At 58.2% G+C, this 57,671-nt stretch carries 46 protein-coding genes, 4 pseudogenes and 1 riboswitch (2 of these 51 cut by a window edge); of the genes and pseudogenes, 34 read left to right on the forward strand and 16 right to left on the reverse strand.

The features are described 5' to 3' along the window. The 3 genes from ACFQDL_RS31620 to ACFQDL_RS33150 form a co-directional block, all read left to right on the forward strand. A protein-coding gene (locus tag ACFQDL_RS31620; protein WP_379913833.1) for a response regulator crosses the window boundary here: on the forward strand, positions 1–811 show its end. The gene continues 2,270 nt to the left of window position 1, outside the view; 811 of the gene's 3,081 nt are visible here — the last part of the coding sequence; the start codon falls outside the window, past its left edge; it ends in the stop codon at positions 809–811. Positions 812–826: 15 nt separating this feature from the next. Continuing rightward, complete coding sequence (locus tag ACFQDL_RS31625) at positions 827–2,032, forward strand: EAL domain-containing response regulator (protein WP_379913835.1); 1,206 nt, start codon at positions 827–829, stop codon at positions 2,030–2,032. A 348-nt stretch (positions 2,033–2,380) separates the two neighbouring features. Next, complete coding sequence (locus tag ACFQDL_RS33150; protein WP_465264026.1) at positions 2,381–2,527, forward strand: hypothetical protein; 147 nt, start codon at positions 2,381–2,383, stop codon at positions 2,525–2,527. 74 nt (positions 2,528–2,601) lie between these two features. Here ACFQDL_RS33150 and ACFQDL_RS31635 read toward each other — a convergent pair whose 3' ends face one another. Then, on the reverse strand, positions 2,602–3,489 hold the full coding sequence (locus ACFQDL_RS31635) for a glycine betaine ABC transporter substrate-binding protein (RefSeq protein ID WP_379913837.1): 888 nt from the start codon (positions 3,487–3,489) through the stop codon (positions 2,602–2,604). Between the two features lie 358 nt (positions 3,490–3,847). Between ACFQDL_RS31635 and ACFQDL_RS31640 the strand changes: the two genes are divergently transcribed. From ACFQDL_RS31640 to ACFQDL_RS31660, 5 genes are all read left to right on the forward strand, one after another. Then, positions 3,848–8,572 (forward strand): PAS domain-containing hybrid sensor histidine kinase/response regulator, encoded by a 4,725-nt coding sequence (locus tag ACFQDL_RS31640; RefSeq protein WP_379913839.1) that lies wholly within the window; start codon positions 3,848–3,850, stop codon positions 8,570–8,572. 18 nt (positions 8,573–8,590) lie between these two features. After that, positions 8,591–9,787 carry an EAL domain-containing response regulator gene (locus ACFQDL_RS31645; protein WP_379913841.1) on the forward strand — a complete coding sequence of 399 codons (1,197 nt, stop codon included), beginning with the start codon at positions 8,591–8,593 and terminating at the stop codon, positions 9,785–9,787. A 4-nt stretch (positions 9,788–9,791) separates the two neighbouring features. Further along, the gene (locus tag ACFQDL_RS31650) at positions 9,792–10,946 is read left to right on the forward strand and encodes a response regulator (protein WP_379913843.1); all 1,155 of its coding nucleotides are present in this window, start codon (positions 9,792–9,794) and stop codon (positions 10,944–10,946) included. 115 nt (positions 10,947–11,061) lie between these two features. After that, complete coding sequence (locus ACFQDL_RS31655) at positions 11,062–16,044, forward strand: PAS domain-containing protein (RefSeq protein WP_379913845.1); 4,983 nt, start codon at positions 11,062–11,064, stop codon at positions 16,042–16,044. Continuing rightward, a complete protein-coding gene (locus ACFQDL_RS31660; protein ID WP_379913847.1) occupies positions 16,017–16,280 on the forward strand; it encodes an Hpt domain-containing protein in 264 nt (87 codons plus the stop codon). The genes ACFQDL_RS31655 and ACFQDL_RS31660 overlap by 28 nt, the downstream gene beginning before the upstream one ends. A gap of 321 nt (positions 16,281–16,601) precedes the next feature. Here ACFQDL_RS31660 and ACFQDL_RS31665 read toward each other — a convergent pair whose 3' ends face one another. Continuing rightward, a complete protein-coding gene (locus ACFQDL_RS31665; RefSeq protein WP_379913849.1) occupies positions 16,602–17,612 on the reverse strand; it encodes an HD domain-containing phosphohydrolase in 1,011 nt (336 codons plus the stop codon). 1,334 nt (positions 17,613–18,946) lie between these two features. Here ACFQDL_RS31665 and ACFQDL_RS32895 point away from each other — a divergent pair. After that, a pseudogene (locus ACFQDL_RS32895) lies at positions 18,947–19,162 on the forward strand (transposase); the annotation flags it as partial. Between the two features lie 433 nt (positions 19,163–19,595). Here ACFQDL_RS32895 and ACFQDL_RS31675 read toward each other — a convergent pair. Next, positions 19,596–20,543, reverse strand: a complete 948-nt coding sequence (locus ACFQDL_RS31675) for an IS30 family transposase (protein WP_379913851.1) — start codon at positions 20,541–20,543, stop codon at positions 19,596–19,598. Between the two features lie 805 nt (positions 20,544–21,348). After that, positions 21,349–21,432, forward strand: a riboswitch (cyclic di-GMP riboswitch). A 434-nt stretch (positions 21,433–21,866) separates the two neighbouring features. Between ACFQDL_RS31675 and ACFQDL_RS31680 the strand changes: the two genes are divergently transcribed. The 6 genes from ACFQDL_RS31680 to secF all read left to right on the forward strand — a co-directional run bounded on the left by ACFQDL_RS31680 (position 21,867) and on the right by secF (position 28,547). Beyond that, entirely contained in the window at positions 21,867–22,382 is a 516-nt protein-coding gene (locus ACFQDL_RS31680) for a hypothetical protein (RefSeq protein ID WP_379913853.1), read from the forward strand. Positions 22,383–22,497: 115 nt separating this feature from the next. Then, a complete protein-coding gene (locus ACFQDL_RS31685) occupies positions 22,498–22,956 on the forward strand; it encodes a hypothetical protein (protein ID WP_379913855.1) in 459 nt (152 codons plus the stop codon). 24 nt (positions 22,957–22,980) lie between these two features. Next, positions 22,981–23,436: a hypothetical protein gene (locus tag ACFQDL_RS31690; protein ID WP_379913857.1), complete on the forward strand. Its 456-nt coding sequence runs from the start codon at positions 22,981–22,983 to the stop codon at positions 23,434–23,436. Next, complete coding sequence (locus ACFQDL_RS31695) at positions 23,436–23,786, forward strand: hypothetical protein (RefSeq protein ID WP_379913859.1); 351 nt, start codon at positions 23,436–23,438, stop codon at positions 23,784–23,786. The genes ACFQDL_RS31690 and ACFQDL_RS31695 overlap by 1 nt, the downstream gene beginning before the upstream one ends. Continuing rightward, positions 23,779–26,574 carry a hypothetical protein gene (locus ACFQDL_RS31700; protein ID WP_379913860.1) on the forward strand — a complete coding sequence of 932 codons (2,796 nt, stop codon included), beginning with the start codon at positions 23,779–23,781 and terminating at the stop codon, positions 26,572–26,574. The genes ACFQDL_RS31695 and ACFQDL_RS31700 overlap by 8 nt, the downstream gene beginning before the upstream one ends. Before the next feature lie 1,058 nt (positions 26,575–27,632). Next, positions 27,633–28,547, forward strand: coding sequence for a protein translocase subunit SecF (gene secF / locus ACFQDL_RS31705; RefSeq protein ID WP_379913862.1), 915 nt, complete (start codon positions 27,633–27,635; stop codon positions 28,545–28,547). A 591-nt stretch (positions 28,548–29,138) separates the two neighbouring features. Here the strand turns inward: secF and ACFQDL_RS31710 are convergent. Next, positions 29,139–31,274, reverse strand: coding sequence for a hypothetical protein (locus ACFQDL_RS31710; protein ID WP_379913864.1), 2,136 nt, complete (start codon positions 31,272–31,274; stop codon positions 29,139–29,141). Positions 31,275–31,826: 552 nt separating this feature from the next. Beyond that, entirely contained in the window at positions 31,827–32,690 is an 864-nt protein-coding gene (gene nadC / locus ACFQDL_RS31715) for a carboxylating nicotinate-nucleotide diphosphorylase (protein ID WP_379913866.1), read from the reverse strand. A gap of 21 nt (positions 32,691–32,711) precedes the next feature. On the opposite strand from nadC, the gene ACFQDL_RS31720 reads away from it, so the two are divergent. Genes ACFQDL_RS31720 through ACFQDL_RS31735 form a run of 4 tightly spaced genes read left to right on the forward strand, consistent with a single transcriptional unit; the run spans position 32,712 to position 36,300 of the window. Beyond that, positions 32,712–33,794 carry a PDR/VanB family oxidoreductase gene (locus ACFQDL_RS31720; protein ID WP_379913868.1) on the forward strand — a complete coding sequence of 361 codons (1,083 nt, stop codon included), beginning with the start codon at positions 32,712–32,714 and terminating at the stop codon, positions 33,792–33,794. Then, positions 33,791–34,993 carry a Gfo/Idh/MocA family protein gene (locus tag ACFQDL_RS31725; protein WP_379913870.1) on the forward strand — a complete coding sequence of 401 codons (1,203 nt, stop codon included), beginning with the start codon at positions 33,791–33,793 and terminating at the stop codon, positions 34,991–34,993. Before ACFQDL_RS31720 ends, ACFQDL_RS31725 begins: the two co-directional genes overlap by 4 nt. Before the next feature lie 4 nt (positions 34,994–34,997). Further along, positions 34,998–35,513: a MarR family winged helix-turn-helix transcriptional regulator gene (locus tag ACFQDL_RS31730; protein ID WP_379913872.1), complete on the forward strand. Its 516-nt coding sequence runs from the start codon at positions 34,998–35,000 to the stop codon at positions 35,511–35,513. A 37-nt stretch (positions 35,514–35,550) separates the two neighbouring features. Next, positions 35,551–36,300 (forward strand): class II aldolase/adducin family protein, encoded by a 750-nt coding sequence (locus ACFQDL_RS31735; RefSeq protein ID WP_379913874.1) that lies wholly within the window; start codon positions 35,551–35,553, stop codon positions 36,298–36,300. Positions 36,301–36,343: 43 nt separating this feature from the next. Here ACFQDL_RS31735 and ACFQDL_RS31740 read toward each other — a convergent pair whose 3' ends face one another. The 8 genes from ACFQDL_RS31740 to ACFQDL_RS31775 all read right to left on the reverse strand — a co-directional run bounded on the left by ACFQDL_RS31740 (position 36,344) and on the right by ACFQDL_RS31775 (position 42,686). After that, a complete protein-coding gene (locus ACFQDL_RS31740; protein ID WP_379913876.1) occupies positions 36,344–36,487 on the reverse strand; it encodes a hypothetical protein in 144 nt (47 codons plus the stop codon). A 5-nt stretch (positions 36,488–36,492) separates the two neighbouring features. Then, entirely contained in the window at positions 36,493–37,224 is a 732-nt protein-coding gene (locus ACFQDL_RS31745; protein WP_379913878.1) for an EamA family transporter, read from the reverse strand. 81 nt (positions 37,225–37,305) lie between these two features. Continuing rightward, positions 37,306–37,590, reverse strand: coding sequence for a hypothetical protein (locus ACFQDL_RS31750; protein WP_379914216.1), 285 nt, complete (start codon positions 37,588–37,590; stop codon positions 37,306–37,308). Next, entirely contained in the window at positions 37,565–37,984 is a 420-nt protein-coding gene (locus tag ACFQDL_RS31755) for a TRAP transporter large permease subunit (protein WP_379913880.1), read from the reverse strand. Before ACFQDL_RS31755 ends, ACFQDL_RS31750 begins: the two co-directional genes overlap by 26 nt. Next, positions 37,972–39,213, reverse strand: coding sequence for a TRAP transporter permease (locus ACFQDL_RS31760; RefSeq protein ID WP_379913882.1), 1,242 nt, complete (start codon positions 39,211–39,213; stop codon positions 37,972–37,974). The genes ACFQDL_RS31755 and ACFQDL_RS31760 overlap by 13 nt, the downstream gene beginning before the upstream one ends. 36 nt (positions 39,214–39,249) lie before the next feature. Further along, entirely contained in the window at positions 39,250–40,248 is a 999-nt protein-coding gene (locus ACFQDL_RS31765; RefSeq protein WP_379913885.1) for a TAXI family TRAP transporter solute-binding subunit, read from the reverse strand. A 99-nt stretch (positions 40,249–40,347) separates the two neighbouring features. Then, complete coding sequence (locus ACFQDL_RS31770; RefSeq protein ID WP_379913887.1) at positions 40,348–41,271, reverse strand: ABC transporter substrate-binding protein; 924 nt, start codon at positions 41,269–41,271, stop codon at positions 40,348–40,350. 86 nt (positions 41,272–41,357) lie between these two features. Then, positions 41,358–42,686 (reverse strand): Rieske 2Fe-2S domain-containing protein, encoded by a 1,329-nt coding sequence (locus ACFQDL_RS31775; RefSeq protein WP_379913889.1) that lies wholly within the window; start codon positions 42,684–42,686, stop codon positions 41,358–41,360. A 340-nt stretch (positions 42,687–43,026) separates the two neighbouring features. On the opposite strand from ACFQDL_RS31775, the gene ACFQDL_RS31780 reads away from it, so the two are divergent. Next, the gene (locus tag ACFQDL_RS31780; protein WP_379913891.1) at positions 43,027–43,290 is read left to right on the forward strand and encodes a DUF2798 domain-containing protein; all 264 of its coding nucleotides are present in this window, start codon (positions 43,027–43,029) and stop codon (positions 43,288–43,290) included. A 127-nt stretch (positions 43,291–43,417) separates the two neighbouring features. On the opposite strand, the gene ACFQDL_RS31785 is transcribed toward ACFQDL_RS31780, so the two are convergent. The 3 genes and pseudogenes from ACFQDL_RS31785 to ACFQDL_RS31795 all read right to left on the reverse strand — a co-directional run. Continuing rightward, on the reverse strand, positions 43,418–43,774 hold the full coding sequence (locus tag ACFQDL_RS31785; protein ID WP_379913893.1) for an aldehyde dehydrogenase family protein: 357 nt from the start codon (positions 43,772–43,774) through the stop codon (positions 43,418–43,420). Then, a pseudogene (locus tag ACFQDL_RS31790) lies at positions 43,771–44,849 on the reverse strand (aldehyde dehydrogenase family protein). The gene ACFQDL_RS31785 and the pseudogene ACFQDL_RS31790 overlap by 4 nt, the downstream one beginning before the upstream one ends. 54 nt (positions 44,850–44,903) lie before the next feature. Next, positions 44,904–45,485, reverse strand: a pseudogene (locus ACFQDL_RS31795) (SDR family oxidoreductase); the annotation flags it as partial. A gap of 301 nt (positions 45,486–45,786) precedes the next feature. Here ACFQDL_RS31795 and ACFQDL_RS31800 point away from each other — a divergent pair. From ACFQDL_RS31800 to metK, 14 genes and pseudogenes are all read left to right on the forward strand, one after another. Further along, positions 45,787–46,089, forward strand: a complete 303-nt coding sequence (locus tag ACFQDL_RS31800; RefSeq protein WP_379913895.1) for a helix-turn-helix domain-containing protein — start codon at positions 45,787–45,789, stop codon at positions 46,087–46,089. Further along, a complete protein-coding gene (locus tag ACFQDL_RS31805; RefSeq protein ID WP_379913897.1) occupies positions 46,089–46,607 on the forward strand; it encodes an IclR family transcriptional regulator in 519 nt (172 codons plus the stop codon). The genes ACFQDL_RS31800 and ACFQDL_RS31805 overlap by 1 nt, the downstream gene beginning before the upstream one ends. A 258-nt stretch (positions 46,608–46,865) precedes the next feature. Next, positions 46,866–47,648, forward strand: a complete 783-nt coding sequence (locus ACFQDL_RS31810; RefSeq protein ID WP_379913899.1) for a TAXI family TRAP transporter solute-binding subunit — start codon at positions 46,866–46,868, stop codon at positions 47,646–47,648. 426 nt (positions 47,649–48,074) lie between these two features. Next, positions 48,075–49,744 (forward strand): annotated as a pseudogene (locus ACFQDL_RS31815) (TRAP transporter permease). Between the two features lie 82 nt (positions 49,745–49,826). Next, positions 49,827–50,621: a TauD/TfdA dioxygenase family protein gene (locus ACFQDL_RS31820; RefSeq protein WP_379914198.1), complete on the forward strand. Its 795-nt coding sequence runs from the start codon at positions 49,827–49,829 to the stop codon at positions 50,619–50,621. Between the two features lie 76 nt (positions 50,622–50,697). Then, positions 50,698–51,684 (forward strand): tripartite tricarboxylate transporter substrate binding protein, encoded by a 987-nt coding sequence (locus ACFQDL_RS31825; protein WP_379913901.1) that lies wholly within the window; start codon positions 50,698–50,700, stop codon positions 51,682–51,684. Positions 51,685–51,731: 47 nt separating this feature from the next. Further along, positions 51,732–52,289 carry a tripartite tricarboxylate transporter TctB family protein gene (locus ACFQDL_RS31830; RefSeq protein ID WP_379913903.1) on the forward strand — a complete coding sequence of 186 codons (558 nt, stop codon included), beginning with the start codon at positions 51,732–51,734 and terminating at the stop codon, positions 52,287–52,289. Positions 52,290–52,313: 24 nt separating this feature from the next. Further along, positions 52,314–52,934, forward strand: coding sequence for a tripartite tricarboxylate transporter permease (locus ACFQDL_RS31835; RefSeq protein WP_379913905.1), 621 nt, complete (start codon positions 52,314–52,316; stop codon positions 52,932–52,934). A 32-nt stretch (positions 52,935–52,966) separates the two neighbouring features. After that, on the forward strand, positions 52,967–53,803 hold the full coding sequence (locus ACFQDL_RS31840) for a tripartite tricarboxylate transporter permease (RefSeq protein ID WP_379913907.1): 837 nt from the start codon (positions 52,967–52,969) through the stop codon (positions 53,801–53,803). Positions 53,804–54,073: 270 nt separating this feature from the next. Beyond that, positions 54,074–54,769, forward strand: coding sequence for an IclR family transcriptional regulator (locus tag ACFQDL_RS31845; RefSeq protein WP_379913909.1), 696 nt, complete (start codon positions 54,074–54,076; stop codon positions 54,767–54,769). A 495-nt stretch (positions 54,770–55,264) separates the two neighbouring features. Then, positions 55,265–56,329 (forward strand): biotin synthase BioB, encoded by a 1,065-nt coding sequence (gene bioB, locus ACFQDL_RS31850; RefSeq protein WP_379913912.1) that lies wholly within the window; start codon positions 55,265–55,267, stop codon positions 56,327–56,329. A 42-nt stretch (positions 56,330–56,371) separates the two neighbouring features. Further along, complete coding sequence (locus ACFQDL_RS31855; protein WP_379913914.1) at positions 56,372–56,737, forward strand: methyltransferase domain-containing protein; 366 nt, start codon at positions 56,372–56,374, stop codon at positions 56,735–56,737. A gap of 12 nt (positions 56,738–56,749) precedes the next feature. Continuing rightward, on the forward strand, positions 56,750–57,184 hold the full coding sequence (locus ACFQDL_RS31860; protein ID WP_379914200.1) for a methyltransferase domain-containing protein: 435 nt from the start codon (positions 56,750–56,752) through the stop codon (positions 57,182–57,184). A 177-nt stretch (positions 57,185–57,361) separates the two neighbouring features. Continuing rightward, positions 57,362–57,671, forward strand: partial view of a methionine adenosyltransferase gene (gene metK / locus ACFQDL_RS31865; protein WP_379913916.1) — the beginning only. It continues 854 nt past the right edge of the window; the window shows 310 of its 1,164 coding nt (coding positions 1–310); the start codon lies at positions 57,362–57,364; its stop codon lies off the right edge, out of view.

A 57,671-nucleotide genomic window follows, 5' to 3' on the forward strand; every position in this document is an offset into this window, starting at 1 on the left:
TGGCGAGCGGATGGACAATTTGTTCAACAGCGAGGGCGAAATCCAATCTATTTCGGAGGCGCGGGCGTTGGGCCGACTCATCCTGATCGCCGAGGATGATGTGATCAACCAGAAAGTTATCCTGAAACAGCTGGAGCTTTTGGGTTACAGAGGGGAAATTGCCCAAGACGGGCAGGAAGCGTTGCAACTTTGGTGTCAAGGAGACTACGGCCTGATATTGACGGACCTGCACATGCCCGAGATGGATGGCTATGAACTGGCTTCGACTATTCGCGCCGAGGAAGGAGATAGTTCACACATCCCCATTATCGCACTCACGGCCAACGCCTTGCGCGGTGAGGAAACACGCGCACTGACGGCAGGAATGGATGCGTATATGACCAAGCCTGTTCAGCTTGCCGTATTGGGGGCAGCATTAAAAAAATGGCTGAACGCGCCTGGCAATGATACCGCTGTATCGCAAACTCAAGATAGTTGGGCGATAGACGTCGCCGTTGTGACCGAGCTACTGGGTGACGACCAGGATACAGTCAGGGAATTTCTGGCTGAATACCTGGAGGCCATGCGACAGCTGTCCGCTGAATTCAGGGAGGCTTTGAGGTTTGACGACCTTCGGCAGTCGGCATCCATCATGCACCGGCTCAAATCGTCATCCCGGTCCGTCGGGGCATTGGCGCTGGGAGATCTGTGTGCGGAACTGGAAAATGCCTGCAAAGCACAGGACTCAAAAAGTATCCTGCAATATGCTGCCGAGTTCGAGAACAGCCTGGCGGCTGTCGAAGCGTCCATTCGTACTTTATTAGCAAGCTAGTTGCGAGGAATGCACATGAATATCCTGGTCATCGATGATGACGCCTTCGTGCTTAAATTGCTTAAGCATCAACTGGCTCAGCTCGGTTTCCAGGACATTGCTGTCTTCCAAGCCGCCGAAGCAGCACTTGGTGCGATGACCAATGATACCAAATCGGTCGATCTGGTATTTTGCGATATACAGATGCCCGAAATGGACGGTGTCGAGCTGATCAGACATTTGGACAGCGTGGAATACCGGGGTGGGCTGGTACTGATAAGCGGCGAGGACGAGCGCATTCTGAGCACCGTTCAGAGCCTTGCTCAGGCTCACGGGTTGAAGATCTTGACGGCGCTGCGAAAGCCCACCACCCTCGAGCAGTTGCAGCGGATTCTGGAACAGCACAATTCGTTATCAGCGCTGCCGCTGTATTCGGCCCGCAAAATCTACAGCGTCGAGGAGGTACGCCGGGGAATCAGAGGCGGGGAGTTGATAAACCATTATCAGCCGAAGGTTAGGTTACCTTCCGGTGAGGTCACTGGTGTGGAGGTTCTGGTGCGATGGCAACATCCAGAGGACGGCCTGGTTTTACCTGACCAGTTCATTGACACTGCAGAGGAGCATGGCCTCATTGATGAGTTGACGCGCATCGTACTGGTCAAAGCCTTGCAGGATTGTTGGCATTGGCAGCAGGCGAATCTGTCTCTGAGTATTGCGGTCAACATATCGATAAGCAATTTGAACTCGGTGGATTACCCGGATTTTATCGTGCAGTCGGCGAAGGAAGCTGGCGTGGATTTGTCCAACGTGGTGCTGGAGGTGACTGAGAGCCAGTTGATGCATAATCCGCTGACGGTGCTGGATATCCTGACACGTCTACGTCTGAAGAATATAACGCTGTCGATCGATGACTTTGGCACGGGACATTCATCTCTGACCCAGTTAAGGGATATACCTTTCAACGAATTGAAGGTTGATGCGGGGTTCGTCCACGACGCCTGTCACCAACCCGCACGGCGGGCCATCTTGGAGGCGAGTTTTGATATGGCAAGGCGACTGGGCATGAAAACAGCAGCCGAAGGCGTCGAGAATCTGGACGACTGGCGATTCCTGACCATGCAGGTCAAGTGCGACATTGCTCAGGGGTATTTTATTGCCAAACCGATGCCAGCAGGCGAGTTGTTCGATTGGATGCAGGAGTGGGAGGCTCGTCGACCGAGCCTTATGGGTTTTAAGCCATGATCGATTACAAAGAAATCCTGGTCGCAGCTATTGATCGCTAAAAGGTGCTGATAAACAGTGCCTTTACCGGTCGCCTTCAGTCTTCGTCAGCCACAACCAGCCGCGCTGCGCACTTCGCCGGGCGGCAACTCGACATTTCGATGGTAGAGGCGCAGTGACCGCTCGCAGTGTGGGTTTGAAGGGCCGATCGGTGATGGTGCCATCGACATCTTCACCGCGGCGGGCAAGTGGGCATTCGGGATCTGCGCGACACTGGCCCAGCTTGAGCGCGAGCTATTTTCCGAACGGACAGTATCTGGACGAGCCTCGGTGCAAGCTCGCGGCCGGAAAGGAGGACGGCCATTCAAGATGACCGCTGCTAAGCTGCGGCTGGCCATGGCCGCCATGGACCCGCCGCAAATCAAGGTGTCGGGTCTCTGTGAGGAGCTGGGCATCACCCGCCAGGCACTTTACCGACATGTCTCACCAAAGATGAGTTGTGTCCAGACGGCATGAAGCTGCTGATACGAAACTAACTCATCTAATAGTTAGTGCGCCGACGAGAGCGAACAGAGCCGATCGTAAGGGGGTTACCTCAGTCCACTGCTCCGTAAGAATTCCTCTGCCACCTGTTCAATTACGCCGCGATCAACATCGATTCTGGCGTTGAGGGCCGATAGGGTGTCGTTATCCAGTCGTGCCGACAGAACATTGAGTTGTGCGGCCAGTAGTGGATTGGCTTCGAGGACCTCTTCGCGGACGACCGGCGTAACGACATAGGCAGGGAAGAAGGCCTTATCGTCTTCGAGCAGTACCAAGTCAAACGCCGGGATACGACCATCTGTAGCGAATACCAGAGCGATGTCGACAATACCTTCATTCAGCGCGACATGGGTGAGGTCGGTATCCAGTCGCATGATGTCGGACCGCTCCATTTTTAAGCCATAGGCTGTCTGCAACGCCTTGAAGCCGTCGTCGCGGACGTACCACTCGGCATTAGTCGCCAGTGTCAGTTCACGGCCGTCATTCAGTGCCTGGGCCAGTTCACTCAGCGTCGTGATGCCGTTCGCTTCAGCGTCAGCACGTTGCATCGCCAGCGCGTAAGTATTATTGGCCCCGGACGGCTGAAGCCAAACCAGCCCCTTTTGGGCATCAAGTGTCTTGACCTTCTGATAGACAGCCTCCGGCGAGCCTATCCCTTCCTCGAGCTTGTTGTAGATCAGCAGTGAGGTGCCCGTGTATTCCCAGTACAGGTCGACCTGGCCTGTTTCCTGGGCCCGCCGCACTGTCGTGCTACTCATGCCAGTCCGGCGCTCGACCTGGTAGCCTAGGTGATCCAGATACTGTGCCGTCATCTCGGCCAGCAGTTGCTGCTCGGTGAAGTTCTTGCCACCGATGACAATAGATCGGGCCTCGGCACCTGTCGCAACTATAGCTGCCAGTAACGGTGCTCCGAGATGCTTGATCAATGTGCGCATGGGGGTGTACCTCAGTGGCAGTTATCGGTGTGCGGGCAGTACCGAAGCACTATTTGATGAAGTCATCGTTCCATTGCTGCCCATTTGCCGTATCTTGAGACGTGTTAAGTTTACACCTTCGATGGTGTCGTTTTGATCCAATTATCGATGGTCCCATATGTCACAACTGCGATGCGTTAAATTGGGAGAGTCTTTTCCACGTGCTGCGGCAGCGATAGCCACGATTTTTGCTCTCGTGTCGTTGTCGGGACACTTGTCCGGCTTCGATGCGTTAAAGGTCGGCTCCCAACCTGTGCGAATGGATACGGCTGTAGGGCTGTTACTGTCCGGCAGTGCGTTGTGGATCCATGGGGCGGGGATGGTGGCACTCTACTCGCGACTGGGCTGGCTGATGCCACTGGCAGTATGCCTGTTAGGTCTGTTGACGTTGACAGATTATCTGTTTGACTGGACGGGGTGGTTGTCAGAACGACCTGTCGTTGAAATCGAATGGCTGGCTGCTGCGGTATCGGAACCCATGTCCCCGTATAGCGCCGTGGCGTTGATATGCCTGGGGACGGCACTCACCGGATTGTCCTGCCCCAAGCTGCGTGGCCTGGTCAATCCGCTGGCGGCACTCGCCCTGATCCTCAGCCTGCTGTCAGTGCTCGATTATCTGGGCAGCCAGCCCACAGCCCTCAGCGTGGGTGGCTTGGCGCCTATGGCACTAGCGACAGCGTTCAGTTTTCTACTGTTGGCATCGGCCACCTTACTGGTCAGCCTGAACAGCTCGGGAACCCCCAAAAGCGGTCAGCGACGCATAGAAGTGAAGGTGTTGGCCGGCTTTATCGGCATCTTTTTGCTGTTGGCGGGGGGCGGAAAATATACCTACTTCTTTGGCGAATCGTTCGCCCGTGTGGCCCAGAACATTGCCTGGATGCAGCAGTTCCGGGTTGAGCTGCAAGCGTTCGATGCGATCTTGAGCGAAATCGAGACCATAGAACGGAACCGGGAGGTCCAACCGGATACGGAAAGTCCTGGCGCCAGGCTACGCCTTCGGCAGGAACTAACAGTTCAAATACAGTCACTTCGTCGATTGGTGACGGACGATGCTCGACTTGTCGAGTTGGTTTCGGAACTGGAGCCGCTGTTGCCCTGGCGGACCATGTCACTATCGCCAATGTCCGGGATAACCGGGGACGGTGCCTATCCGAAAACTAGTGCCTCATCCAAGAGTACGAATCAGACCGACATGGTCCGTGAGTTGCGTAAGAAGACCGGCTATTTGGATGATGTGGCGCGACTACGGCTGGTCCAGTACGAGGCGGGGGCCGCGTCTTTTCAGAAGCTATCGCTCATCCTGCTGATTGTGACACTGGTGGGCGCCGCGATCTTTTCCATCATGCTGTTTCGCGGTATTCGCATGGTCATGATGGAGCGGGCGGACGCCGAACAATCCCTGGCGAACAGCGAGCAGTATGTTCGCGCCATCATTGAAAGCTCGCCCGATGCTCTAACGGTTTTGAGCCTCGAGGGTCTGGTCGAAGAATCTTTCGCGAACGGGCGTACTGGTAGAAGATTTTTCGAACATAACGCCACGGAGCGGTCGAGCTGGTTGGACAAGTACTGGCAGGGAGAGCACCGAACAGCCGCGGAAAGCGCCCTGGATGAGGCGCGCGTTGGCTCAACCGGGCAGTTTGAGGGGCTCTTTGTAGCTCCCGATGGTGCTCGGTCATGGTGGGAAGTGATTGTCAGGCCCATTCTAGACACCGAGGGAAAGCCGGCGCGTCTGTTGTGCGTATCGCGCGATGTCACCGAACGCCATCACGACCAGGAACAGATACGCCAACTCAATGCCAATCTGGCGGTGCGTATCGAGGAGCGCACCGAGGAGCTGCAGCGCCAAGTGGCGCTGAATCGACTGGTGCTTGACAATCTCGCGGAAGGCGTCGTCGCCTGCGGACCAGGCGGGCAATTGACATTGTTGAACAAGACCGCGCGCAGTTGGCACGACATCAAAATGTTCCCGCCGGAGCGGGATCCCCGCGTAGACCTGTATGATGCCGATGGGGTCACGCCATTGGCACTGGACCAAACACCGTTGATGCGCGCACTGGCCGGTGAGCAACTGCAAAATGTTGAAATCAACATAGTGGCCGAAGGGAAGCCAAGGCGCATCGTGTTGGTCAGTGGTGGGCCACTGTTCGACACTTTGGGTCATGCCCAGGGGGCGGTTATTACCCTGCATGACATGACCGAAGTTCACCGCATCGCGCGACGCTTTTCCGACTTATTTGAGTTTGCGCCTGACGCCATTTTCATCACCAACGCATCCGGTAGGATCGTTGAACTCAACCGGCAGGCGGAGCTGCTGTTCGGATGGAGGCGAAACGAGCTGTGCGGCCAGACTGTCGAAGCCTTGATACCGGAGGCTTCCAGGAGGACGCATCAGTCAGTACGCGAACAGTATGTTAGCAAGCCCTATCCGCGACTGATGGGGGGCGATAACGGGGACAGCCTGCTGGGGTTGCGCAAAGACGGAACCACCTTCCCGATCGATATCAGCCTCAGTCCCATGCAGTCTTATGATGATACCCTGATACTGGCCTTCGTACGGGACGCTTCACAGCGATTGCACTCGGAACGGGTGATGCATGAATCCACCGCCATGCTTAACGCGATCGATGATGCGGCCTTTATTTTCGACCCGGATAGCCTTCGGTTCAGTTATGTCAATGAAGGCGCGCAGCGCATGCTGGGCTACCGACAAGACGAATGGGCTCGGATGACGCCGATTGATATCTTGCCGGGCGCCGATGAGACGGCTTTTCGCAGCAAACTCGCGCCATTGCGCGACGAGCAGGTGAGTCATCTGCGATTCACGACACAATACCGTCGCAGGGATGGACATGCCTTGGTTGTCGAGGTCAATGTCCAGTATCTGCAGATGAAGTCCGGAAGCACCCGTTTTATTACCCTTGCCCGAGACGTGACAGAACGGGAGCACGCAGTACAGCAATTGAAGCAGGCGTCCGAAAAGCTGACCGAAGCCAATTTAGCGATTGAACGGGAACGTGAGCGACTGGCCGATCGAGTTGCCGAGCGTACTGCCGAATTGCAAGAGGCCAATCAGGCATTGGCCTTGGCCAAGACTGAAGCCGAGCAGGCGAACCGTGCTAAGTCGGCGTTTCTCGCGACTATGAGTCATGAGATACGTACGCCGATGAACGGTGTGATCGGTATGGTGGAAGTCTTATCCCGCAGTGAACTGAAAGGACAGCAACGGGATGCCGTCAGTACTATACGGGAATCGGCGTTTTCGTTATTACGGATCATCGACGATATCCTGGACTTCTCGAAAATCGAGGCTGGGCAGCTGCATATCGAGCAACTGCATGTGTCGATCGCTGAACTCTTCGAAGGTGTCATCAGCTCATTCGCTGCCGATGCCGCGAGCAAGCATGTCGATCTGGCTCTGTATGTCGATCCCGCCATGCCGCCAGTGCTGAGGACGGATCCGATCCGATTGCGCCAAATACTCGTGAACCTGATCGGTAATGCCATCAAGTTCAGCAGCGGACGGGAGCATATTCGGGGACGTGTGCGGGTAAGCACCGAGGTTTGTGCCGGAGCCGATACGATGCTGCACTTCCGGGTCCAGGACAACGGAATCGGCATGACTCCGGAAACGATCAACAATCTGTTCAAATACTTCAGTCAGGGCGAGGTCTCAACGACCCGGCGGTTTGGTGGTTCAGGACTGGGGCTGGCGATCTGTAAGCGACTGCTGGACATGATGAAGGGAAGGATCCATGTCGAGAGTACGCCGGGATCCGGCGCATGTTTCACCGTGATGTTGCCGGTCGAGGCGCAACCATCCCTTGATACGGACCGGCAGGATGACATCGATGAGTTGTTGGGTACCAGCATTTTGTTGGTCGTTGACGATGGGCTGGACGGCGACATTGTTCGCGCTTATCTCGAGCAGGCGGGAGCACGACTGACGATCACGCGGGATAGGCGACAAGCGATCCGACTGTTACAGGAAGGGGTCGAACCAGCCGCGGTTGTGCATTGTACCGGCCATGAGTGTGTTAATGCTGATCAGATCCAACAGCTATTCACGTCCTATCCGGACTTATCCCAACTGCTCATTACTCGTCACCCATATCGGCCTGAACAGGATGAGCGGCGGGCGATCGTCTATCTGGGTGCCGTACCATTGGTCCGCCGCTCATTCATCCGGTCCCTGGCCGTGTTGCTGGGGAAAGCGTCACCAGAAGCCCAGAACATCGATGAAGAAGAGAACTGGCCGAGTGTTCAGGAGCCAGCGTCTATTATGGAAGCGCGAACGCGAGGGCAATTGATTCTGATCGCCGAGGACGACAGCATCAATCAGAAAGTCATTCTGAAACAACTGGAACTGCTGGGTTACACCGGCGAACTCGCCCATAACGGACGAGAAGCGCTGACGATGTGGCGAAACGGCCAGTATGGTTTGGTATTGACCGATTTGCACATGCCTGAAATGGACGGCTATCAGTTGGCCGAAGCGATTCGCAGGGAAGAGGATGAGACGGAGCATGTACCCATACTGGCGCTGACCGCCAATGCGCTGCGCGGCGAGGAGGTGCGCGCCCATAGAGCCGGAATGGATGCCTATCTGACCAAGCCGATTCAACTCACGGCACTCAATGCTGCATTACGGCAATGGCTCCCGACAGTCGATGATGTTAGAGTTCTGTCTCTAAATAGAGACGCCTGGGCGAAGGCCGTAGACCTTTCGTTGTTGACTGATCTAGTCGGGGACGACCCTGCAATGATGCGGGAGCTTCTGGCGGATTATCGGTTGTCGGCGCAGCAACTGTCCGTCACACTTAAAGAGGCATTGGAGCAGCAGGATATGGCCCAGGTTGCGGCGACTGCGCATAAGCTGAAGTCATCGTCTCGATCGGTAGGGGCGGTGACGCTGGGTGACATTTGTGCCGAACTGGAGAACGCCTGCAGGTCGCATGATCAACAGGCAATGAAAGACTGCGCGGCCGAATTCGCCACCGCGATGGCAGCCGTCGATGCCTACATCGGTGACTGGCAAACAGGATAGTAATTACAGGGAGAGACCGTGAACATTCTGGTTATCGACGATGATGCCTTTGTACTCAAGCTCCTCAAGCTGCAGTTGGCAAATCTGGGTCAGCCGGATGTCGTGACCTGCGAGAGCGCCGGTGAGGCACTCGAGGCATTGGCTTCTGTGGACCGAAAGGTAGAGATCGTCTTTTGCGACATTCAGATGCCCGGAATGGACGGGGTGGAACTCGTGAGGCACTTGGCAAAAACGCACTTTAGCGGTGGCCTGGTCCTCATGAGCGGAGAAGACGAGCGCATTTTGTCTACGGTACAGCACTTGGCGGAGGCCCATAAACTCAAGGTGCTTGGCGCACTGCACAAGCCCGTTACGCCGGCACAGTTGCGCGATATTCTGCAGCGCCAGGCATCGCCCGCTTTGAAACCTCGGGGGCAGGACAGGAAGGTCTATTCCGCCGAAGAGGTGGCGATCGCGATCGAGAATGGTGAGCTGATCAATTATTACCAACCCAAGGTGTCGATGCGCAGTAGCGATGTGGTTGGGGTCGAGGCATTGGTACGTTGGCAACATCCGCGTGATGGGCTGGTGTTTCCCGACCAGTTCATTGCCACGGCCGAGCAGTATGGATTGATCGACGACCTGACCCGACGGGTCCTTCTCAATGCGTTGCGACAGTGCCGAGGCTGGCACGCCAACAAGCTACGGCTAAGCGTCGCGGTCAATATCTCGATGAGCAATCTGGTGTCGCTGGATTTTCCGGATTTTATTGTGGAGGCGGCAAAGCGTCTTGAATTCGATCTATCACTGCTGATCTTGGAAGTGACTGAGTCACAGTTGATGCGAAATCCGTTGACGGCGCTGGATATTCTGACCCGGCTCCGACTCAAGAACATCACGCTGTCGATCGACGACTTTGGCACCGGCCATTCGTCTTTGACTCAGTTGCGGGATATCCCCTTCAACGAACTGAAAGTGGACTCTGGTTTTGTGCACAATGCCAGTGATAACGCGTCGCGTCGGGCGATCCTGGAAGCCAGTCTTGATCTGGCGCGTCGACTGGGGATGAAGTCGGTGGCCGAAGGCGTGGAAAATCTTGCCGACTGGCATTTCCTCTCCAGCCTGGCCTGTTGTGATGTGGCGCAAGGCTACTTTATTGCCAAGCCCATGCCCGCCTCGGCACTACCGTCCTGGATACAGGAGTGGCAGGTCCGCCGCACAGGATTGACGGAGTGAAGGGATGATGACCGATAAAAACATCCTGATTGCCGCCGAGGATGTGGATGATGCTGATGTCATTTTCGATATGCTGCGTCGGGAGTTCGATAATCTGGCGATCTCCACAGACCCCGACAAGGCAATCGAGGATTTCGAGGCGCATTGCCCCGCCGTTCTGGTACTGGCCTTTACCAGCCTGGCAAAGGCGCAGGCCTATTACCTCGGTCTTTATCGTTTAAGCACCCAGGTCCACACCATGGCGCATCGGACCGTCATCCTGTGCAGCAAAGGGGAATTAGAGCAAGTGTTTGCGCTGTGCAAGAAGGGCTATTACGCCAGTTATGTCCTGTTCTGGCCCCTGGGCTACGACTCGACGCGGCTGGCCATGGAAGTTCATCATGCTTTGGAGCAGATGAGCACCGGTGAAGAAGGTGGACCGACTCCAGCTGAATTTGCCGCCCAAGCCAGACGTATTGCCGGGCTGGAAGCCATGCTTGAGAAAAACATGGCCCAAGGCAATGAGCATATCGACCTTGCCAGCCGGTCATTTGACCAGGCCGGCGAAAATATCACCGTCGCCCTGAACGGCTTTGCCCAGCGCCTGACCATGGACCGTAGTGCCGGTGAGACGGAGACCTGGGACCGCACCACGTACGAGGCCGTGATCGACCGTCTGGCGAAGGATCTCGAGCAACTGAAGCAGGAAAAAATTGATCAGAGCCTCGACTCGGCCAAGGCGTCCATCCAGCCCATGCGCCAATGGGCTGAACAATTCAAACAGGAGCTGGAACCCCAGCTCGAGTCCGTCAGGGCAATACAGAAACTGTCTGAAGCCGTGCGGCCGCTGGTATTGGTGGTCGATGACGACGAGTTTCAGCAGAAGTTGCTGGGCCAGATACTGGTCGAGGCTGGTGTGGAACTGATGTTCGCGGCCTCCAGCAACGAGGCGCTCGCGCTGTTACATCGTCGCCGTCCGGACTTGGTGCTCATGGATGTCGGGTTGCCGGATCTGAATGGCATCGAGACGACCCGCCGGATGAAATCCGTCGATCGCTTCGCGTCGATTCCTGTCGTGATGATCACTGGACACCACGGTCAGAAGGAGGTGGTGATCCAGAGCCGCAGGCCGGCGCCGCCGATTTTGTCATCAAGCCTGTCGACAAGGCCGTGCTGCTAAGAAAAGTCGGCGCTTTCCTGAAAGCAGACGAAACTGGCTAAGCCAATAGCCATCCGGACCATGCCGTTATTCGTGCGTTTGCTTCAGCTCACCAGGGACGATGGAGATTACATCTTTGTCTGGTTATCGAACTGTGTATTCCCAGCCATTTGGCTCGTTGTCCCGGACCCGCGGCCTGCAAATCTTGTTACTTGCCGCCGCTTACCTGCTGTTGGCGCAACTGAGTCTCTGGTTGGCCCGCCCGCCGTCGCTGGCGGCGCCCTTCTGGCCGGCCGCCGGCGTGGCCGTGGCCGCGATTATGCTCTGGGGGAGGGGCTGCTGGCCAGGCATCTGGCTCGGAGCCTTCCTGTCATCGATGCTGAGTCGGGGCTGGCCTGAGTGGGGCGATCTCGAAACCGCGGCGGCGCTGTCCGCGACCATTGCGACCGGCGCCAGCCTGCAGGCCATCGTCGGTAGTCTGCTGCTTCGACCCGTGGGGCAGGCACTCGCCACGACGGCCGGTAAGATACCGGTCGTGGCGCTGCTGACGGCGGGTGGGCCCCTCGCTTGTACCTTGTCGGCTACCGTTGGTATGGTGGCGATGTACAGGATCCAAGGTTTGCCGGCAGAGGCGCTGATGTCCATCTGGATAACTTGGTGGGCGGGCGATAGCCTCGGTGTACTACTGATGGTGCCGATTCTGGCCAGCTGGCGCCTGTTTAGGCTGCGGGAATCGCAGAAGATCCTGCAGTTCATGATGTTGCCGCTATTGACCGCAGCGCTGGTGATAACCGGCTACTATTGGCTGGCGCGTGCGGAACAGATCAGCAACCAGCAGGGTATAGCGGAAAGTGGCGAGCATCTGCGTGATCAGCTCAACAGCCGTGTTATACAGCAGAATCAAGCCGTTGAAGCCATTGCCGATCTGTTCGCCACCGACACCGTCGTGACGGCCGATGCATTCGAACGATTCACGCAAAGAGCCCTCAGACAGGACAGTATCGCCTGGTTGGCCTGGGCTGCTCTGGAAAAACTGACCACTGAGCAGGATCCGGTATCGACCGCATCAGCGGAATCCGAGCGGACAGCCGCGGTCACACTCCGTTTGCTGGTCAAGAAATCCGACCGGCAGGTAACGCCGGGGCTTGATATCGCAGCGGATCCGATCTATCGCGATGCGGTCGGGCGTACGTTGGAGACTGGACGCCCGGTACAGGCGCTTGTTAGGGATCCCGCGACGGGGACGCTCGAGCGATTGCTGCTGGTCCCGCTGTTCTCGGCTGAATTCTATCCGGCCCAAGTCAGTGTGGCGGCGCGACATGAGACGCTGCGAGGATTCGCCGTTGGCAGTCTGTCCATTGACGAGCTCACCGCCTCGATTCCCGGCCATTTACGACAGCACCGGCTGGCTGCCCGCCTGGTGCAGGAGGCGCCAGTAGGTCGCGATTCGGTTTCACTGTTCCAGCAGTCGATACCAGTACGAGAACCGGACTGGGTGGGGCGGCTGGATGACCCCTTGGGCCCGGGGATGCAACTGGAAACCTGGTCGTTGATGCCGTGGGAGCCGGGGCAATCCGTGCCCATGCGGGTCTACCTGGTGGTTGCTGTGCTGGTGTTGCTGTTTGCGACCCTGCTGGTGCTGATCGCGGCCAGTCAGCATGTCAGAGTCCGGCGCGATGTCGAGCGTCGCACGGCCGAATTGGCGGCGGCGAAAACCACTTTGCGCTCCATTTTGGACAACATGGCCGCTCTGGTCGGGGAACTTAGTCCCGACGGCAAAATTGTCGAAATCAATCGCACCGCGCTGGATATCATTGGCCTACCCCTCGAGGCTGTGATCGGACAATCGTTCGACCAGCTTGGCGCGTTCGCAGGCACCCCAGGCCTACAGAAACAGTTTTGTGAGGATCTGTCGCGCGCTGGCAACGGCGAGCGTATTCGGCATGATCTTGATTGCCGCCTCACCGACGGTACGAGCATCACACTGGATTTCCGGCTGGTACCGGTCACCGATAGGCAGGGCCTGGTCATCAAACTCATCGCGTCAGCGGTGGATATTACCGAGCGCCGGCGCAGCGAGCAGGCACTAGCCGAGAGCCGGGCCCAGTTGCAGCGGGTGATCGACGGCAGTCGGCTGGGCTTCTGGGACTGGGACCTAACCCGAAACGCTGTCACCTTCAGCGGTACCTGGGCCTCAATGCTCGGCTACCATCCGGACGATTTGCAGCCGACCTTCCAAACATGGAGCGAGCTGATCCATCCAGACGATAGGCGCCAGGCGCTGCGGGCTGTCGAGGACATGCTGGACGGCCGTAGCGATCATTACGAAGTCGAACACCGCCTGCGCACCAAGTCAGGAGACTGGCATTGGGTACTCTCGATAGGGAATGTCATCAGCCGAAGCAATGACGGTTCACCACTTTATGCATCGGGCATCCATACCGATATCCATGACAAGAAAGAGCTGGAGCTCGCGCTGAGGGAACACGAGTCTCAGTTACAAGAGATAAATGCCAATCTCGAGCATCTGATCGCCGAACGCACGGCGCAGCTCTACGAAAGCGATCGTTTCATGCGCGCCTTGCTCGATGCACTCAGCGCCCATATCGCGGTCCTGGACGAACAGGGCGTAATCATTGCGACCAATGAGTCATGGCGTAAGTTCGCAGTCGCCGATGCTCAGTCGCCGGAGCGGGTCAGCGAAGGCGAAAATTATCTTGAGGTCTGCGATCGTACCGGTCTTGAGGGGATCAAGGTCGCGGAACTGGTGCGGCGGATCATCCGCGGGGAATGTAGCGAAGGGAGTTTCGAATACCCCTGCCATTCCCCCGATGAGCAGCGCTGGTTTATGTGTCGGGTCACGCGCTTCCAAGGGGATGGGCCCGTCCGCGTGGTGCTCGCGCATCAGAATATCTCTCAGCGTAAATTGGCCGAGCAGGCGACCCAGCATCTGGCGGACGAGTTGCAAGCGACACTGCAGGCGGTTCCCGATCTGCTGTTCGATCTGGATGAACACGGCCGATATCACCAGGTCTGGAGCAGTGATGATTCGCTGTTGGCAACACAGAAAGAGGCGTTACTGGGGCGCTGTGTGAACGAAGTCTTGCCGTCCGACGCGGCTCAGATTGTGATGCGGGCAATCGGTGAAGCCAGCCAGACCGGACATTCGCAAGGCCATCAGATTCGTCTGGATCTGCCCCAGGGACCCTGCTGGTTTGAATTGTCGGCGGCTGCCAAACGGAGCGAAACCGATGGGCCGAAACGGGTGATGATGTTGTCACGGGATATCACCAGCCGCCGTCAAGCCGAAGACTCGCTGCGACAACTGAATGACGAACTGGAACAGCGTGTGCAGAGCCGTACCGAGCAGTTGCACCAGGCGCAGATCGAGGCGGAGCAGGCCAGCAAGGCCAAGTCGTCATTCCTGGCTACCATGAGTCATGAAATTCGTACGCCGCTGAATGGCGTGATCGGTATGGTCGATGTGCTGGAACAGACCAGTCTCGAGCGGCACCAATTGGATATGGTCGAGCTGATCCGGGTTTCGGCGCTGTCGCTACTCGATATCATCGACGACATTCTCGACCTGTCCAAGATCGAGGCCGGTAGTCTGGAAATGGAGCAGGCACCGTTTCCGGTAGCGGCTGTGGTCGAGAAAACCTGCGCCATGCTGGATACGCTGGCGGCGAAGAAAGGCGTCGAGCTGACGTTGTTCACCGATCCGAATCTCCCGGAAGAAGTGCTGGGAGACGAGTTGCGTGTGCGCCAGATCCTGCTCAATCTGACCAGTAATGCCATCAAGTTCTCCAGTGAGATCAATCCCGGGCGCGTATCAGTGCGGGCACAGGCAATCGAGGGGAGCGCTATCCGGGTCAAGGTGGCCTTTCAGATTGCCGACAACGGTATCGGTATGGATGCCAAAACCCGATCCGGACTGTTCACGGCTTTCAGGCAAGCGGACGCCTCCACCACTCGGCGGTTCGGCGGTTCCGGACTGGGACTGGCCATCACCCATCACCTGGTCTCGATGATGGAGGGGGATATTCAGGTCGAAAGCGAACCGGGGGAGGGCTCCGTTTTTACCGTGACGCTGCCGTTCGACCTTGCCCCCGAAGCAGAGGACAGCGCGCTGTCTCCTTCTTTGGTCGATGGGCTGGAATGCCTGGTTGTCGGTTCGGGTAGCAGCATGGCGGACGATCTGATCGTCTATCTGACACACGCCGGTGCAAGCGCAACGAGGACAGTGGATATTCAGGCGGCGCTCGACAGCCTGGACGAATCAGCAACGTCGACATCACCGGTACTGGTGATCGATGCCGAAGGACCTGCGGCACGGATCTTGGCTCGGCTGCGCCAGTTTGCGGGTGCCGATGAGATCCACTGCGTGGTGATCGAGCGCGGACAGCGACGTCGACCTCGCCCTCGCCTGAACGATTCGAACTGGATCATGGTGGACGGTAACGTTTTAACACGGCAAACGCTGCTGTCGGCCGTCGCCTTGGCCAGTGGCCGTTTGCCGATCGAGCAACAGTGGCAACAGCCGGACCACTCCAAGCTCAAGGTCCGGCCCCCGACGCGTGAAGAGGCCCTGCAGCAGGGTCGGCTCTTGCTCGTTGCCGAAGACAACGAGGCCAACCAAAAAGTGCTCGCGCATCAGCTCGCTCTGTTGGGTTACGCGGCCGATATCGCTGAGAATGGACAACGGGCGCTCGAGCTATGGCGCAGCGGTGACTACGTGTTGTTGTTGACCGATCTGCATATGCCGGAAATGGACGGCTATCAGCTGGCGACCGCCATCCGTTCAGAAGACCTGAAAAATTATCCTAAGCCGATCATTGCCTTGACCGCCAATGCGCTGAAAGGGGAGGCCAAACGCTGTTTCGATGTCGGCATGGATGATTATCTGACAAAGCCAGCGCGACTCGAGGAGCTTAATGCGGTGCTGGATCGCTGGATGCCGGGAGGCGCCCCGGAGCCGACTGACACCTCGAGGGGAGCGATACGGCCCCGCGCCCGTCATTGCATGCCGCAGTTGATACGTCCGTGCTCGAAGGGTTGGTGGGGGATGATCCGGAGGTGGTTCAAGAGTTCTTGCAAGAGTTCTACCGATACGGGATAAAGGCCGCCGATGAACTGAGCCGAGCCTTTGAAAGCGGCGCGGTGCAGGAGGTTGGTGCGCTTGCTCACAAATTGAAATCATCGGCCCATTCCATCGGTGCCCTCCGGTTGGCGGAGTGCTGCGAGGATCTGGAGAGGGTGGCGAATGCAAAGGATACGCAGCAGTTCATCGATCTGATGGGCCGGTTCAGCGCCGAAGTGGCGGCCGTTAAATCGTTTCTGGAACAGCGGATTTAAATCCGTCGCGATCGATTACAAAGAGGAAACGATGGTCGCCATTACCTCAACAGAGAGCCTGGAGACCCTGGTGCTGACCACGGTGGACCACGGTAGTACCGGCTGCACAGTAACAGCCTGATGAAGGGATAGCTCGAAGCAGACCGGATGCTGGGTAACCTCGAGGCCTCGAGGTCTGTCTCGACGAAGCTTCCCGAACCGTATCGGTCTTTGGATTCGCTGGAATTAGCAAGAAACTGCTGCCCAAGGCCAAGGTATGCGACTCGCTCGGCATCGGTAATGTCGGCGATGACTACGTGCACTTCGCGCTGATCGGGACGTTCAGGACTCCGGGCTGTATTCGTGCCCGTTCAGTTCCTCGCCGTCGACGAGTGAGCGGGCCACCCCCAGTACCTGCCGGTCGTATCTAGAGACTTCCTGCTCCATGATTGCAATGGCGCCATGGAAGCTTCGGGCCTTTCGGTAGGGCCTGACACCGGCGATGGCTTCAAGGCAGTCGGCGATTGCCACGATTGACACCTCGATTGGAATCTCCCGGCCGCCCAAGCCATAGGGGTAGCCGCTGCCGTCGTGGCGCTCGTGGTGCAGCAGCACGATATCCTTGACTGTCTTCTCGAAGTCGATGCTCGAGAGAATGCGGTGGCCGATCTCCGGGTGGCGCTTGATGAATGCCCACTCATGACTCGCAAGCTTGCCCGGCTTGGTCAGTATCTCGATCGGCACTGATATCTTGCCGATATCGTGCATGCTCGCGCCCAGCGCGATCGACTCGATAGCAGACCCCTTCAGCCCCAAGGCTTCCGCCAGCTTGACCGCGATCGAGGCGGTGCGGGACATATGGCCGTTGGTATAGGGATCCCTCTGCTCGATCGCCTGGGTGAGCGCGCAGGCGGTATTGCGAAAGTTATCGAGCTGGTTCCGCTGCAGTGCATAGAAACCACTTTGATCTATGAACTCGGCCAGCCGGTATTTCCGGCCCTTGGCGTGAAAGAGTTGTGGCGATACCACTACCTGCTTCACTGCGCCGGTCTTAGTCAGAAGCTGCAATTCATAGCGTCGGGTGATATCGCGCGATAGCCGGTGTTGTAGCTCGCTGCGGCATTCGGGGACAGCTAGGTCCAGCACATTCATGTCCCGCAGCTCGGCGACATCGTATTCGACTAGGCTGGCGAAATTGTCGCTGGCGGAGATAAGCCTGCCGTTTATCGTCAGTGCGAAAGCGCCGAACAGGAACGACAGCGAATTGATGAGGCCATCGGGGCCGTTGCGCTCCAGGACGCACCCGAGAAAACTTTCATTCTGATGGGGAGAATCGGGGTACTGACTATCCATACTGAGATCCCCATCGGGCTTCCGTTTTTGTCAGTGTAGACAATATCCATTAGGGTGGATGTGAACAAGTACCCAGCGATGGGAGGAATCCTGCATCTTCAGTCCACCACGATGATGAGCTTCCGGCGCCTGCTGGAACACCATGGCTGGTCGCGGAAAAGAAGCGTAAACACGAGATCCGGGAGTGACGGCATAAGCAAGGGCATGCTGAAAATTATGGCCGATACGCCGTCGATTGTTGAGGAGGCATGACTGGATTAACTGGAGTATCCCAGCTATTGTCTCCATTAAGAGACAGGTTGGGTGAGAGCGCCAGATCGAGCGCACAACGGCGATCTTCGAGCTATGATCGCCAGGCTGCTTAAAGACAGCCCGGTTTGTTGCTGTCGTGGATGATTTCACCTACTTGAGTTCGTGATGCGGGCCAAGATCGAGTGGCATCACAAATAAAGGAGCAGAGACAGTAGAGAATGGCTATATCACGGATGACTTGTCGCCAGTGCAAGACTCAGTACTGGAAAGATGGCCCACACGCGGATCTTCGAGAGATCAGCTTTGTGCTTGGCCTCGGGAAAATCTTTGTCTGCACCGACTGCCAGGCGTACTGGAACTGCAACGAATCCGGTGGGTGGGAGCTTCTTGTTGACGGACTTCATGTTCCCGGTGACATAGTGAAATTCGATTAAACTTTTACACCGCTCCAATTTCAATTCCCGTCATTCTCTCTGAGGGTGTGGACATATTGCCGTTATACGGATAGCCGCCTGAGCAGTAGCCGCGCTGCCGATTGCGGTGGCTGCATTCGGGTGATCGCCTCGGGTGCTCGTCCTGTCGCCAACAGGGGACGTTAATCGCAGGAATCATCTTGGACAAGACGCAGATGCCGCTTACCACTTGGTTTAAGGCTATCTGGCACGTAACAGCCGCGAAGAATGGACTGTCTGCGAAAACACTTGAGGGAACGCTTGGGGTCAGATACCGGATGGCGTGGACCATGCTCCAACGGTTCTGAGTGGTGATGGTACGCTCCGAACGCGAACGGCTCTCCGGCATGGTCGAAGTCGATCAAGACTCTTGTCGGCGGCGTGGGGCGTGGCGGCCAGCGCGGTCGCGGTAGTTCCAAGTCAGTGGTGGTTATCGCCGTCGACGTGCTCGGCCCCATGGATTTCGGCCGCCTTAGGATGCGTAGCGTTCACGATGCCTCGGGCGATCTTCTCGCGCCATTCGTGTGTGCCGTTGTGGCTCCCGGTTCCTTGGATACAACGACCTGCCGAAACACGGGAGGATATGCTGTACTCGTCCGGTGATCCGGCCCACGTTACCATGCCGGTATCCATAGGGTAGCCAGCTGTCTGAAGCGCTGGATCCTCGGCACTCACCAAGGCTCGGTCACATCCGATCACCTACAGGCATACCTGGAGGAGTTCAACTTCCGGTTCAACCGCCGTATCTTGGCCAGCCGCGGCCTCGAATTCCGCCGGTTGCTCGAACAAACCGTTGTCACTGGACCTGTGACGGAAGCGCAATTGATCCTTGGCTACGACTGGTGACCACAAGATGCAGGGGATGAAGGAGCAAACCGCCACCCCATTTTACCTATTTACAAGGTAACCATTCAGCTGATTTGATTTTAAAAAGTTTTCGGCATTATCTCCCGGCACCTCCATGAAGGCCGGCAAACGCCCCTTCGAACAGCGACGTTAATGCCTCACCGCCTTGGAGGTGACATAGCACGGGCGACCATCAACGGCTACTGGGTATCACCATGCGTGGCGACCGATACGTCCGATCATGGTGCATGGCGCTCGAGCTGTGGTCAGCCACGCGGAAAGGAAAACGGATTCCCTGAGCCATTGGTTCAACCGTCTGGCGGCGACGCGCAGCTTCAACAAAACGACCGTAGCACTGGCGAGCAAGGTGGTCAGGATCGCCTCAGTCATATTGGAGCTAGGCGCGAATTCAACTCCGAAGTGCGACACCCGCCTATGCGGCCTGAAGGTATTCTTGGAATACCACTTCAGGCTGCCTGAACCCGAGGCATTTGCGAGGCCTCAGGTTTAACTGTTTCTCCGCCTGCCGGACATCTTCGTCAGTGATCGTCCGCAGATCCGTACCCTTCGGGATGTACTGGCGCAGCAGGCCGTTAAAGTTCTCGTTCAGCCCTCGCTCCCATGACGAGTACGGATGGGCAAAGTAGACCCCCGTGTTCAGCGCCTCGGCGATGGCCTTGTGCTCAACGAACTCGGAGCCGTTATCCGCCGTGATCGTATGCACGTGTGCCGCATAGGGCTTGAGCATATCGATAATGGCATCCCGCACATCGGTGGCCCGTTTGGCTTCCACCTTGCGCACCAGATACATCCGGCTCTTGCGCTCTGCCAGGGTGACCAGGGCACCGCTCCCGTGCTTGCCCAAGACCGTATCGACTTCCCAGTCACCGAAGCGCTCCCGCGTGTCCACAATTGCCGGTCGCTCATCGATAGATCGAGGCTCCGGAATGACCGAGCGCTTGCTGTTGCTACCTCTGCGATACCGTTTATGGCCTTGGCGCAACGCCTTGTAAAGCTTGCCGCCACGTGCCTTGTCCGCCGTCACATGGCGGTAGATCCACTCGTGACTCACCGACATGCCGATACGTTTGCCGACGCCACTGATCTGTTCCGGGCTCCACCGCCAGGACAGCGTCAGTTCCACGTACATGACGGTCTGCTCTGGCACCCTGTACTTGCTTGCTCCGACCCGACGTGCGCAGGCTCTGGCATGCGCCTCCTCGGGCTGATACACCCCGTTATGACTGTTACGCTTCATCTCCCGGTAGACCGTGGAGCGATGGACGTCTACTACTGTGGCGATCGCTGCTGGCGAACATCCCTGCGCAAGGAGAGCCGATATCTGGTATCGTTTCCCCTCGGTCAACTGCTGATAGCTCATGGTGATACTGCTGCTTTCTTTGGCGAGATGAAGCGTACCACCTTCGGCAGTTGACCACCTCTCGCCGCTCAACCATGAGTGTCGCACTTATTATCTGAATTCCCGGGTGAACATTACCAATCGCGGGCGACGGCATAACCACACGGCTTGGCAACACAATAACGTCAGAAACAGGGGTTGTGTGTTAACCCACCCTGGGTTGCGAAAACAAAAGACTCTCGATGACAACACAGATCAGACCGGAATACTGAAAACTTGCTTCACCCAAATTTCTTCGAGAAAGATATTAACCTGGAGGGTTAATACATGAAGCAGGGATGCTTCATCATTGGCCGCAGGCCAATGCGAATCCCATAAAACCAGCGCGTCCGCGCACTTGCGCCTGTTTTTGTGGGGTGACAGGCAAAAAGGTAGAACCTATTTGCCTGCCAGGTTAATAACTTGATGAGGACGGTATGCGCGACTACTCCTCAAGGCCAAAAGCAGAAGCGTTGCTTCGAGAACAGGTCGGATATATGGCAGCAACCTGTCCCTGAAATCGAGATCTGACGACTTGCAAACGGGGAGGAGGCCATGTATGGATCGGGCAACTACCCCCTGCAACGAACTCAGGTAGTAGCGGCACGCTGCCTGATGCCACTTGGATGGAAACGGAAAAACCGGCATTTCAAGCAACTGTATTTATATTGCGACAGTGCTCTGTTATGCCAAATTCATCTAAGGACTTGTTAATTGGGTGCTATAGTGATTGTAAGCGCCGGGCAAGCGTGCCCGGTTTCAGAAGCGCAATCTCACAAAGATCCTCTCTCGACAAAGGCAAAACCCGAGTAATCGGGTGACGCAAAGCCACGGATCCGAATCGGTAAAATCGGATGGCCGGGTTACCGAAAGAGAGTGAACCTTCACGAGCCTGAGGCCCGAGGATCTTTCAAACAACTGTTTGGAGGTGTTGTGGACACAGGCTTGTTCTTTGAGTATCAATCGATACCGATAAGTCTCATTCAGTAGCTATCCTTGAATGCTGGAGATGATTGATTCAGCAAGTGGCAGCTATCTACGACCTTAATGTCGGGTGCGGTTAAACATCAGTCCGAAAGGGTGCAGGATTGTCCGTTGTCTTGCGGGCAAAGGGCAAACTGTTGTTCGTGAATTTGATTGCGTCTTAAGGGAGGTTTTTGCCATTAACGTCGTCCTTAATGGATGATGATTTGCCGATTATCTGTGCAGTAAGTCCGTCTTTGTGAAGTATTCGGGCTAAAAAGTGGCGTCTGGTTTTTAAAAAAATCGGATACCAAATCCTGAGTAGAAATGAGGAACTCTACCATGAAACTGAACAAATTTGCTTTTCTCCGTCGAGGCGTTGTATCGGCATTGGCCGTTGCGCTTGGCTTGACGTTCATTCCCAGTGCCTTTGCCGGCACGACCGCCACCCAGACCGTGACCTACGAGGTTCAGGCGATCAACGAGATTGGGGTCAGTGGCAATCCCGGCGCCCTGATCGTCAACGCCGCCACGGCGGGTTCCGCACCCGACGCGGTCACCGACACGTCCACCACCTGGGCGGTGACCACCAACGAGAGCACGAAGAAAATCACCGCCGCCATCAACACTGCTATGCCCAGCGGCCTGACGCTGACGGTAAACCTGGGTGCACCCACGGGGGCCACCTCCGCAGGAGCCGTGACCCTGGGCACCTCAGCCGCCGACGTGGTGACCAGCATCAGCACACTCAACGAGTCGAGCCTCGGGGTCACCTACCAGCTCTCTGCTACCTCGGCGGCGGGCGTCGTGGCCTCCGCCAACAAGACGGTCACCTTTACCATTGCCGACAGTATTTAAACGGTGACCAGCGGGCGGCTGTTCAAGCTGCCCGCCATTCCGCCCCGGGGCCTTCCGGGGCTAAACCCCAACTTCTTAGCCAGAACCCCAGGGTCCGGCCTTTCAGGAGCAGGATATGCGTTTAATCGGAGCGCTGCTGCTCATCACCTGTTCACTCTCACCGGCACAGGCGGCTGATGTCAGCGTGGTCGGCAATTGGTCCGAATTGATCGACAGCAACGATCTGACCGCAGGTGCAGGCAGCGACCTGCGCTCGCCAATCGAGAGCGGTTCCGCCCTGGCGACTGTTGACATCAGTGCCACCGGTGGCAGCAGCTGGGCTGTGAAGGTCTCGAAGAGCGATATCAATTGGCCGACGGGGGTCAGCATCGCCGTGCGGCGGACCTCGGACGGTACCGGGGCCGGTACCATCTCGGGCGGCACCGGCTACCTCATAGTGACCGGGACCGAGCAGACGCTCTTCAGTGGTTCCGGGGATCGCAGCGGCATTCAACTACAGCTCAAGACCGAGAACCTGTCGATTGGCGATGCGCCTGACACCTACGGTGCCACCTTAACCTATCGCGTCGAGTGATCGAGTCCTAAGGAGGACAGTGCCATGTACAAGTGTTTCATTAGCCTGGTCATGCTGGGCCTGTGCATGATGCCGGTACGCCTTTATGCCGGTATCACGATCGAAGGGACCCTAACCCATGAAAGGGTCGTTCAACCCGGCGACAGCTTCCGGGGAACGATCGCCATTCGCAATACCGGCGAGCGCGCGGCGGAAGTCAAGGTCTATCGGACCGATTACAGCTTTGCGGCCGACGGGCGCAACGATTATGGCCCTCCTGGCCGTCTTGTTCGCTCGAATGCTGACTGGCTGCACCTTGGCCGGGAGCACATTACCATTGCGTCCCGTAGCGTGGTGAATCTGAACTATGAAATGAGGGTGGCCGACGATGAAGCGCTGAACGGCACCTACTGGAGCATGGTGATGGTGGAGCCTGTCTCGGCGAGAGAGTCGACGCTCGCCCCCGGAAGGGCGAGGCTCGCGCCCAGCTTACGCCAGTAATGCGCTATGGCATCCAAATGGTGACCCATATTGGTGACAGCGGCAGCCGGGAGCTTGCTTTTGCCAATGCGCAACTCGTGAAAGCCAAAGGGCAGCGTCTATTCAAGCTGGATGTCCAGAATACCGGGGAGCGCTGGGTGAGGCCGCAGCTCTGGTTGGAACTGTTCGACCACAATGGCCAGCCGGTCGGGAAGTTCGGTGGGGAACAGAAACGTATCTATCCAGCCACCTCGGTGCGTTTCCAGTCCGATCTAAGCAAGGTTCCGGCCGGGCGCTACCGAATGCTCATCGTGGCCGACGGCGGCGGCAATGACCTTTTCGGTTCGCAGATAGACCTCAAGCTTGAGTGAAGCCATGAACGGGGTGTTCCCTGTCACCGGCAGACTGTTTTCAGTCCTGTGGCGGCTGCGTCTGGCGTGGCTCCTGCTGACGTTGCTGTTCCCGGTGCTGGCACATGCCCAGGCGCTCGGCCTCAAGGTCAGACCGGCGGACCGGGAAATAATCAGCGAAGCGCCGCGCCAGATTGTCACCGTTGCCTTCCAGGTGCATAACGGCACCGGCCGCGACGGCCAATTCGAGGCGCAGCCCGCGTTGCCGCCAGGGTGGCGGCTGATCACCCCGGAGTATCCTTTCGACCTAGCGGACGGCGAGACGCAGCTGCGTTTTATCAGTTTTTTTATTCCCGAAAATACCCGGGCCGGCGACTATGCCTTCACGTATAGCGTGAATAACAGGCAGCAGCCGGCCATAAGCGACACCTACAGCCTGCCGGTGCGGGTGCTGTCCCGCCTGAAATTCGACGCAAGTCCATTGGAGGTGCCCGGCTTCGTGATCGCCGGTGAATCCTATGGGATCAGTTTCCTGGTTCGCAACAGGGGCAACGTCGCAGTGACCTTGGGCTACGAGATTGGCAGCAGCCTCGGCCACCGCCTCAATCCCGAAACCGGCACTCTGACCCTGGAACCCTCCGAGTCGAAACCGGTGCGGGTGCGGGTCGAGAGCACTGGAGTCTCCGAGCTGACGCTGGATCTACTGAACTTCACCGCCTGGACCACCGACAAGACTATCACAGCCGATGCCACCGTCAGTGTCAGGCTGCTGCCCCGTATCACGGGGACCGAGCAGCGCTACAACAGCATCCGGTCCCTGTTCAGCCTGAAGGCAGTGACGGAGGAGAGGGGCGACAGGCGTCGTTCGGGCTGGCAGGCCGAGATGAGCGGAGGCGGCGCCATCGACGAAGCTGGCGAGAAACGTATCGATTACCTTCTACGAGGACCAGATCTGAGAAATGAATCGGTCCTCGGCACCCTGGACGAATATCGCTTCGAATACAGGGATCCGCGTCTGGGGCTGTCGCTGGGCGACCGGGTCTATGCACTCTCCCCGTTGTCCGAGCGCGGCCGCTATGGGCGTGGCGCCGAGATAAGCTATCGCACCGATCGGTGGCAGTTGGTGTCCTATAGCATGGCGGACAGGTTCAACGGCGATCCCAGCACGCAAAACGCCGTCAGGGCAGGGTATGCGTTCAATCCCGGCAAGCGGATGGACATCCATTTCCTTGACAAAGAGGGGGAAAACCCGGGTGATATCTGGAGCCTGCGCAGCCGAATGGAATGGCGTCCCGGTCGCGCCACGGACTTGGAGGTTGCTCAGAGCCGCGCGGACTCGGAACGCGGCGGGGCCTACCGGGGCCGTATTGATGACAGCAGTCACCCCTTCCGCTACCAACTGACGCTGCTGCACGCCGACCCCGAATACCGGGGCTATTACCGGGATCAGGAGTTTGCCTTTTTCGGTTTCGATTATCCGCTTGACGACAAGTGGTCGTTGAATGGGACCTATCGGTTCCAGCGCGACAATCTGAATGTCGATCCAGAGCGGGTGGCCCCGGTCGAACGGCAAGCGATACTGGGTGCCGACTATCGCCTGTCCTCGCAGACCAGGATCGGCATCGACTATCGCCAGTTTGTGAAACATGACCGGCGCCCGGAGCCGGAATTCGATGCTGGCAATGACGCCCTGGGCCTGACGGTCAGTCGTCGGCTCGAAGCACTGAGCCTGCTGGGTGTCGCCCGATGGGGCGAAACCGAAGACAAACTGAATCGAGAGCGTTTCGGTACCGCACTGTACCTCGCGTCCGTCCACTGGCAGGCGACACTCCGGCAATCCTACAACGCCTACCTGTTCTACGACGACAACGCCCATACGCTGGAGCGTCAGTCCGTGCAAAAGACGCTGGGGCTCGGCGCCAATTACCGCCTCTCCGCCGCCAGTACGCTGAACCTGAATATTCAGGGTGATCTCGGTGCCGACGAAAAACCGTACACCCTCAACGCCCTGTTAGAACACCGGTGGTCGAACGGCCATCAGACCTCGCTTGTGGCACGACACTCGACGGGCGATGAGAAGCAGACCGCGCTCATGTTGACCTACAGGGTGCCTTTCGGCCTGCCGGTGAGCCGGAAGCGAAACGTGGCGACGCTGCGCGGCCGCGTCCTTGATGCCGAGACTGGAACCGGGCTCGAAAACGTCGTGCTCAATCTCGGCGGCTTGATCGCCGTTAGCGACTCCGAGGGACGATTCAGTTTCCCCTCGGTCAAGACCGGTCGTTACCATTTGTCCCTGGACCGGCCGGGGGCTTCGGTAGACAAGGTGTCGGTGGAAAAACTGCCCAAAGAGATCGAGATCCGTCAGGGCGACGATAACCGCACCGAGATAGCATTGATTCGCGGTGCGACCCTGAGCGGGCAGATCAGGGTCTACGATCTGCCCGACTCCGTACTGCCCACCCAAACCTATATAAAGGTAGGCGCCACCGACCGCCCGGACGACAGTCCCGACCCGCCACAGCGACCGCTCAAGCGCGCCAATGTCCTGGCCGATACGCTGGTGACCTTCATCAATGGCGAGCACACCATCAAGCGCCTGACCGACCAAGACGGCCGCTTCCGCATCGCTGGTGTGCCGCCGGGCAGATGGGTGATCACCATGGACGAAAATAACTTGCCGGTAAATACGATACCCGAACAAAGGCAACAGATCCTGATCGTCGAGCCTGGAGAGGAGGCGAATATCGACTTCAAGGTTATACCGGAAGTCCGAAAAATTAAGATGTTGGAGCCACTGAAGGAAATTTGAGATGCGTTGGTTTGAGTTATTTGAATGAGAGCCGCGATAACAAGTATGCCTTTGTACTTCCGACTCCGCGCATAGTCTACAGGGTGGTGGCGATTTCATATACTTTTGGATACCTGTGGCCCTTCACTCAAGAATCGGTACCGGTAGTCATTGCAACGTGCCACCGCAGATCCGGTGGGGGCATTGCTGGTAGAGCAGGGCGCCTGCACCACTGAATGGTGGTGGTGGACGGTACCTCTTCGTCGTGGGTTAATTTGGACTCGTCGATCATGCAGGAAGTGGGTGTTTGGCAACTGGGGTTGTGCGGCTGGCGTGTCCCAGGTCTTATCGAGGAGCCCAGACCCGGGTGAAGTGCATAGCGAGATATTGATTTGGACTACCGCTGCCCGCTGCCCGCTGCCCGCTGCGGCCGCAGACCTGCATTGATGCACGTGGGAAATATGGCCCCTACGCCCAACAGGAACTGCATCCTCAATGCTCGTTCGCCGACTGAGCTGGCACAAACCTCCGATGTGGCCGAGTTCCGTGTTGCAGGCAGGGGGTGATAAAAATCTGCTTGTAGGCGACTGCTCGACGGTGCTAAAAGGGATCTGGCGGCAGGACATCTCCCGCCATTGAGTCCCCCCATGAAACGTCTTTGGTCGCGTATCGCTGTTCTGCTGCTGTTGGTGTTACCGATAGTCGGTACGGTTACGCACTGGCCCGTCAATGCTTTCTCCTACGTCGGACCATCGGCACGGGCGTTTGACCAGGCCGACCTGATACCGGGTCAGGTTCTCCCAGCCGTAATGGGCGCCGAGCGCCGCGCCAACTTCGAGGTATTCGAAGACCCACCGCTTGGGCTACCTCCGGAGCCACTGGGCAAGCCGGATTGGCGCCATCCAGCACCGCCAGTGTCGTTGCAGCCCCAAATTCCTGCTACGCCGCCTGTCCTGAGACTTGCACGGGCGCCGCCTGACCCTGCATCCAGCGTAATCAGTAGAAGCGTTCACCCTTCACATCGGTAGCCCGGGCGCATTTGCCCGGGACATTCTGGAACCTTTCCGGAGCGTTCGGCGATGAAACCCGCAATCCTTAATTTTATGGCGATCAGGCAACTGACGGCGCTGACGTCGTTGCTATTGGTCCTCCTGTCCGTGCTGTCGCTGTCGATATCGGGTCTGCAGCTAGGGCTGGATTTTACCGGCGGCACCCTCATCGAACTGAGTTACGGCGCACCGGCACCGCTTGATCTCATTCGTGTGACGCTGGAGAAGCGCGGTTTTGACAATGCTCTGGTGCAGTCCTTCGGCTCGCCGACTGAGGTGCTGATCCGGCTGGCGACCAGCTACAGACCCGGCGTGGGCGAAGAGGTACAACAGCTGTTGCAACAGGCCACGGAATCGAAGGTCAGTTTGCTACGGACTGAGTTCGTAGGCGCTCAGGTCGGCGAGGATCTGCGCGAGCGCAGCGGACTCGGTGTACTGGTCGCGCTCGGCGCCATCATGCTGTACGTGACCTTTCGCTTCCAGTTCAAGTTTGCGCTCGGCGCCCTGGTGGCGCTGTTCCATGATGTCATCATCGTACTGGGGGCTTTTTCACTGTTTCGCTGGGAATTCGACCTGACGGTCCTGGCGGCGATCCTGGCGGTGATCGGCTACTCGCTCAACGACTCGCTGGTGGTGGCGGACCGGATCAGGGAGAATTTCCGACGCCTGCGACTGGACGATACGTGCGAGATCATCAACCGCTCGCTGACGGAGATCCTGAGTCGCACCCTTATGACATCATTGACCACACTGTTGGTGGTGGTGGCGCTCTTTCTTTTCGGCGGCGAGATGATACACGGCTTCGCCACGGCGCTGCTGATCGGCATCTCGGTCGGCACCTATTCGTCGATCTACGTCGCCAGCGATCTGCTGTTGCGCATGAACTTCAGGCGCGAGGATCTGGTTCCGCCAGACACCGAACCCCAAGAAGATGCACGACCCTGAGATGAGGCGCAGTCCGCTTGTGTCTCGTTCGGCAGAGGTAAGTGACGCCCGGCCCAACGGAGCGGGCGTCAAGCAGGAGGACTGGATACGCACAGGCGTGATCTACCCGACGTGCCGAAACAGCGTCCGGTCGGCGGTCAGAAAAACTGTCAAGCAGGTAGGTGATGCAGCGGACAAACCAGAGCAGTAGGATACCGCCTTCGACACGGCTGATGCGGCCGGCCCTGAAGTCGATTACGGACAGAGACAGGGGCATGGCTGCCATTATCAGGAGGTCCCCGCTCGAGTACTCTGGCACCGATCACCATCGGACTGACCATATTGCTGATACCAAACTCGGACAGCGTGTTGTGCCGGTAGTTAGATACCAATCGCGATGATGGTCAGGTCAACGGCTTGATCGCTGACACCGCTGCTCGGGCGACTTCGACTGAACCCCAGACCAGCACGCGCGAACATATCTCGATAATGGAACATTCTTAGCGTGCCGCGCGTGCGGCCGGATTGTGCCGCCTACCAAGCGATAGCCCCCTGGCCAAGCGCAAGCCAGTGCCCATTCAGTGACTTTGAACTTCCAGACAGCGGCGATTTTCAAGGCAGAATGCGGACGCGCGCATACGCTAAGCCCGAGACGCCCTGCAGGGGCTCCACGTTGCCGGTGTCGATCGTCGAGTCGACCCAGCCTTCGCGCGCCAGATAGCGGAGATACTGCTGCCACTCCTCCCATTCTTCGTCGGTGGAGTAGACCAGCGTCAGCATGCCCGGCTGAGTGATGCGTTCGTTGGTTTCGTCATCACAGGCTTTTTCGATTCGTTTTTTGACGATCTCGTAGCGACTGTCCCTTGAACCACGTACGGCGAAAAGGGTATCGGACTTTTCGTCGTGGAAAATGTCCACGCTTTGCTGCTGAATCAGCACCAAATGGGTAATCTGAAGTCCGATATTGTCGCCGCCGCCCATCTCGAAGACCGAGCGGGCACAGGCGCAGATTGCTCTCAGTTGCTCATAGCGAAGGCTATGCAGATGAAATGAGCGGAATTCCGGATAGATGGACTGGCCGGCGTAGATCATGTGATCGATGCCGTCTGTGCAGTTGATGTCGCTATGGTGCGGGATGATCTGCTGCATCCTGGCCTGGCAATGCTCCCAGGTTTTGCGCAGCGTGCCGATCACCCTGCTGACGGTGGCATCGTAGCGCGCCCGGGCCTCGTAGACGCAATGATGTTCGTTGTCGCTGGCCTGCCGATAGTCACGAACGGCCGCTGCGGCGGCATCGCTGCAGCGTTCGAAGTGATCGAAATAAATTTCGAGATGGCGCTTGAGGTAGTCGATAGCCGTATCTTCGGTGTCCACATCGACGCCCTGTTCGAGTTCGCCCATCTGCTCGAGCAGGTCCAGTTTCAACTGCTTTGCGAGGCCGCTCGGCGTTTCGGCCGCGACGGCCTCCAGCACCGCAAGGCCGGCCCGGAACTGCTGCAGCAGATCCGCTTGTATTGCCTGGTTGCGGGATTCGGACGAACCACGGATATCGGAGATACCGTAAAGAGGATAGACGTCAGGGAATTCGATCGGCTGCGGCGGCAGTCCCCAGTTGCGTCTTTCGGCTTCCTCTAGGAAACGCCATTCCACCGCCGGCTGGATATTGCTGAATGAGGTCAGGCTTTGCTGCAGACTGAAACGCAAGGCCGTCGTGTAGGGCTCGACCAGTTCCTGGGCATGGCGGACATCGTCCGCATCGAAGGCGTCGGCGCGATCGCTGGTGATGCCGATCAAGCCTACCAGTTGTGAGCGGTGGCCGACCTTACCGTCGTTGGCGACATACAGCGGGATCAGCAGCAGCGAGCGGGTGCCGAGCGCCTGTAGGCGACAATCCAATTCGCATGTGACCTCCTCCTGGGGGATCGTTGCCACCGAGCAGACAGCGGCCCTCTGTGCCTCATTGACGAGCCTGGAATTACTTAATGACAGCAATGGATAACGGCTTATTTCGAGTGATTTCTGTTCGCTGCTGGCGATAAACAACCGCGCCGGGTCGCGTTCGAGGCACAGAATGAAGCACTGCTGTGCCCGGAACAACGAGCGCAGACAGCCTTCGATCTGACGGAAGCGCTCCGGCGTCAGTATCGAGATGCGTTCGACCAGCAGTCGGGTTAGTTGGCGCAGGGTTTCAAGGACAGTTACATCGAACCCTTCAAGCAATATCAAGCCGTCAGGGGATTCTGTGGCGAAGGTGGGTGCTATCGGACGAAGGTTGCCCCTTGTATTGTCCGTTATCGTTGGAGCGTCCGGTGCCAGCATTGAGTGTCTTGCCGTGCCATCCCCGAACCACAGCTTGACGATTCGCGTCTGCGGATAATGGGGACTGGATACTATGGCAATGAAGGAGGTCTCGAAGTGGTCAGAGCATATACTGCTATCGGTGGCGGTGTCTTGTGACCGGATCATCTGGGTGAGTTGTGGTCGTGTCAGTCCCGGGATCAGCTCGAAAAGCTCAAGCCTCGGACCGATGGCGTCGGCGGAATCCGCCTCAAACCCAAAAAGGTTCCGAAAAGCGAGGTTGGCATATCGAACGATGAAGGTTTCCGGCTCCAGCGCCGCGGCCAGCCATCGCTTGGACTGCCGCAGCGCGCTCAGCCAGGGAAGGGGTGGTTCGACCGGACCCGCTGGCTCGGCTGTCAAGCTTGCCGGTAATTCCGGTCCCGACTTGACCGGCTTGGATGTCTTCATGGCGGACCCTCGTCAAGCGGATTGGCATCCCTAGGTTCTGAACGCCAGCCAGGCGCCGTTGCGAGATCCCGTGCTTGATAAGTGAACAGTGCGCCGATACATCCCAGCGCGAATTACAGTGTAGGCGGCATTGGTGATTACCACCATGGAACCTCACTGCAAGCTCAGGGTGAAGTTGGTTCGTTTCATGTGGGGAGCTTGCATGTGGCTATCAATTGGTCGGTTTACATGAAGCTGCGACCGGGAGGAAGGACCTCATTCAACCGCCACATTGCGGCGGGGAATCGCAAGCTTTTGTTCCGCCTGCCATGCATCGAGGTAGCAACTGTTAGCAATGTTACAGACTCTTTACAGGTGAGAGTCACCGAACGGCCATTTGCTGCCGCCTGATCATTCGGTCAACTCGCTGTTGTGATGGCAGTGAAGGAGAAAGTTCGTCGGCATTTGAAATCCGGAGCCCTAATTGTGGACTCCGGGTTGCTTCACTGGATCAGTAAGTTAAAGAGTTTAACGTATCGGCATTCGGCCATAGCGATAACCTTGATAAGCCAATCATGCACGATCATTTGTCAATTGGAGCCTCATCGAAAGATCTATCGCGGTGACATCCTTGGTAAGGCTTCCCATTGAGATAAAGTCGACGCCGGTTGCTGCGATCGCCGTTAGGGTGTCGTTATTTATACCGCCGGAGGCCTCGATGCGTGCCTTTCCACGGCTTCTGTTTACGGCGATGCTTGTATCCTCGATGGAAAAGTTGTCGAGCATGATGACGTCGGCACCGGCGGCCAATGCCTGCTCGAGTTCGTCCAGAGTTTCAGTTTCCACCTCTACCAGTTTGCCAGGCGCCAGTTTTCGCGCGGCCTCGACTGCCTGAGCGAGGCCACCGCAGGCGGCGATATGGTTTTCCTTGATCAGGAAGGCATCGTACAAACCCATGCGGTGATTGTGGCCACCGCCGCAACTCACCGCGTACTTCTGCGCCTGGCGCAGGCCGGGCAGCGTCTTGCGGGTGTCGAGCAGCTGGACGCCGGTGTCGGCGACCTGACGGGCGAACCCGTCCGTACGCGTGGCAGTGCCGGAAAGCAGTTGCAGGAAATTCAGTGCAGTACGTTCGCCGCTCAGCAGGGCGCGCGCCGAACCACTGATCGTCACCAGGGTGTCGCTGGCGGTCATTCGGTCACCGTCGGCCAACTTCCAGTCCAGCCTGACCGTTGGGTCAATCTGCCGGAACACTTCGTCCGCCCAGGCTCGACCGCAGAACACAGCGTCCTGGCGCGTGATGATGGTTGCCTCCGCCAGGCTGTCAGCCTGTATCAGGGCCGCATTGATGTCGCCATCGCCGATGTCCTCGGTCAGTGCGCGGGTGACGTTGTCGGTGATGGCCATTCGCAGGGCGGTTGGATCGATGGAATACATAACACCTCTGGGGTCTTGTTGATGGGCGACAAGGGTCGTGATGACCGGATGCAATTGGGACTTGCAATGATCCGGCATTTTTTGCAAACTGGCAATATTCTTAGTCAGCTAAGTTTATTTGGAGGCTCGATTGTCATGGCCCACGCCCCGCTCGATCTGACCGTCACCCTTGCAGCAAAGGAGGCTGTGGCCGAGGGTATCGTCCGTTTTGAACTGACGCCTGCAGCAGGTGTTGAACTGCCCCCTGCCGAGGCCGGGGCACACATTCGTATTCGTGTACCCAATGGCGAAGAGCGGCAATATTCGTTGTGTCAGGGACCGGACGAGACCGACCGGTACGTCATCGTGGTCAAGTACGAAGCCGAGGGCAAAGGCGGCTCGCGCAGCCTGATCGACGACAGCAAGGTCGGCGATACCTTCGCCATTTCGGCGCCGGTCAATGATTTCCCGCTCAAGGGCAATCCTGCCCGCTACATCTTTATCGCCGGGGGCATTGGCGTTACGCCGCTGTATTCGATGATCCAGACGCTGATGCAGACCGGCGGCAAGCCGTGGAAACTGTACTATCTGAGCCGACATGCCGAGCAGACGGCGTTTCTGGAGGAGTTCGATGTTCCGGAATTCCGTGGCAAGGTCGTGGTACACCACACCAACGGTGAACCGGACAACAAGTACGATTTATGGCCGGTGCTGGAACAACCGAAGGGCGCCTATCTGTACTGTTGCGGCCCCCGCGCGCTGATGGAGGAGGTGCGCGATATGACCGGTCACTGGTCACCGAGCAGCGTGCACTTCGAAGACTTCGGCGCGGCCGATGCGGCTCACCGCCCCGATGACGAACCCTTCGAGGTTCGCCTGCGAGGCCAGGGCGGCGTCATTACGGTTGCGGCGGAGCAGACATTGCTGGAAGCGCTGGAAGCGAACGGTGTCGAGGTGCCCTATTCGTGCGAAAGCGGCACTTGCGGTACCTGCCGCTGCGATCTTCTGGCAGGCGACGTCGACCACCGTGACCTGGTGCTCAGCGAAGAGGAACAGGGCCGTTACATCATTCCCTGCGTGTCGCGTGGACTCGGCAATGGCCTGGTTATCGGGTTGCCGGAATGAGTGCCTGCGAACCGCTCCGAATCGGTGTCTCGGGACTCGGGCGCGGTTTCATGCTGCTGTTGCCGACGCTCGCCGCGCATCCGGGCATCCATCTGGTCGCCGCTGCCGACCCGCGCGCCGAAGCACGCGCCAGGTTCGAAGCCGACTTCGGCGGCACGGGATACGACGACTTCGAGGCGCTGTGCCGAAACCCGAAGGTAGAGGCGGTGTACATCGCCTCGCCGCATGGTCTGCATCGCGAGCAGGTCGAGTGCGCCGCGCGCCACGGCAAACACGTACTGGTTGAAAAGCCCATGGCGCTGTCGCTGGCGGACTGCCAGGCGATGATCGAGGCGATGGAAGCTGCCGGCTGCTGGTTGCTGGTCGGCCACAGCCACAGTTTCGATACCCCCTACCTGCGCACGGCGGCAATGATCCGCTCGGGCGAGTATGGCCGGGTACGGATGATCCACGCATTGAATTACACCGACTTTCTCTACCGACCACGCCGGACGGAAGAGCTGGATACGACGCGCGGCGGCGGGGTGGTCTACAGCCAGGCCGCACACCAGGTCGACATTGTGCGCCTGCTGGGTGGCGGTGAAGTGACCCGGGTCGTTGCGCAGACAGGACAGTGGGATCCGCAGCGTCCGACCGAAGGCGCTTACTCGGCATTGCTGACCTTCGCCAATGGCTGCTTCGCGACACTGACCTACAGTGGCTACGCCCATTTCGACACCGACGAATTCAATGGCTGGAGCGGAGAGCTTGGCCAGCAGCGGTCGCCCGCCGAATACGGCAAGGCCCGCGCCACGCTGCAATCGATCGGCTCTTCCGAAGAGGAGGCCCGACTGAAAAACCGCCGCGCCTACGGCTCAGGGCTGGGCCTGGCCGATACGTCGCTGGCCGGTATCGGCCACAACCATTTCGGCTTGGTGCTGGCCAGCTGCGATGCGGCCGATCTGCGCCCAGGTCCCACGGGTATCGATGTTTATGGTCATACCGAACACCGTCTTGTACCCTTAGCACAGCCTGACATTCCGCGGCGCGAAGTCCTCGACGAATGGATCGCCGCCGTACGCGACAACGTCGCCCCTATCCACTCCGGAGCCTGGGGGCTGGCAACCATGGAAGTCTGTTTTGCATTGCTCGAGTCCGCGCGAACGGGTCAGGTTGTAGACTTGCATTATCAGTGTCCCGTGCGACCGGAAGGAGCCTGACCTTATGACGAAACGAGACGCCCGTGAGACCGAAAGCGTCTTGCGGCATTGGCATCAGCAGGTGCCCGATGACCGAATGGCGCACCTGGTTCGGGATGCCAGCCGCCTGCTTGCCAAAAGCCTGCAGGGCCGGCTGTCGGAACACGGCGTGAGTTTCGGCCATTGGTCTTTTCTGCGCATTCTCTGGACCCAGGAAGGTCTGTCGCAGCGCGAGCTGAGCGATGAGGCCGGGGTCATGGAGCCCACCACCTTTACTGCGCTCAAGGCCATGGAGGCCAATGGCCTGATCGAACGCCGTCACCTGAATGGGAACCGCCGCAAGCAGCACATCTTCCTGACCGCCAAGGGCCAGCAGCTCAAAGACGTACTGACGCCGCTGGCCGAGGAGGTCAACCATGTTGCACTGGCGGGCGTGTCGGAGGCCGACGTCGATGCGACGCGCAGGACGCTGCTCGCCATGATCGATAACCTGGCGGCCGACAATCAGCACAGCGAACCGGACAGCGGGCCGGGTGGCTGAGACGTCGGCCGTCCTCAAAGCCGGAGACCGATGAATAATGACAAGCTACTCTGACTCCCTCAACGCCTTGCTCGACGACCTCGTCGATGCCAACCTGATCCTCTTCAACGAAGGCGTCGTCGATGCATTCGGCCACGTCAGTGTGCGTAACCCCGACAACCCTGATCACTACTTCCTCGCGCGCAATATGGCGCCGGGGCTTGTCACGCGAGAGGACCTGATCGAGTTCGATCTGGACGGCCATGTCGTCGACGGCGATACCCGCAAGGTGTACCTGGAGCGTTACATCCACGGCGAAATCTATCGTGCCCGACCGGACGTCATGGCCGTGGTACACAGTCACTCGCCGTCAGTGGTACCGTTCAGCGCGGTCAAGTCCAACCCGCTGCGACCGCTGTGTCATATGAGTGGCTTTATCGGCAAGGGCGCGCCGATTTTCGAAATTCGCGACGTTGCCGGCGACGCCACCGATTTGCTGATCACCAACCCCGAACTGGGCGCCGCCCTGTCCAAAACCCTGGGACACAGTACGGTGGTACTGATGCGTGGCCACGGTTCGACTGTCGTCGCGCCCACTCTCAAACAGGCGGTCTATCGCGCTGTCTACGTCGAAGTGAACGCAAAGCTGCAAGCAGACGCGAGCCGCCTGGGGCCAATCGAGTTTCTCAGCGAAGGCGAGACCCGCACCACCCAGGAAACCATCGAAGGTCAGGTCGAACGTCCCTGGCAGCTCTGGAAGATGCGTGCACATCAGGCACAGAAACAGTGGCTTGACCACGGTCTTTGAGTGATTCATTCGGGCGGAGCGGCCTGTACGGTCTCCGCCCTGTTCAGAGCGCCGTCATCAGATTGACTCCGATCACGGTACATACAGTACCCACCATCACCGCGCGGCTGAACAGCTCCGTCTGCCGCGACACCAGCCAGGTTCCCAGCAGCACAAACAGCGGCGTGGTGGCCGCCAGCGGCGCCACGACGATCAGATCCCCTGCTGCAGCGCCAGATAGAGAAACACCGGTCCCAGGCTCGACAACACGCCAGCCGCGCCGAGGTAGCAGGCTTCGTCCTTTGTACAACGAATCGATGAGGCCTGGCGCCTGGCGAGCACATAGAGTGTGACCAACGCCCAGGAGGAGAGGGTGGTGACCGCACTGGCGGTAATCGGGTCGGTGCCCAGTTCGATACCAGTCTTGCGAAAGACGATCGAGATGCCATACGCCAGGGAGGCGCCGACCGGGAAGAGCAGGTAACGTCCGCTGCCGGGAACAAGCGTTGAAGCTGCGCACCGCGATAAAACCCCTTGAGCGCCCACGATCAGCGATCCGACCAGCACCAACATGCCACCGGCCAGCTTGGGCAGGGTAACCGACTCATCCAATACCACCACGGCAATGATTACGGTGACCAATGGATGGGTCAGGGTGATGGGCGTGGTGATGTTGGCGCCGAGGCGGGCCATGCCGATGAACTGGAACAGCCGGCCGAGCAGTGGCGCGAAGAGGCCGGCCAGTATAAAAAAACGCCAGCTCCACCAATCACCGAACGACGGTTGTTGCCATACAAGGCTCCAGCTGCAGAGTATGACAACATTGATCGACAGGGTGATCCACAGGGTGGACAGGGTCGAGGCGGTGCGGCGACCGATTTTCACCAGCAGAAAGGTACCGGCAAACAGGATTGCCGACAGCAGGGACCAGACAATGGGCATCATGGGCACAATTTCCCTGTGAGGAATGGGAACGCCGGAGACGACAGGGATGTCGGCTCCGGCGTGGTGGATGGGCCGGTGGATTTAGCTGGAGAGCTTCATCCGAAAGCGCAGATGGGGTGTCATCATCATCGAGAAGGCGGTCAGCAGCACACCGATGGCAATGGCGGTGGTGCTGGGGAAGATGAACAACAGTCCTGACAGGCCGAAGCCGATACGAGCCGGTGTGGTCAAGGGCTCCTTCCAGAAGCCTTCGATGCCGATGCTCAGCAGCACGACGCCGATACCGGCAGTAATACAGGCGGATGCGATGTCGAGCCAGCTCCCGCTCATCAGCAGGCCGTCACCATACATGAAGGCAAAGGGCACGATGAACGCGGTGATGGCCAGGCGTACCGCGCCGATAGCGATACCCAGGGTTTCGCATCGGCAATGGCGGCCGCTGCAAAGGCGGCCACGGCCACGGGGGCGTCATTGCCGAAAGGACCGCGAAGTAGAGGATGAACATGTTGGTCTGCATCGCGCTGAAATCGAGAGCGCTCAATGTCGGGCCGACCAGTACCGCCGCCAGTATGAACGCCGACGGTGTCGGCATCCCCATGCCGAGGATGATCGCCAGCACCGCCGAGATCAGCAGTACCAGGACCGTATCGTTACCGGACAGCAAGAACACGAGATCGGCAAACTTGCCCCCGAGACCGGTCATCGATATACCGCCGATGACCAGACCGGCCGCGGCGCAGGCCGCCACTACCCCGACCATGCGTAGCGTGGTCTCGCCGAGTGCCCCCAGATGGCCGTCAGGCTCATGCGGGTGGACGGCTTGACGGCCGATACCAGCAGGACCACGACGGTGGCGACCGCGGCCACATAAGTCGGCGAATAGCCCAGGATCAGCGCGACTGACAGCGCAACCAGCGGAATAATGAACAGGCCGCCGTTGCTGAGCGTTGCACGCAGGCGGGGCGTTTCCTCGGCGCTGAGACCGCCCAGCCCCATCTTGCGGGAGCGCAAATGTATCTGAGTGTAGACACACAGGTAGTAGAGCAGCGCCGGTACGATACCGGCAATGGCGATGTCGCGGTATTCAATGCCGGTGTATTCGGCCATGATAAAGGCCGCCGACCCCATGACCGGCGGTAGCAGGCTGCCGCCGGTCGAGGCGGCCACTTCGACGCTGCCGGACAGCGACTTGCTGTAGCCCAGACGCCGCATGATCGGGATGGTGATCGAGCCGGTTGTGACCACGTCCGAGGTCGGACTGCCCGACATGGTGCCGTACAGGCCGGAGGAGATCACAGCAATTTTTGCCGGCCCACCGACTTTGCGTCCGGCCAGGGCCGAGGCAAAGTTGTAGAAGAAATCGGCACCGCCGGCCCGGGACAGGAAGGTACCGAAGAGTACGAACAGGAACGCATAGGTGGCCGCGACGCGCAATGGCACCCCGAAGAGCCCATCGGTGGTGAACATCATGATGTCCAGAAAGTGGTTGTAGCTCACTTCGCGGAACCCGAGGCCGGCCGGCAGATTGTGGCCGAACAGGTTGTAGAGAACGAAGACGGCCACCACGCTGGTCAGGCCAATGCCCACGGTGCGACGTGTCGCCTCGATGGTCAGCACGAGCAATACCGAGGCCGCGATCAGGTCAGGTGCTTCCAGTGGAAACAGCAGCGTAATGCGCTCGACGATCCGTCCGCTTTCGACGAAGAAATAGACGCCCGCCGCTATACTGGCGGCCGAGAACAGCCAGTCCAGTGCGCTGGGCCGATCCCGCCGGCCATTCGGTGCGGCGGTATACATCAGGAACAGCAGTGCCAGGATGGCCGACAAGAACACCACGGTCATGACGAACAGGTCGACATAAACGACCGTCGTCGTGTAAATCACGGCGATCGCGATCAGGGCGGCAACGCCGTGGACTGCCGTACCGAGTTTCCCGGTCAACCGTCTTCTGGCGCCGGTCTCGACCAGGGAGCTTAGCAAACTGCGCATAGTCACTTACCCTCTTGTTGTCGGTATCGGCAGGCCTTATTTCAGGCCTGCTTCGATCAGGTAGCGCAGGGCGCCGGCGTGATAGGGCACGGCCTCGACGGATGCCATGACCTTCGGGGTCAGGGCACCCATCGCCGGATGAACACCGGCCAGGGTTTGGTAGTTGTCGAACAAGGCCTTGGTCAGGTTGTAGGCGGTCTCTTCATCCATATCCGCGCGCACCGCCAGAGCCGCGCCTAGGGAAACGGTATTGACCGCTTCGGGCGACCACTCGTAGGTGCCTTCCGGAATGGAAAACGAGATGGTGCCACTGGCTGCATTGACCGTTGTAATGGTCTTCTTGTCGAGGGGCAGCAGGGTCAGATCCACGCTGTTGCCCGCCTGCATGATAGAGCTGTGTCGCACGAACAGGGAGTTCAGAATCAGGTCGGCACGACGATCCTGTATCAGGCTCATCTGTTCGTCGGAGGCGGCATAAATCAGCTGGCCGCCCCAGCTCTCGATGTCCTTCTCGGTCACGCCGATAGCCCTGAACATCTCCTCGGCGACGCTGGAGGCGATATTGCCGCGGCGGTTGATGGCAACGGTGATCGGCGGCTTGACGCGGGCGATGTCTTCGAACGACTTGATGCCGTGTTCTTCGGCGAAGCTGTCCCGGATCAAAGCCTGCATCGGTGCCCAAGTATACATAGAGGAGAGCACCCGGATCGAGTCGACCGGTTCGCGGAAGGGCGCGCCGCCATTCTTGGCGAGCAGCAGCTCGGCATCGTGAATCAGCGCCAGGTCGGCCTGGTCGCGATCCAGCAGGCCCACGTTGGCGATACCGCCGCCAGAGGTCTGGTAGGTGATGGTCGATCCAGGATAGGCTTTACGCACGCTGGCATCGATGCCGGCACCGAGCAGGCTCCAGAGACCGCCGGGAGAGGCGCCGGCAACGGTCATAGTGTAGGGCTCTGCCTGGACAGGGGAGAAGGACGCCAGAACACCCACGGTGGCAAGTGCGGTCAGCCAGTGCTTGATTGTCTTTTTCATCATAGAACCTCTAGTTATTGTATTTGTAATCGCTAGTGCTGGGTTGTTTCGGTTTTTTGATTGCGCCGGACCTGCCCGGTGCCCGGACAGGCCCGTTTCCGATCAGATCTTGAAGCTCTCCATGCTGGCCGGGTGGAACAGTTCTTCCGGGTTGACCAGGCGGCTGGACAGCCCCTCTGCATGGTGTTGGGCCAGGAAACGCTCCAGCGTCCGACGGTTCGGTTCGAAGCCGTAAGACCAGAAGTCCTCGCCCATCAGTTGCCGGGCGGCGCGCAGCTGATCCTCGACGAAAGGCAGTGTCACCTTGGTAGCCGAGGTATCGGACAGGCGCGTCAGTGCCACCTGCTTGGACTGCTCGAACGCCTTGAATACCGCGAATGGCAGCCAGGGATGCTGTTCGACCAGTGTCTTGCGGATACCGAGCAGGTGCATGATCGGGAACAGGCTGGTACGCTGGTACCAGGCCTTGGCCTCGGCCATCGGGTCCTCGAACAGGTAACCGATGTGCGGATGGCCCCGGGTGAAACAGCTCGGCGCGCGTGGACCGATGACGGCATCCAGGTCGCCGTTGGCCAGCATGTTCGACAGGGTTTCGCCTTCGGGGGCGTTCACCACCTCGACACCGCCGGTCAGATTCAGGTTGATCTTCTCGATGCGGCCGGCGTCCTCATAGCCACCCCGAACCCAGATCATTTCATTCGGCTTGATGCCGTAGTCTTCCTCCAGGAACAAGCGCACCCAGACATTGGCCGTCAGTTGGTATTCGGGCACGCCGATGCGCTTGCCGCGCAGGTCGGCCGGTGTCTTTATACCGCGGTCGGTGCGAATGTAAATGGAGGTGTGGCGAAACGCCCGCGACGGGAACACCGGCACTCCGATGTAGGGGCAGTCACCGTTCGCGGTTTTCACCGTATAGCTGCTCATCGACAACTCGGTGATGTCGAAATCCGCATGGCGAAAGGCACGGAAGAAGATCTCTTCCGGGTCGTGCAGCATGAAGACGGGGTCGACGCCGTCGATCTGCACCTCGCCATCCACCAGGGGCGCATGCGGTCGTAGTTGCCGACCGCGACAGACAGATTCAGTTTGCTCATCGGTTCAGATCCACTCGATCAGGAAGCTGCGACTTCAACTTGCGCTGGAGTCTCTTCAGACTGCTCCAGAAGCGCTTCACCCGGCGCACGACCGAGTGTCCGCCACTCGGTGCCCTTGGACACGATGCCTTCGAACGACTTCAGCTCGCTGTGCCGGATACGCGGCTCGGTAGCACCAATGGCAGGTCCGCCATCGGCGACGACCTTGGCCGCGCGCACCATCTGGCGGCGGAACTGAACGATGGCCAGGTCGCTCGCGCCCAGGCGGTCTTCGGAGCGGTCGGCAATCGGCCCCATGGTTTCCCACATGGCGATGTCCTGGTTCGGAATGCCGCGGATGCCGGTAAAGCTTTCGCCGGTTTTCATGATGATACGGTCCTGGCCGTAGTCATTTGCGTAAGTGTTGAAACGGTTGAACGACGCATCCAGGTCGACACCGATCTGCAAGGCCAGGAACTTGCGCCAGGTCTCGGTATCCGGGGTGGTTTCCCGGTTGCCCCAGGCGATGAAATGGAAAGCGGTGTGGGTGTCGTCGATCGGCACATGCAGGATCGCGATGTTGTAGCGGTTGTTCGGCGGAATCTGCACGGTGTAGGGCGCGATGAACAGGGTGGTGCGCACATAGTCGTGTGTCTTGGCATCCTTGATCGGACGGCGAATCGCGGCATAGCGGAAACCGAACGGCGTTTCCTCGACCTGCAGACGCGGTGCCCGGTCGGTGGACGGGCGGTACCAGAGCTGATCGTCGGCCTCGGCCTGAGTCTTGCGCGCCGGCACCATATCGGTGGAATGCAGTGTCGACGAATGCGCCGAATCAATGGCACCTTCGAGTATCTGCGCCCAGTTGCAGTCGATTTTTGCCTTGGCGATGGAAATCTTGGTGTCGGCTGTCGGCTGGAATACCGGGGCGTCGAACGCGGGTACCTTGTCCTGATCGCCCATGTACACCCAGATGAAACCGGCCGCCTCATGGGTCTTGTAAGCCTTTACCTTCACTTTTTCGGTCAGCGTCGATCCGGCGGGCTCGGAGGGCATCTCCGTGACATTGCCCTCGACATCGACTTTCCAGCCGTGATAGAGGCAGCGCAGACCGCATTCTTCGTTGCGACCCAGAGCCATCGAGGCCTTGCGATGCGGGCACTTCTCGTCGATGACGCCGACCCGGCCCTCGCTGTCGCGAAAGGCAACCAGATTCTCACCGAGCAGGCGGACCCTGACCGGCTTGCCGTCCACCTCGGGTAATTCCTCGCTCAGGCAGGCTGGCAGCCAATGACTGCGCATGATCTTGCCCATGGGCGCGTCGCCTTCAACGCGACACATCAGTTCGTTGTCGTGGTGGGATAGCATCGATATCTCCTGCATTTGCTTCTTGTTGTCAGGATCCGGCCTGGCCAGGAACGCCGGTACCTTGGTGTTTCGTGATCCGTTGACTGGGCTCGACGAAATAAAATTAGATATCTAATGTTATTAGAAGCTATGTCAGGGCTTGATCTATGTCAAGGAAAAATCATTTCTGAGGTGGGGCGCTGCATATCCATGGCCAACCCCGATGAAAGATGTTAACTTAGATATCTAAGTATATGTCGTTTGGTGCGGTTGCTGGCAAGAGGGGAGCCGAACTCGGTGATGGCGAGAGTTCGGGATGCCGCAACCGGATCAGGCGAGGCTGCCAAGCGGGAATCCAGTTATGAAATTGAAACAACGTATCGTCTTTACGCTGATGATGTCGTTTGTGTTGTCGTTCACGATGTCCGGATGGGTCACTTTTTTGAATCTTAGCTTTCAGAGCAATTTCGTTGCCTACTGGTTGAAAGCATTTCTGTCGGCCTGGCCGGCTGCAGCGGTGATAGCTTTCGTGTTTACACCAAGGATTCAGCGGCTTAGTGCCCGAATAGTTGCAGTTGCAGAAAAGCCCACAAGCAGTTTTGCAGCCAAGTCAAAGAGCAAGTAGAGTGGCTGCAGAGTATCCTTCCGGCGATCACACCTTGTCAGGTATCGCCGGTTTTCGGTTAAGCGATGGATGTGCTGTCCTTAAAGAAAAGCGCAGCCCCTTTGCTTTGGGCCTTCGCGTTTCTGCATTAGATTGGTAGCGTATAGGTCGTTTTCACCTGTGTGTAAAACTCACGCGCATGACTACCTTGTTCGCGAGGCCCATAGCTAGATGCCTTGCGGCCGCCAAATGGCACATGGTAATCGACGCCGGCGGTGGGAAGGTTTACCATGACCATGCCCGCCTGGGCGCGTCGCTTGAAGGTGTTAGCCGCTTTCAGCGAGCTGGTGCAAATACCCGCGGTGAGGCCGTAGCAGGTATCGTTGGCCACTTCGATGGCTTGTTCCAGGTCCCGTACTTTAATAACCGATGCCACAGGGCCGAAGATCTCTTCGCGGTTTATGCGCATATCCGGATCCGACTCGGTAAACAGGGACGGCGTCATATAGAAGCCCGGCGACGACCCGGTGACAACGGTGCCACCATGCCGCAGGCAAGCCCCTCCGCTTCACCAATTCGGATGTAATCGAGAATCTGATTCAACTGCTCCTGACTGACGACCGGTCCCAACTCGATGGACGGGTCCAGGCCGTCGCCCACCTTTAATGTCCGGAGACGTTCAAGAAGGGCATTGACGAATCGGTCGTGAATGCCTTCGGTAACGATCAGGCGAGAGGAGGCGGTGCAACGCTGTCCACTGGAATAATAGGCGCCATTGATGGCACATTCTACGGCGTTGTTCAGATCGGCATCATCCAAGACGACCAAGGGGTTTTTTCCCCCAATTCAAGTTGAATACGGCCGCCCCGCCCAACAACTAGTTGTCGTAGACGATTGCCTGTTGCGGTTGAACCAGTGAAACTGATTGCGTCGACGTCGTCGCTTTCCGCCAGCGTTTGGCCCACTATCGAGCCGCGGCCCATTACCAGATTGAATACGCCGGCAGGAAGGCCGGCACGGCTGATAATGTCGGTTAGTGCCCAGGCTGAGCCCGGCGTAAGGTCGGCCGGTTTGAACACTACAGTGTTGCCATAGGCCAGTGCCGGGGCAATTTTCCATGCTGGTATAGCAATCGGAAAATTCCAAGGGGTAATCAGGCCGACGACGCCTACTGGTTCGCGGAAGACGTCTATATCGATGTCCGGTCGCACCGACGCGATATGCTCGCCACCGAGTCGTAGCGCCTCACCGGCGAAGAACTTAAACACCGCCCCTGCGCGGCTCACCTCGCCGATGGCCTCTGCGAGTGTCTTGCCCTCTTCTCGTGTCAGTAACCTTGCAAGTTCGTCTTTGCGCGCCAGTATTTCGCTGCCGACCCGGTCAAGTGCGTCGAATCTTTGTTGTGGTGTCGATTTCGACCAATCGGTGAAGGCGGCTCGGGCCGCGTCGATGGCATTCAGGGTCTGGTTGCGGTCGCCTTGCGCGTATTCTCCGACAATATCGTCAGTATTGGCCGGATTAACATTGCGATTGATTTCAACGCCGTCGAACCAAGCGCCATTGATAAAATTTCTGTACATTCTCTTGGACCTCCGCGGCTGGCAGTATTGTGATTGCCGCTGTTGTCGAGCCGATTAGAGCGGGGCCGCACCGATGCTAGCGCCACCACACACGTAGATAACCTGACCGTTTATATAAGCAGCGCCATCGGACAGCAGAAAGGCGATGGGCGCGGCTACTTCCTCCGGCATGCCGAACCGTTTGGATGGAACCGTTCGTAGGAGATTTTTAAACTCTTCAGAATCTTCCGGATGGTTGCGATCGAAGAGCTCTGTGCGTACCGGCCCCGGAGCGATGGCGTTCACGGTGATACCTGAAGCCGCCAGCTCCAGTGCCCAACACCGGGTCAAGCCGAGTAGTCCAGCTTTGGCTGCGGCGTAAGGTGTTCGGTTGGCACGGCCCAGCACAACCCGGCTGGAGATATTCACGATGCGGCCTCGCCCTTTTGCCTGCATGCCCGGGATCACGGCCTGGCTGCACTGGACAGCAGCTCGCAAATTCACCGAATAGTGCATATCCAAATCGGCAACCGTTGTTTCCAGCAACGGGAGCGAACGGGAGATACCGGCATTATTGACCAGATGATCCACCTCATATTCATCGACTATGCGCGCCAGCACCCCGGCAGTGGCGTCGGCATCGGCGAAGTCGATTTCGAAAAAAGGACCGGGGGGATGGGGGGCGTTTTCTGCCGGTACCGATCACCAGATGGCCCTGATTGGCCAGAAGGCTGGCCGTGGCGGCACCGATGCCTCTCGATGAGCCGGTAATGAGGGTAACGGGTTGTCGCATAGAACCTCCTATTGCTCATTCTCGATATTAGAAACAATGACTACAATTTTGTACCGCTATGCGGTACAAAGTACCGTTTCTTTGACATTGATCAGAGACTATGCCAATTTGGATTGACAAAGCAAGCTACTGTCTCTGCACAAAATTAGAAAAGGTATGGGCTTGATGAAATCCGATATCGATCAGTGCGACGACAAAAAAGATCGCGCTTTTATTGCCAGCTTGGCGCGTGGCTTCGCCGTTCTTACGGCATTCTCGCCAGAACGAGCGACTTTGTCCGCCGGCGACTTGTCTCGCAAAACTGGCTTGCCAAAGTCGACCATCACGCGTCTCACCTACACCCTGATCAAGCTCGGTTACCTGACGTTTCGAGAGGATATCGGCCATTACCAGTTGCACCCGCGAATATTAACCCTGGGCTATCCGGTACTGGCCCAAGTTGACCGTCGCCACGTTGCAGCCCCCTGATGCAAGATCTTGCAGATTATTCCGGAGGTACGGTATCGCTTGGTATTCGTGACGGTCTGTCGATGATCCTTATTGAGCGTTCACGTAGCCGCACGGTGCAGGCTTTGCCGCTTGATATCGGTTCGCGTTTGCCGCTGGCGAGTACGGCCATGGGGCGAGCCTACTTCGCAGCAGCCCGCGCCGACGAGCGTGAGGGTATCCTGGATCTCTACCATGAACAGCATCCGCATCAATTTCCGGAGATCCGGGAGGTTTTGCATCAGAGTGTGACCGAGTATCGCCAGCGAGGTTATTGCACATCCATAGGCAACTGGGAATGGGACGTGAACGCTGTGGGAGCGGCTGCCCGTCTGTCGTCGGAGACGCTGGCTGCTTTCAATTGCGGCGGTCCTCAACACCGTCTGGCCGTTGAGCATCTGGATGACCTGGGGGAGCGATTGGCCAGGTTGGCAGCGGACTTCCAGGCTAGCGAATGGATAGGGCAGCTGCCACCGCGGCAGGAGCGCGATGGCATCTGACAGCGAATGAACAATACCGATAATCCTAATCATAACGGTATCCCAATACAGGAGCAGCAAGATGAAAAATAAAATAGCTCGACGTGATTTACTCCGGGTCGGCCTGATTTCCGCCGCGGCGGTTGCAGCCGGACCGGGATTGCTGGGATCGGTGGCGCAGGCTGCCGAAGAGCCCGATTACCTGACCCTGGTTGGCGGTGGTCAAGGAGGGGCCTGGTATTTGGGCGCCGCCACCATGGCCGAACTCGCCAAGGAACTGTGGCCGAATATTTCCACTACCGTGACTCCGGGGGAAGTCTCGCCAACCTTCAGGGTGTCGGGCGCCGCAAGATCGACATCGCTTATTCCTTCGCCATGGATGTCACCGCGGCCCATCGGGGCACCCTGAGTTTCGAAGGCCGGCCTATCCAGGGCGTACGCGCCATCATGTCCACCAACAGCGCCTATCTCAGCACAGTCGCCAAGCCCGACATCAAGAGCTATCGCGATCTTGCGGGCAAGGCGGTCGCGCCCGGCCGGGCCGGCATGACCGGTCTCGCCACTTTCCGCAATGTGGTGGGGGAGTTTGGCATTGCTGACCAGCTCAAGGAGATCAACACGGACTACCCGGAGATGTCGGGTCTATTCAAGGACGGAGTGGTATCCGCGGCCACGGTCATAGGCTCGATCCCACACTCGACCATCAACGAGATTCTTTCCTCCACCCAAGGGCACCTGCTCGGTATCGAAGACGAGGTGCTCGAACGACTGATCGAAAAGTACAACTATGAACGAATGGTTATCCCCGCTGGCACTTTCCAAGGACAGAATAAGGAGGTGGTGACGGCCGGTTCGGTTACGCAAGTCGTCACACATGCCGATGTACCTGACGAGTGGATCTACCAACTGACCAAGACGAGCTGGGAAAACCGCATGCGCCTGGTTCAGGCTCACCCGTCATACAAGGAACTGACCGAAGAAATGGTACTTACCGGCATACGTATACCGCTGCATCCGGGGGCGGAACGCTACTGGCGTGAAATTGGTTTGCTGACCTCTTGATCAGTATTCACACCGACGTCAGGCAACATTTTTCCCAATAGAAATGACCGGCAGTCCGGGGTTGGATTGCCGGTCTAAAGGGGGCTTTCCATGTCCAGGTCATCATCATCGAAGGCGCCTGATCGATCCGCCGCCAACAGCGGACATCTCCAAGACGAGTGGGCCATCAGCAGTAGCCTGATCAATAATCCCTGTAAGGGCGGCTTAGGCCGCTGGCTGGCGCTTCTTGGCATCCTTCTCGCCGTTGGTGCCAGCCTCTACCATATTTACATACCCTTTGTTGGCGCCTATGAGACCTTCGTGCTGCGCCCGCTGCATCTGATGCTGATCGGGCTCGTTGGATTGATATTCATCGATATCCGCGGTCAGCGACGGAAATTCCACGCACCGGGTTGGAGCTGGCTCCTAGATGCCGTGCTCGCACTGATGCTGGTCGGCGCATCGCTCAATGCAATCCTGGATCCGGCGAATTTCGAGGAGCGTTTTGCATTCTATACCGTCACCTCATGGGACACATTGTATGCAATTGGACTGGTGGTGGTCGTTGTCGAGCTGTCGCGTCGTTGCATAGGTCTGCCCATTGCCATACTTTTACTGATCGCTCTGGCCTATGGCCTATGGGGAGGTGATAGTTTCTCAATCTTCCGGCACCGGCCGATACCGCCCGAGGATCTGTTTCTGAGCCTCTACATGACGACTAACGGTATCTTCGGCTCACCTGTTGGCGTGATCGCGACCTACGTTTTCCTGTTCATCATCTTTGGCGCCTTTATCGAAAGTTCCCAGACTGGCTTGTTGATTCAACGCTGTGGTCTGGCGCTGACGGGACGTTCGCCTGGAGGGCCCGCCAAGGTCGCGGTGGTGACTAGCGCTTCCTTCGGCAGCATCTCCGGCAGCGCGCTTGCGAATGTCATGGCGACAGGGGCGGTCACAATCCCGATGATGAAGCGTATAGGTATCAAACCGCATGATGCCGCGGGCATCGAGGCCGCTGCCTCCTCAGGGGGCAGTTGACTCCGCCTATCATGGGTGCTGTGGCGTTTGTCATGGCCGACATCACCGGTTTCCCTTATACCGACGTCATCATCGCGGCCGCTCTGCCGGCGTTGCTGTTCTATGTGTCGTTGTTCGTGGCGATCGATCTGGCGGCCCGGCGGGATCGCATGCAGGGCGTACCCGCAGAGCTGATGCCGCAAAAGGGAGAAATCCTGCGCCTGGCCCACATGGTACTGCCGCTTACAACCCTAGTCGTGACCCTGGTCCTCGGATATTCGCCTATGATGGCTGCGCTGGTTGGGCTTGTGACGGCAATAGTGGCGGCAGCGTTGAGAGCCGAGACTCGTCTCGGGGTGAAGGACATTGTCAAGTGTCTCCACGTCGGGGCCTGCACCACTGTCATAGCCACGGTGGCTTGTGCAGCTGCCGGCATCGTCGTTGGTGTCATCAATGAAACCGGCCTGGGTCTACGGTTATCGAGCCAGTTGCTGACCATCACTGGCGACAGCATGTTCCTGGCGCTGATTCTGGTGATGGTGACTTGTATCATTCTGGGCATGGGTATGCCTACGGTGGCGGCCTATATCATTACCGTAGCCATCGGCGGACCAATCCTGATCGAGATGGGTGTACCTGTGCTCGCGGCTCATATGTTCGTGCTTTATTTCGCGGTGCTTTCGCTCATTACACCACCAGTGATGATCGCCAGTTTCGGTGCCGCTGCACTGGCAAAAGCGAAGGTCTCCGCCACCGGCTATGCCGCGGTCAAGTATGCCGGCATGGCCTTCATGATGCCCTTCATTTTCGTCTACAACCCGGAACTGCTGATCGTCGGCAGCGACCTGAGTCCACTGGCTCTTATTTACACCATTGTGACGGCCGTTGCCGGGGCCACTGCCTTTGGTGTCGCCGTTAGCGGTCATCCGGCGAAGACATTGGTGGAACGGCTACTTTACCTGGGTATCGCCTATTGCATGGTCGAGCCAAGTCACCTGTTCAATATTGTCGGAATCCTGCTTGTCGGGGGCCATATCACGATTCGCTATCTGTTTATGAACAGCAATCAAAACCCTACCCTGAAAAAGGAGTGTGAGCGATGACTACCAGCTCATCAATAACCATTGAACCGGCAAGGTATCGCCATATTGAGGTACGGCCCGTGGCGGGGTCCCTGGGGCTGAACTGCTCAATGTCGACCTAGCCAGGCTGAGTGACGACATATTCGAAGAGATTCACCAGGCTTTTCTCGAGTTCGCTGTCATATTCTTCCGCAATCAGACACTTACACCTGAGCAGCACAAGGCCTTTGGGCGGCGTTTCGGCAAACTTAATATCCATCCGACCTATGAGCCGCTTCCAGGGCACGAGGAGATCCTGGCCGTCATCAAGGAAAAGGATGCCATGCACAATATCGGTGATACCTGGCATACCGATGTGACTTACCTGCCGGAGCCTCCCATGGGCTCGATTCTCTACGCCAAGGAGATTCCGCCGTACGGCGGGGATACCCTATTCGCCAATCTGAGCATGGCTTACGATGCACTCTCCGACGGCATGAAGCTCATGCTCGAAGGCCTGAATGCAGTACACAGCAATGCGTACTTACTGGGCGGCAAGCATGGGAACGAGGATCGCAATCAAACTCGCTCAACCAAGCTCCGCGAGGATAGACGACAGGAACTAACCGCCGTGCATCCAGTGGTCCGTACGCATCCGGAAACGGGACGCAAGTGCCTCTTCGTCAATCAGGCGTTCACGCAACGATTCGAAAACATGACGATCGATGAGAGTCTGCCCCTGCTCGACTTTCTGGTTCGCCATGCGTCCCGACCAGAGTTCACCTGCCGGTTTCGCTGGACTCAAGGGGCCGTTGCCTTCTGGGACAACAGGTGCACTTATCATTATGCACTCAACGACTACCATGGCTTTCGGCGGGAAATGCACCGAGTGACTGTCAATGGAGATCGCCCCTTATAGCACGGGAGATTTTTAAGTCGTCCGGATTATGACTTCACGCAATTCAATGAATGTACATCACTGTTAGGGTTGAATTATGCAGTGTTATAAAAATAAATGGTGGCTGATCGGGTTGGCGTTGTCCTTTGTCTGGATTCTACTGTTTCCGTATCCGGTAGTAGCGGGCTATCCGGAGCGTGACCTGCGTTATATCCTGCATGTGCAGCCGGGAGGCGCAACCGACATACTCGCTCGTAAGCTGGCGGCGGGCCTGCAGGATCGGCTCGGTGTCAACGTGATCGTGGAAAACCGCCCTGGCGGCAAAAGCGCCCGACAGATGGCGGTGTTGACCAAGTCGGATCCAGACGGTTATACCATTGGTGCTGTTACGGCGTCCCACATCAGTGATTTTAATCAGTCCTCAGGACGTTATGGGGTCGATAGCATTGAGTGGTTGGCGGGTCTTGTCCTGGATCCCTACCTGATAGCCATTGATGGTGAAAGTCCTGTTCAGTCACTCAAGGAGCTGGTCGCCTTCGCCAAACAGAACCCGGGCGAACTAAAGGTGGCCGGTTTCTCAAGAGGTTCCGGAGGCCATGTGGCCTGGGAAATCTTTTCCCAGAGTGCGGGGCTTGAGAGCGGAGATGTCAGGTGGGTTCCCTATGACAGTGTTAGCAGCGCCGTCACCGCGGTGCTGGGTGGGCACGTTGATGTGACTATCGCACATGTGAATCTGGTGCGTAGCCATGTATTGCTCAAGGATATTCGAGTACTGGGAATCATGGCGGATGAGCGTGCCGAACTATTACCTGATGTTCCGACATTCGCAGAGGCAGGATTCAACATCGACACTTCCTGGCAGCAGTTTCGCGGCGTCATTGCGCCAAAGGGGACGCCGCTGGAGGTTCAGCAGAAACTCGCGGCCGAAATAAGGCTAGTGATGGCAACACCGGAGTTTAGCCGTTTTCTCGAAAGCGCCCAGTTGAACTATGGCTTCATGACACCTGGTGAATTTGCGCGCTTTGCTCGCAAGCAGGATCAGGCAACCAAATTCTGGTTGGAACATCTCGGAATACTGAAATAAGGACTCTTTATCAGGGGCCGTTAGAAAACAAGACAAGGCTGAACCTTATGTATCTATCCCACCGACAAGAAGAGAAACATCTTACCTCGGCTGTGCCGACGCTTTCTACCGGCGGCTGTCCCGCCCCTGAGGTGCGGGCGGAAGAGGGTGGTACTCTGAACTTCTCCGCCGGTTGGGGAGCTGTCTTCTGCTCTCTGGCCCTGATAGTGATGGCAATATGGTTTCTAACCGAGGCGCAATCGCTCAGCGGCAGTATTGGCGCGATCGGTCCAGCTACCTTTCCGACGGGGATCGGCGCACTGCTGCTGCTGGCAGCGCTGGCGTGGTTCGGCACTGTGCTGAGACAGCTGCTGGGCCGGCGCCCGACCGAACGCATCGAAGTGCGCCGGCCGGTTGCCATCGTCGCCGCCATTGTTCTGATCGGTGTCTTCCCGTTCGCCATGCCCGCGTTTGGCTATTACCCGACGATGGCCGTCTGGCTCGTGCCCTTTGCCTGGGCCGCCAACGTGCGCCGGCCGTTGCCGCTGATCGGGGTGGTCGGTGGCTTCCTGCTGTTTTCGAAGCTGGTCTTCGAGATGCTGCTCGGCACACCGCTTCCCCATTAACCTCCCACACAGGCGGATATAGCTATGATTGAAGGCCTTCTCGCTGCTTTCGCGGCGGTGTCATCCCTGGATGTGCTCTGGGCGTTGGCCGTCGGGGTGCTGCTCGGGTATTTCGTCGGTGCGCTGCCGGGGCTGACCTCGAGTATCGGCATGGCGCTGCTGATTCCCTTTACCTTCGGCATGGATCCGATTCCGGCCATCGTCATGCTGGTGGCCATCTATATGGCGGCGGACTATGCCGGCGGCATTCCCGCGATCCTGGTCAATGCCCCGGGGCAGCCGGCTGCGGCGGTCACCGCCTTCGACGGCCACCCGATGCGACAGCGGGGCGAGGCCGGCAAGGCTCTGGCACTGTCGATCCTGAGTTCCGGTGCGGGGGCCCTGATCAGCGTGCTGCTGCTGATCCTGACGGCTCAGCTGATGGCCGATGTGGCGCTGGCTTTTGGCCCGGCCGAATATTTCGCGCTGGCCGTGCTGGGGTTGAGCCTGGTGAGCGTCCTGAGTTCCGGACCTGTGCTCAAGGCGCTGGTGGGGCTGCTGTTCGGCCTGCTGGTGGTGACCATCGGCATCGACCCGGTCAGCGGTGAAGGGCGCTTCGTGTTCCACGAGGGGCTGCTGGAGGAATTCCGTTTCTGGCGGCGCTGATCGGGCTGTTCGCGTTGTCGGAAGTGTTTTATATGCTGGAAGAGAGCGAGGACCGGCCGGTCCCGATCAAGTCGGTGCCGCGGCTGGAAGGTGCGCTCAGAACGCTGGGGGGCTATGGTCGCACGCTGCTGCGCAGCTCCTGCATCGGCTATGTCGTGGGGGTGATACCGGGGGCCGGCTCCTCGGTGGCGTCGCTGGTGAGCTATGGCATGGCGAAACGTTCGTCCCGGACGCCGGAGAGCTTCGGTAAGGGTAACCCCGAAGGTGTGGTGGCCTCGGAAGCGGCCAATAATGCGTCGGTGTCGGGTGCGCTGGCGCCGCTGCTGGCGCTGGGGATTCCGGGGTCGGCGAGTGCCGCGGTGCTGATCGGCGGTCTCTCGATCCAGGGGCTGGAACCGGGGCCGTTGCTGTTCCAGAACCATCCGGAAATTCCCTATTCTATCTTCGTCTCGCTGCTGCTGGGGCTGCCGATCATGCTGGCACTGGGACTGATGGGGGTGCGGGTCTGGGTGCGGGTGACGCTGGTGCCCAAGGGCATCGTGGCCTCGGTGGTGGCGGGCATCTGTCTGTTGGGGGCCTATGCTTCGACCAACGATGTGTTCACGGTGGCGGTCACGGCGTTCTTCGGCGTGGCAGGGTATTTGCTGCGCAAGGTCGGGGTACATCCGGCGCCGGTGGTGCTGGCGCTGGTGCTGGGTTACCTGATGGAGTCGAACTTTCGTCGGGCGATGCTGATGTCGGGGGACGACTGGAGCTTTTTCGTCAGCAAGCCGATTGCTGCGGGCCTGCTGGGTTGCGCGCTGCTGGTGCTGGTCGCGCCGCTGATGCATCTATTGAAGCGCGATCAATGTGACCGTCAGCCATCATGACTTTCAGGTCGGTATCGCGGGGCAATATCCCCCTTGAGTCTTCGGCTGTACGGTCAGAAGCACTGTAAGCTAGGGCCTTTATCTAATATCATTGCCCGGTTCCATTTACCCCGGATCCTTGGTCGAGGTGCAATGACATTGCCTAATTTCTGTGTCTTAGCACAAGTTGGGGGCGTAGTGAACCGGTGGTCCATGTTGTCTATTTACTTTCATGTCAAATAGACCGCACGTTGCAACAATCGCTTAGCAGAAGGCATTTGAACCAAGATCATGGTTACGAGAACGTCAGGGACAGTCAGCAAGGCACTGGATATCATCGATATTTTTGTGGAAAGCACCGAAGAACTGGGCGTTGGGCAGCTGTCGGACCAGACGGGCATCAACAAGAGCACGGTGGTTCGGTTGTGCGCGACCCTTGAAAGTAGAGGCTATCTACAGCGTGGCAGCAATTTGGGTCGCTACAGGTTGGGGCCGAGAACAGTTGCCTTGGCCCGGGCCTATCTCAAGCAGTTCAATCTTGAAGATGTAGTGCGACCGGTTCTGAGCGCGCTAAGGGATGCTACCAACGAAAGCGCTTCCTTTTATGTGCCTGACAAGGACGCTCGTATATGCCTGTTTCGCGAGAACTCGCACGAGAGGATCCGGCATCATGTTGACGAAGGAGAACGATTGCCGTTCCGGGAAGGTGTGGTAGGACGGGTGTTGCTAGCCTATTCGGGCGAACAGGGGGACGAATACGACAGTATTCGCGACCAGGGATATCTCAACGCGGAGGGGCGAAATCCATTCACGGCCTCGGTCGCCGCGCCGGTGCTGGATCGCAATCACTGCCTAATTGGTGCCATCGTGGTCTCGGGTCCTTCGTCGAGATTCAACGGTGAAAAGCGTCAACAGGCACTTAAGCTGGTGCTGCAGGCTTGCACCAAGTTGTCCGGGATCCTCTCGGATTCGGGCATCAACCGATGACGGCAGCCTGCGGGCTGCACTGGATTCATCTTTACAACAGCATAACCTTCCGGAACCACTGATTGCGGTTCTATCTCGCGCTCATGGCGTTTCCTGTTTCGCCAAAGGCCATTGCGTAGCGGCAATGACGCCGAGTCCTGCGGTGATCGGAAACTGCTACGAAGATCCCTCTCTCGCGGCTGCCGGTGAAGCTTGTCTCCCAGTCGCGATTTCGACTGCGGCGAGTCCCATCGTTCCGCAAGACCGGCCGGTCCCAGTGAAATCCATCCAGCTGGCGTCGGCCTCATGACAATTCCAGAAGAGATCGATTATTGATCAGCAGTCTCTCATGGGTTGGCGCTCTGGTTGACAAGTCGTGAATGGTGTCTTACTGTTGCCATAAATAAATCAATGATTTGAATACGGCAATCTGTTTTCCGAGAGACAAGAGGCGGAGAAGGTCAGTTCCGTTCCGCTTTCCAGCCAGGTTTCTATCTGCACATGTAAGAGGGCATCATGACGACAGGCACAGATCCGGAGATCCGCCACGACTGGACCGAAGACGAAGTACGGGCACTGTTCGAGTTGCCGTTCAACGATCTGCTGTTCCGCGCCCAGACCGTTCACCGCCAGTACTTCAACCCCAACGAGGTGCAGGTCAGTACCCTGCTGTCGATCAAGACCGGCGCCTGTCCCGAAGACTGCAAGTACTGCCCGCAGAGCGGCCACTACAACACCGGCCTCGAGAAAGAGCGCCTGATGCAGGTCGAAAAGGTGCTCGAGAAGGCGCGCGCCGCCAAGGCGTCGGGCTCGACCCGCTTCTGCATGGGCGCGGCCTGGAAGCATCCGGCCGAGAAGGACATGCCGTATGTCCTCGAGATGGTCAAGGGCGTCAAGGCGCTGGGCCTGGAAACCTGCATGACCCTGGGCATGCTGGACCAGGACAAGGCCGACCGCCTGGCCGAGGCCGGCCTCGACTACTACAACCACAACCTCGATACCTCGCCCGAGTTCTACGACAAGATCATCACCACCCGCAGCTACCAGGACCGTCTCGATACGCTGCACCATGTCCGCGAATCGGGCATGAAGATCTGCAGCGGCGGCATTCTCGGCATGGGCGAGACCGCCACCGATCGCATCGGCCTGCTGCGCCAGCTGGCGAACCTGCCGCAGCACCCCGAGTCGGTGCCGATCAACATGCTGGTCAAGGTCAAGGGCACGCCGCTGGAGAATGCCGAGGACCTCGACAAGCTGGATTTCGTCCGCACCATCGCCGTGGCCCGCATCATGATGCCGGCGTCCCATGTGCGGCTGTCGGCCGGACGCGAGCAGATGAGCGACGAGATGCAGGCGATGACCTTCTTCGCCGGTGCCAACTCGATCTTCTACGGCGAGTGCCTGCTGACCACGCCGAACCCCGAGACCCACCGCGATCTGCAGCTGTTCAAGCGTTTGGGCATCAACCCGGAGCAGCGGATCTCGGATACCGACGAGACGCAGGAGCAGGCGATCATGCGCAAGCTGCAGGCCGAACAGGACAGCGTGCTTTTTCACGATGCGAACAGGCACTCTCAATGAGAGCAGCCTTTTGGCCGAGGCGGTATTCGAGGAGAAAATCCCATGAACGAAACTGGTTATCGTATCGACAAGCGAAAAGTCGCCGATTCCTTCAGTCAGGCAGCGAGCACCTATGACAACGTGGCCCGGCTGCAGCAGGAGGTTGGCGAAGAGCTGCTGTTGACCATACCGGAAGGTACCTTCGAACGGGTGTTGGATCTGGGATGCGGCACCGGCTACTTTACCCAACAGTTGACCCGGCTGGCAGGTCGGCCCGAGGTACTGGGGCTGGACCTGGCTCCCGGCATGCTGCATTACGCCCGGCAGCAGTACTCCCATCTGCCGATCCAGTGGGTTGGCGGCGATGCGGAACAGCTGCCGCTGGCGGACCGTTCCGTCGACCTGGTTTTCTCGAGCCTGGCAATCTAGTGGTGTTACAACCTGACGGCACTCTTCCGGCATATCCACCGTGCCCTGCAGCCCGGTGGCGTAATGGTGTTCAGCACACTGGGCCCCGGTTCGCTGCAGGAATTAAAGCGCGCATGGCAGTCCGTCGACGATCACCAGCATGTCAACGACTTCATACCCGTTCGCGAACTGGAAAACGCCATCCTCGGCAGCGGCTTTGCAACGCTTGAGTTGCGTCGCAGAAGGCAGGTACTGCACTACCCCAAACTTCAGCGCCTTACCCGCGAGCTGAAAGGCATTGGGGCCCATAACCTCAACGACAAGCGACCATCCGGCCTTGTCAGCAGGGCCAAGTTGACGCGCCTGATATCCAGCTACGAACGATACCGCAATGATAACGGCCTGCTGCCGGCTACATACGAGGTGGTGTATGGCGTGCTACGAAAAAGCAGGCTCGAACGGAACTGAAAAAGTCTTCAGCAGTGAAACAACAGGTGCAATGTCAGAGATTGAAAGCTGAGTAGTCTGAGCTGATCGAGTGAAGATCGAGTGACTCTTAATCCCCCGTTCGATTTTTACAATGGCAATAAAATGGGCATATGTGCCTTTTCAATTGCCGGAATAATGGTACAGGAGGTATTTAACATGAATGAATATTTGTTTACCAGCGAATCCGTTTCCGAAGGGCACCCGGACAAAATTTGCGACCAGATTTCAGACGCTATCGTCGATGCCTTTCTGGCTCAAGACCCTGCGTCGAGAACAGGCATCGAAACTCTCTGCACCAGCAATCATGTGGTAATAGCCGGCGAGGCGCGTGGTCCGGCCGGTATTGATGCCGTGGCGATCGAGCGCATAGCACGCGAATGCATCCGCACTATCGGTTATGATATTGACAATTTTCACTGGCAGAAAGTCGGTGTCGATGTAAGGGTTCATACCCAGTCTCCCGACA

It is taken from the genome of Marinobacterium aestuariivivens, assembly GCF_042661465.1.
GTDB lineage: Bacteria > Pseudomonadota > Gammaproteobacteria > Pseudomonadales > Balneatricaceae > Marinobacterium_A > Marinobacterium_A aestuariivivens.

Excerpts from the sequence above, each read along its gene's own strand:
- ACFQDL_RS31835 (WP_379913905.1), top strand. The coding sequence starts at position 52,314 with ATGATTGAAGGCCTTCTCGCTGCTTTCGCGGCGGTGTCATCCCTGGAT.
- ACFQDL_RS31840 (WP_379913907.1), top strand. The coding sequence starts at position 52,967 with ATGCTGGAAGAGAGCGAGGACCGGCCGGTCCCGATCAAGTCGGTGCCG.
- ACFQDL_RS31720 (WP_379913868.1), top strand. The coding sequence starts at position 32,712 with ATGGGCGACAAGGGTCGTGATGACCGGATGCAATTGGGACTTGCAATG.
- ACFQDL_RS31855 (WP_379913914.1), top strand. The coding sequence starts at position 56,372 with ATGAACGAAACTGGTTATCGTATCGACAAGCGAAAAGTCGCCGATTCC.
- ACFQDL_RS31805 (WP_379913897.1), top strand. The coding sequence starts at position 46,089 with ATGCAAGATCTTGCAGATTATTCCGGAGGTACGGTATCGCTTGGTATT.
- ACFQDL_RS31725 (WP_379913870.1), top strand. The coding sequence starts at position 33,791 with ATGAGTGCCTGCGAACCGCTCCGAATCGGTGTCTCGGGACTCGGGCGC.
- nadC (WP_379913866.1), bottom strand. The coding sequence starts at position 32,690 with ATGTATTCCATCGATCCAACCGCCCTGCGAATGGCCATCACCGACAAC.
- ACFQDL_RS31650 (WP_379913843.1), top strand. The coding sequence starts at position 9,792 with ATGATGACCGATAAAAACATCCTGATTGCCGCCGAGGATGTGGATGAT.
- ACFQDL_RS31680 (WP_379913853.1), top strand. The coding sequence starts at position 21,867 with ATGAAACTGAACAAATTTGCTTTTCTCCGTCGAGGCGTTGTATCGGCA.
- ACFQDL_RS31730 (WP_379913872.1), top strand. The coding sequence starts at position 34,998 with ATGACGAAACGAGACGCCCGTGAGACCGAAAGCGTCTTGCGGCATTGG.
- ACFQDL_RS31735 (WP_379913874.1), top strand. The coding sequence starts at position 35,551 with ATGACAAGCTACTCTGACTCCCTCAACGCCTTGCTCGACGACCTCGTC.
- ACFQDL_RS31685 (WP_379913855.1), top strand. The coding sequence starts at position 22,498 with ATGCGTTTAATCGGAGCGCTGCTGCTCATCACCTGTTCACTCTCACCG.
- ACFQDL_RS31775 (WP_379913889.1), bottom strand. The coding sequence starts at position 42,686 with ATGCTATCCCACCACGACAACGAACTGATGTGTCGCGTTGAAGGCGAC.
- ACFQDL_RS31635 (WP_379913837.1), bottom strand. The coding sequence starts at position 3,489 with ATGCGCACATTGATCAAGCATCTCGGAGCACCGTTACTGGCAGCTATA.
- ACFQDL_RS31695 (WP_379913859.1), top strand. The coding sequence starts at position 23,436 with ATGCGCTATGGCATCCAAATGGTGACCCATATTGGTGACAGCGGCAGC.
- ACFQDL_RS31665 (WP_379913849.1), bottom strand. The coding sequence starts at position 17,612 with ATGGATAGTCAGTACCCCGATTCTCCCCATCAGAATGAAAGTTTTCTC.
- ACFQDL_RS31675 (WP_379913851.1), bottom strand. The coding sequence starts at position 20,543 with ATGAGCTATCAGCAGTTGACCGAGGGGAAACGATACCAGATATCGGCT.
- ACFQDL_RS31760 (WP_379913882.1), bottom strand. The coding sequence starts at position 39,213 with ATGCGCAGTTTGCTAAGCTCCCTGGTCGAGACCGGCGCCAGAAGACGG.
- secF (WP_379913862.1), top strand. The coding sequence starts at position 27,633 with ATGAAACCCGCAATCCTTAATTTTATGGCGATCAGGCAACTGACGGCG.
- ACFQDL_RS31785 (WP_379913893.1), bottom strand. The coding sequence starts at position 43,774 with ATGACGCCGTCCCTGTTTACCGAGTCGGATCCGGATATGCGCATAAAC.
- ACFQDL_RS31710 (WP_379913864.1), bottom strand. The coding sequence starts at position 31,274 with ATGAAGACATCCAAGCCGGTCAAGTCGGGACCGGAATTACCGGCAAGC.
- ACFQDL_RS31755 (WP_379913880.1), bottom strand. The coding sequence starts at position 37,984 with ATGGTCGGGGTAGTGGCGGCCTGCGCCGCGGCCGGTCTGGTCATCGGC.
- bioB (WP_379913912.1), top strand. The coding sequence starts at position 55,265 with ATGACGACAGGCACAGATCCGGAGATCCGCCACGACTGGACCGAAGAC.
- ACFQDL_RS31625 (WP_379913835.1), top strand. The coding sequence starts at position 827 with ATGAATATCCTGGTCATCGATGATGACGCCTTCGTGCTTAAATTGCTT.
- ACFQDL_RS31825 (WP_379913901.1), top strand. The coding sequence starts at position 50,698 with ATGCAGTGTTATAAAAATAAATGGTGGCTGATCGGGTTGGCGTTGTCC.
- ACFQDL_RS31640 (WP_379913839.1), top strand. The coding sequence starts at position 3,848 with ATGGTGGCACTCTACTCGCGACTGGGCTGGCTGATGCCACTGGCAGTA.
- ACFQDL_RS31830 (WP_379913903.1), top strand. The coding sequence starts at position 51,732 with ATGTATCTATCCCACCGACAAGAAGAGAAACATCTTACCTCGGCTGTG.
- ACFQDL_RS33150 (WP_465264026.1), top strand. The coding sequence starts at position 2,381 with ATGACCGCTGCTAAGCTGCGGCTGGCCATGGCCGCCATGGACCCGCCG.
- ACFQDL_RS31745 (WP_379913878.1), bottom strand. The coding sequence starts at position 37,224 with ATGATGCCCATTGTCTGGTCCCTGCTGTCGGCAATCCTGTTTGCCGGT.
- ACFQDL_RS31800 (WP_379913895.1), top strand. The coding sequence starts at position 45,787 with ATGAAATCCGATATCGATCAGTGCGACGACAAAAAAGATCGCGCTTTT.
- ACFQDL_RS31780 (WP_379913891.1), top strand. The coding sequence starts at position 43,027 with ATGAAATTGAAACAACGTATCGTCTTTACGCTGATGATGTCGTTTGTG.
- ACFQDL_RS31690 (WP_379913857.1), top strand. The coding sequence starts at position 22,981 with ATGTACAAGTGTTTCATTAGCCTGGTCATGCTGGGCCTGTGCATGATG.
- ACFQDL_RS31845 (WP_379913909.1), top strand. The coding sequence starts at position 54,074 with ATGGTTACGAGAACGTCAGGGACAGTCAGCAAGGCACTGGATATCATC.
- ACFQDL_RS31765 (WP_379913885.1), bottom strand. The coding sequence starts at position 40,248 with ATGATGAAAAAGACAATCAAGCACTGGCTGACCGCACTTGCCACCGTG.